The organism is Endozoicomonas sp. ALC020 (assembly GCF_049275935.1).
Lineage (GTDB): Bacteria > Pseudomonadota > Gammaproteobacteria > Pseudomonadales > Endozoicomonadaceae > Endozoicomonas_A.
In genome coordinates this window covers 1,415,001-1,471,044 of sequence record NZ_CP184830.1, presented here as the reverse complement: position 1 = coordinate 1,471,044, position 56,044 = coordinate 1,415,001, and the positions used below count along the sequence as shown (strand labels likewise).

Genomic DNA, 56,044 nt, shown 5'->3' with positions numbered 1-56,044 from the left:
GCCTTGGCTGCTTCAAGGGCTGCTTCCTTGGCTTCATGCAGTTCAGAAATATTATCTTTAAGTTCACGGTTGGCACTGTGTAACTCTCTGGTTCTTTCGGCAACAGAAGCTTCGAGATTTTCGCGATGTTGTTGCAGTCTCTTGTCCCGTTCTTTTATCTGCATCAGCATTTCGTTGAAGCAGTCGTACAGCTGACCAATCTCATCGTTATCAAATTTTTGAACCTGATGATCATACTGCTCGTTTTTGGTCATCTGGGAGATGGTGTTGGCTAGCTCAGTAATGGGTTTAGCCAGTAATCTCTGCAGTTTTGAGGCAAGCATCGAGGTCAGAATGATAGAGATCAGGGCGGCTAACAAGGCTAAAAAAAGATTTTCAGTCAGTTCTATATACAGAGGTGACAGATCACCCTGAATGTAGATAGCGCCAATCAATTGTTGATCGAGAACAATGGGGCGGTACAAGTGCAGACGGGTACTGGTGAAAAGAGTAACCGGACGTTCAGGCTCTTTTATTGAGAAGGCCCAGGGACTTTGATTGGAACGATGATAGGCAGCAATCTCTTCACCGTCAGCACTTAAAAGAAAAGCAGATTGAACATGGGGAGCGCTGCCAAAACCGGTTAACAGTTTTTTGGCAGAGTTTTCATCCCCAAAAAGCAGAGCGGCATGAGCATTGGAACCTACAACTTCTGCCAGGGTTTCCATATGTTCAACCAGAGAGGCCCGAGACTTCATAAGATCGCTGATACTTTGAATGGACAAAGTTACCAGAAGTACCGCATACGCCGTGATGAGCATGGCATAACGCAATTTTCGCTTGATAGGCAGATTTCTGAACGTCACCATGATTGATTGCTTGACTGAAAAAGGTTTTCATCCCGAATGGGATGAAAACGAGTGACTAATGTTTTTCGTGTGGCTTTTTTACTCAATGACTTTGGCCAGACTTTTTAGTTGAGAGCTGATCTTCAGACCTGACTTATCCACAGAGGATTTGTTGATGGTGAAGTTGATCTTCTTCCCCTTCCGAGCCAAACCAATTAATCCACCCTGCTCGGCAAATGAACGACCGTCACTGATGGTTAGAATAGGCTTGCCATTAAGACTACGGGTCATTTTTGAAGAGGAAGCCTGGTCAATGCTGTGGATATACAGAATATCGCACAGCTTATCCACAGGCGCATTCAAATCTTTTCGGGTGACAGAAAGGCGTCTGCCCATACTGTTTTTACGGTTAATTTTTACCAACTCACTATTAATCGAACCTTCTCCAATAATACAGAGAGTGAGGCTTTGTTTTTTCTTTGGCCAGCTTACGAATTTGGTGATTTTATAAACAATGGCTGTTTTGACCTTGTCTTCCGGTGTGCCAGCTTTTACTGCACTGGTAAAGAACATCCCCGACAAACTGGCCGTTATCAGCAGTAGTCTTATGTTTGATTTGATCATGTTGATTGGCATCGGCATGAAGTAATCCTCCTTCATCCGATTAAAATTGCCAGCGAATCTGGGCGTACCATGATTCCTGGGTTTCTGTTGGTGCCATACCACTTAGTGGTTCGTAGAACTCCCGGTGGTGATTCCTGAAGAGATTCTGTCCCACAATTGAGAACTCAAGACCATCCCCAAACTTTTTCGCGACTCGCATATCCAGCGATGTGTTGGCGCCGATATTGGCATTCTTCAAGTTGTCCATGTAGCGGACCCAGAAATCAAAATACCACTGATTAGGCAGGTTCATCGTGGATCGAATGTTTGCTGTGTGGGAGGCGCTCAGATCTTCGACAATTACTTCATTGACTCTCAGGATGCTGGTTCTTTCCTTATTTGGCCATGCATCGACCTGGAGCCAGCTGTAATTAAACTGAAGTTTCCACCAGTCTTTTGCCTGCCAGTCCGCTACAACTTCCATTCCGTAGGTTCTTACATCAAGTCCATTGATGAGAGTGGCCGGGATTTCGAAGAAGCCGAGGGAAGGATCAGTGTTGGAGCACAGGTTTTGCAGTGAAAGGAGTGGAAAGGTAGAGCTACCGTTGGGGCACTGATTAATATCAACATAGGCAATGATATCTTCGTACTGATTGTAAAACGCAGTAATATCGAGACGAAAGCTATTACTAAATTGTTCACGGTAACCTACTTCCAGAGCGGTCAGTTTTTCTGACTTCAGGTCTGGATTACCTTTGATCGGAATCACGTATTTAACAGGACTGGTATCATCAATCGTAATACCGTCAGTCTGTAATGCGGTCTCACTGATGGAGGGGGTTTTTACCGCCTGAGACAGAGCCGTCCAGAAAGTCCTGTTTTCAGTGGGCTTCCAGGTTAACCGAGCGTTAGGCTGAACCTCATAGCCTGTGAAACTGTTGTGCTCGAAACGTGAGCTGAGGGTGAAGGTCCACTGGTCATTGAGCGTGATGTCATCCTGGATAAAGGCACTGAATAACTCTGTTTTTTTCGAGTCTTTGCCTTCAAGCAGAAACATATAGGGGGTGTTTTCTACCTCGTACCAGGTGGTTCTGTAGCCGAGTCCCCAGACCAGATCGTGCTTACCCCAGAACTGATAGTAGTGCTGAAACTCAAAATCAACCGTGTCACGTTTTTCAGCAATCCGGTAATCAAAGTTCTGGTAGTTATCGTAGATCGCTCTGAAGGAGAAATCATGAGTTTCACTCAGAGTTCTTTTCCAATAAGCGCCCAGATTTCCACCACGTTGATCCCGACTGAGCCCCTCAACAATAAATCCGTTAGTCAGTTGAGGGAAGAGTGCCTGAGATTGGTCTAACAGGCGCAAGGGAGGTCGGGTGGTTCCCTCGTAAAGGTCTCCCTGAACTGTCATCTCTGAGTCAGAGGTTGTTTTCCACTCTGATTTGAAACCGGCTCTGCGCATATTCCAGTCATCAGAGGTATCTTTACCTTCAGCATCAACCTGACCATCTCGTTCGAAGGCTTTCGCATAAACACGGTAGAAACCGGTTTCCCCAAACTCGCCACCATGACGATAGGCTCCGAAGGTCTTTTCCTGAGTGCCTGCGCCGGCTGAAATCAGGTTCCCCTGGGTGTCTGCTGCTTTCTTGGTAATGACGTTAATGACACCGTTGACGGCATTGGCTCCCCAGAGAGCTGCACCGGGTCCCCGGATAACCTCGATCCGGTCGATGTCTTCCATCATAGTGTCCTGAACATCCCAGTTCACTCCAGAAAACAGCGGCGAGTAAACGGTTCTGCCATCAATCAGAACCAGCAGTTTGTTGGCGAAGATGTAGTTAAATCCGCGGGTACTGATTGACCAGGTATTGGCGTTCAGTTTTGCCACCTGCATGCCCGGCACCATTCTCAGGGCTTCTGGAATGGAAGTGACGCCGCTGCGACGAAGGTCTTCATTGGTGATGACATAGATAGCGGCAGCGGAATCCATCAGACGCTGCTTTTTTCGGGATACCGACGTGACATCTGGAATCTCCATGGAAATCAGCTCTTCAAGGCTGAGTTCAAAAAGATCCTCGTCTTCCTGTGATTCGGCGATAGCCTGACTGCCTGCGAAAATACATGAGGCCAGCAGTGTGGGTAGAAATTTAGTGTTCAAGGTTCCGCTCCGTGGATTTAAATCCCAACACTGCTGAAGTTGAAGATTCAAAAAAAAGGTCTTCTTTAAACCCTAGCTGACCTGTAGAAATTTGAATTGGAAAAGCCGGATTCTACACATTGGGCAGACAAAGGTGCTTTCTAAGGGATAAAGGGTACAGGCCCGACAGGGCCTGCAATTGGCCATTTATTCGTCTCTGGCATCCAGTACAGCAGCACCGGCATTCAGGATACCTGCGCCACAACGACGGGTATTACAGGTGCCACCAGAAAAAGGACGAGCATTGAGTTTAATGATTTCTTCCACTCTGGCCGGTGTGATACTGGGGTTGACTGAGTAGATGAGCGCTGCGACTCCGGCAACATGGGGGGTGGCCATGCTGGTACCCTGATAATACTCGTAATTATCCCGGGTAGCCGATGTGGCACCCGCATTGGCTGTAGAAAGGATACCGTTTCCGTAATAGCGAGTCTCTCCACCAGGTGCTGAAATATCCACATGACTGCCAAAGTTTGAATACCAGCTGCGGTTGCCGCTGCGATTAATAGCACCCACTGTAATCACATTTTGACAGTTGGCTGGCGTGACATAAGCGGCGTTGGTGTTTTCATTACCCGCTGCGACAACGACGGTCACCCCGGCATTGACCACTTCATTGATGGCATTTTGATAACTGCGGGGGCAGCCGTAGGAATAACCACCCAGACTCATATTAAGGACTTTTACCGGGTTGTTATTACGAGTCATGCCGTAAACATCCAGTCCGGCTGCCCAGCGCATGGCATCAATAATATCTGAGGTGTAACCGCCGCATCGGCCCAGGGCGCGCAGAGGCATGATTTTGGCATTCCAGGCAACACCCGCCACGCCAGTGCTGTTGTTTGATTCTGCCGCAATGGTGCCGGAGACGTGGGTTCCATGCCAGCTGCTCTCGGTGGGAGACGATGGCACCGGTTCTCCATTGGCATAGCCACAGGCTCCGGCTGAAGTGACAGCATCGCCTGAATCAGTGGCATTAGTGTCACGGCCGCCACCGTCATTGGCCATCCACGCCTGTGATATGAAATCATGGCCTGACACTACATTGCCATCCAGGTCCTTGTGATAGACGATGCCAGTATCTATAACGCCCACAACAACATTCGCACCTGTTGTCGTATTCCAGGCGGCGGGCAGATTAATGCCTGCTGTGGATTCAAAATAATGCCATTGCTCGTTGTAGCGTGAATCATTGGGCACGCGCATGATTTGCATAATGTAGTCTGGTTCAGCGAAGGCAATCTGAGGATCGTCTTCCAGACCCTCTGCCAGTGCCTGGACCTCATTAATGTTCAGGCTGCTGCCAATCTCAAGAATGTCTTTCTGCTTACCCGCAGCAACACCAAAGGAGCCATAACTGACTCCCTGCTTGATGAATGCCATGGCATTGCCTTCGGTGGGTTTGGGGTGATATTTAACAATGATTCGGTCGGTAACCTGACGGGGAGCTGTCGCGTTTTCTATTTCCTGGCTCGAGGCCATCAGGGGAGTGAATCCGAGAAAAGTCAGTATTAAAGCAATCCTTGCTTTCATGGCGAGATATCCTTACCTCTGGTTATTATTGGCGTGGTTCAAATCAGTATGGTTGAAGATAAACAGCACGACACAGTATCTTCAAAAGAAGTGTCAGCCGCTCTGTAGTTATCTTCATTAATTTCTACTGAGCTTGGAGAGGCCGTTGATAAAGTGGCTGAAGGTTCGCCGACTATTTTTGTAGCTCCATAGATATTCGATTTAGAGATATAAATTCTCCAATAAATGGCAAAAATTACTATATAATTTAACTGAACGGTGCCAGCAGAAAAGCAGCCTTTATCTGGGATTGCAGAAGTTCTCTCAGAGAAGTCTATCGAGTTCTTTTTATCAGTATCTACTCTTTCGACTGGGATGGCTGAATCGGTGCCAGCGATTTCGCTCAACTTTCTTCCTGGTGTTGTATCAACAATGGAAGCATGAGCGGAAGCTTTTCAGGCAATATCCGGATACGGAGTCATTGTCCGCAGGGAGGCGAGGATGATCCGCACTGCTTATTATGAAAATGCCACTGTTTCTAATCCTGAAGCTATTTTTATAGCCTGGTGTGAACGGCATTTTTTGCTCATGGCTGTATTAGCCCTGATGTTACTGTTCAGTTGCAATGCCATTGCTGACAAGAACATTTATACCGGCTGGTTCAGTAATAAAGCCGTCAGTGGTTACGATACGGTAGCTTACTTTACGGAAGCAAAAGCCGTTAAGGGCAACGCCCGGTTCAAATACAAGTACATGGGGGTAGAGTGGTACTTTTCCTCAGAAAAACACCTGAAGATTTTCAAGAAATCGCCCGATAAATATCGGCCTCAATACGGCGGTTACTGTGCCTGGGCTGTCGCTGAGAAAAAGCAAAGAGCACCGGGTGATCCGAATTATTGGAAAATTGTGGATAATAAGTTGTATTTGAATTATGACGCAGACATTCAGGGAAAGTGGCTGAAGGATATACCGGGCTTTATCAAGCTGGGTGATACGAACTGGCCAACAATGATGGCTCATTAATCCAGGCAGCGCATGATTCAACAGCGAGGTCCTGGTATCTCGCTCATTTCTCAAATGTATATCGTCACAGTGTCTTCACATTCTGTTCACTGAATTGTCATCTGCCCTACGGGTGTTGTGAATCAGTCATTGCTTTGGTGGATTCTTCAGTGCGGGCTCGATGCTGTCTGGTGGAGGTAGCTACACCAAAATTGACGGGCAGGCTGACCCCCTCCTGCGTCAGTATCAGGGCGATCAAGGCGAGATGATGGGTGGTATGATTCTGCAGAAAGAGCAGCTCTCTTATAATGCTGCTGCTGGTTTCAATGGGACTTCCCGAGTTCGTGACAGCCACTACTGACACGGTTTCGGGATAATGTGACATATCCTGGCTACCGAGCAGGATGTGGAGATTTTTCAGGTAGTCCATGGCCTGTTCTATTGACTCTTCCAGCAATTGATTCCGGGGACGATTGTCATAATCAATAGCACCGTAATCGAGCCCTTTGAAAAAGCAATGATAGAACTCAATAATGTGCCTGACATGGGTACCTACTGAACTCGACGATAGAGATGTGCTCTTTTTATATTGCTCTACGGAGAGATGGAGGAGCACTGACTCCAGCTCAGAGAGCGTGTTGATATTAAACTGGCGGGCATCGGTCAGTGTCATGATGATTCCAGATTATTTTTATCGCAGATTTGGTTAGTCTGTCATAGTGTCAGGTTCTTTGTATAGGTTCTAAACATGAGTCATGTCAACACAATGTGTTCGTCTTGAATGAAACATTGGCGAAGCCATAGTTTCTGGTTAGAATGCCTACCTTGATAAAAACTACAGCCTTTTCGACTACCTTCCAGATAATTGTGCGTTGCCGTCAGTCAGTGGCCGGCCTTGCGACTGGTAGCCGCTGAAAAGAATCAAATTGTTAAGTGACCAGAGGAGTTTTCGATGAGCAGCATTCCATCCGAACTGCGTTATGTACGTTCCCACGAGTGGATCCGAATCGAAGAAGACGGTACTGCCACTGTCGGTATTACCGATCACGCCCAGGAAGCTCTGGGTGATGTTGTGTTCGTTGAGCTGCCAGAAGTGGGGTCTATTCTGGCTGCTGAAGATGAAGCGGGTGTGGTTGAGTCCGTAAAAGCCGCTTCTGACCTCTATGCACCCATCTCTGGTGAAGTTATTGCCATTAACGAAGCGCTGGAAGAGGCACCTGAAACAGTGAACGGCGCACCCTACGATGAAGGTTGGTTCTTCAAGGTCAAGATCACCGACGAAGGTCAGCTGAGCGAACTTTTGGACGCTGAAGCCTACTCAGAATTCGTAGAGTCCGAAGCCTGATACAGGGCCGGGTTTGACGTTTCAAAATGAATGATGATCAGCTGCTGCGCTACAGCCGACAAATACTTTTGCCTCAGATCGATATTGAGGGGCAGGAGCGCCTGCTCAACGCCCATATAGTGATTGTTGGTATTGGCGGGTTGGGCTGTCCGGCAGCCATGTATCTTGCAGCAGCCGGAATCGGAAGACTGACTCTTATTGACCCGGATGTGGTGGATGCCACCAACCTGCAAAGACAAATTGCCTTCTCTACCGATGATATCGGACAATTTAAAGTGCATGCAGCGGCGGCAAGAATCAGCGCCATGAACCCGGGTGTTGAACTAGACCTCATTCCCAAAAAGCTTACAGAGCAGGAATTACTGAGTCTGCTGGAGAACAGCGATCTGATTCTTGATGCTACTGATAACTTTGACAGCCGATTCATGGTGAATCGTTGCAGCGTTCGTTTGGGAGTGCCACTGGTCACGGGTGCAGCTATTCGCCTTAATGGCCAGTTAACGGTATTTGATCGCTGGCAGGAAAATGCACCTTGTTATCGTTGCCTTTACCCAGAAAAAGTAGCTGAAGAACTCAGCTGTTCGGAATCAGGCATTCTGGGACCTGTAGTGGGAACGATCGGTACCATGCAGGCACTGGAGGCGGTCAAGCTTCTAACAGGAGCGGGTAAGACATTGAATGGCAGACTGTTGATGTTTGATGCTGCCAGTATGGAATGGCAAAGCCTTCAGCTGATTGCTGATCCGGATTGTCCGGTGTGTGGTCAGGGAGAGAAGAAGGGCTGAGAGTTTCAGCCCTGATAGTTTTTCACTTCACTGAGCAGACGTTTTTTGTGCTCATTGTCCAGTTCATTCCAGTGGGCCCCGATTAAAGCACCTTCCATTGCATAAAGCAGTACTTTTGATACTTTAAAGCCTCTGTCTCTGACTTTGCAGTAGGCTGCCACGGCGCCTACTTCATGAAGCTGTTCAAGAGTTCGAATACCCACAGCGTTAAGCCACTGCACTGAAGTTTTACCAAGATTTTTTAATTCGATCAGGTCAGTTGCCATACCGGTTTTCCAAATCGTCCCAAGCGTCCATGGAGGGTGTGCTTGATATTTTTCTGAAAGTCAGAGGGAAATTTCTTTTAATGAGTTTAATGATAGACGAGTCTTTGAGGCTGCTCAGAAAACGGCAGCCGAAGAGGGAAAAATAGATCAATTCAATTGAATCGACAGGTCAGTGAGCAGTTCTTCACGCCAATGCTTACAGGTTGTATTGAGTACTATAGTGTGCTCTTTTTCCTGATCCGAGAGCGGTTCCTCCCACTGACGCTGCTGTTTGATCAGACCCAAGGTCGCCTCGGAAGCGTCGGTGTTGTTGAATTGACGTTTAATAATTCGGCGTTTAAGAACATCGTCGGGTGCCATACATTTGACAATAAAATAAGGGTATTGAAGTTCGATGGCAGGCTGGCAACATAACGCCCTTTCCTGAAATTTGAGAGAAGCGCCATCAATAACAACAGAAATACCCTGATTCAACAGAGAGCGAGCGGCTTCCTGAATGGTCAAATAAGTTTTTTGGGTGGCGTCCTGTGTATAAATACTCAGCCCGGCTTCATGGCTCGATGCTTCAGGCTTGAGACCAAATAATCTTTTCCGCTCGATATCTGTTCTCAGCATGATGCAGTTGGCGTGTTTCACCAGTTCCCGACCTGCTGATGTTTTTCCGGAACCCGATAGTCCCTGCATAATGGCAAGAAATGGTTTTTTAGTCTGGCAATAGCTTTCAGCCAAATTGGCATACAGGCGATATTCAGCAAGCGCTTGTGATGTCAGTTGATCGTTAAGATCATCATACGATCGGAGCAAGACGATCCTGGCTTGAACCAGCGCTTGGTAGACCCTGTAAAAACTTAATAAACCCAGGCCCCGAAAGTCCCCGCTGATATCCATATATTTATTAACGACAAAAAAAGTTAACTCAGAGAGCCCTCTGGCATCCATATTCACACAGAGGAAGCCAAGATCAGCCATGGAGTCGGTGCCGCCCTCCCGTTCTCGAATCAGGGGCCGCAATGCTTGATAGCGGTCCGAGGACCACTTTTCCACTCTGGCAAGCTGCGCAATATCTTCTTCCTGATCCAGCAAAGGTCTTATCTGATCGAAGTTTTGAGCTACCGGAAACCAGACGTGCTCTTCAGAGCCAGGGTGCTGATGGGTAGTAATGACTTCAATTTCCTGATGAAAATAAGCCAGTTGCACGGCCATATCCAGCAAAGGTTCGAGAGTTAATTGTCCCGATAAGCTGAGGGCGTCCAGCCAGTTCTCCTTTAGAAATGGGGGCATCGCTATAACATTCGATAGATTGGGAATGGTCACTGAGTATAGACAGAGGGCTTGACTAAAGCCTCAATAAAGGAAAATTAAACGCAGGGGTTGTGGTAAACATCATAACTGGAAGCAATACTTTTTTCTGATTGCGCCGTGGGAAAGTAATCCGAGATAAAAACACGGCAAACCATAGAGCTATTGCGGAAAGCTATGGCGTATAATCTCGCACCATGGTCACAAAGAAAAAAACACCGTCCCGAGGCAAGCAGTCGTCAGGACGAAAGAAGAAAGCCCAGAATGCAGGGGGGCTCAGGCGCTGGTTTCCGGTTCTGGTAAAGCTGGGAGTAGTCGGCCTGATTTTGCTTGCTGCCTATTCGGTTTATCTGGACGCTGTTGTTACTCAAAAGTTTGAAGGCAAGAAATGGGCGATTCCTGCCCAGGTGTATTCTCGCCCTCTGGAGCTTTATGAGGGACAGCTCCTCAACCCGAATGAGCTGCAGGCTCAACTTCGCCGCCAGGGTTATCAGGCCGTCAGAGATGTCAGGCGACCCGGTACCTTTGCCCGCTCCGGGAATCGTTTCACTATTTACAGCAGGGGTTTTCATTTCCCGGATGGTGCTGAACCTTCCCGTTATGCCAGTGTCGTATTTTCTGGTAATGAAGTCGTCAGTCTTAGAGGAAAAGCCGCCGAAAATATTCCATTGCTAAGATTGGACCCTCAACTGATAGGAGGCATTTATCCCTCAACCTTTGAGGATCGCATTCTTATCCGAGAATCCCAGGCACCAAAGCATCTGACCAAAGCCTTGTTAGCGATAGAAGACAAGAATTTTTATGACCACTGGGGGATTTCACCGAGCTCGATAGCCAGAGCATTTCTGGTCAATCTGAGAGCAGGAGGGGTCATACAGGGTGGGAGCACACTGACTCAGCAGCTGGTCAAAAACTTTTATTTGAGCAATGAACGAACCCTGACCCGAAAAATCAACGAAGCGATCATGTCGGTGCTACTGGACTTTCATTATTCTAAAGATGACATTCTGGAAACCTATTTGAATGAAGTATACCTGGGGCAGCACGGTCGGCGGGCTATTCACGGCTTTGGTCTGGCCAGTCATTTCTACTTTGCTCAGCCCATTCAGGAGCTAAGTACTGCCCGTGTTGCTCTGCTGGTGGGGCTGGTTAAAGGTCCCTCCTATTACGATCCAAGACGTTTTCCCGGAAGAGCAAAGAAGCGCAGAAATCTGGTACTCGATGTGATGGCAGATGAAGGCGTTGTGTCTCGCTCTGAAGCTGAACGATCCAAAAAACTGCCTTTGGGCGTTGTGACCCGTGAACAGCTTAATACCAGTGCTTATCCCGCGTACATTGATATGGTGAAAAAACAGCTCAGGGAAGATTACGACGAACGTGATCTTACTTCGGAAGGCCTCAGAATTTTTACCAATATGGACCCCATTATCCAGCGTTTTGCCCAGGCAAGTATGACTGATACTGTGGATCAACTTGAAAAAGATAATCCTGATCTGCAGGGAGCCATGGTGGTGACCTCCGCCCAGACCGGCGATCTTCTGGCGGTAGTAGGCGACAAAAATCCGGGTTATGTCGGTTTTAACCGGGCTCTGGATGCACGGCGCCCTGTAGGCTCATTGCTTAAGCCAGCAATCTATCTGACGGGGCTGGAGCAGCCTTCGCGCTATACGTTAACGACACCTGTCAATGATTCTCCTATCCAGGTAGATGACGGACAGGGCGGACTCTGGAAGCCTGCCAATTACGATAGCAAGTCCAGAGGCATAGTGCCTTTGCAAGAGGCACTGAGCAGGTCTTACAATCAGGCGGCAATCCAGACCGGTATGGCTCTGGGTCTGAATAATGTTCTGAACACTATTGAGCGTTTGGGGATTGAGAAAAACCTGCCACCCTATCCCTCCGTCATGTTGGGAGCCGCATCCCTTTCCCTTATGGATGTTGCCTCCATGTACCAGACCATCGCCAGTGGCGGCTTCAGGATGCCATTGCGGGCCATTGATGCGGTAGTGGATGCCCGTGGTCAACCCCTGAGGCGCTACAGTCTCTCGGTTGAGAGAGCTTTCGACTCTGCTCCTATGGAGCTTTTGCGACATGCCATGGGTCAGGTCATGAGAGAAGGTACCGGGCGTCGTGCATACTGGAGTATCAGTCAGGATATTCAGTTAGCAGGAAAGAGTGGCACCACCAATGACCTGAGAGACAGCTGGTTTGCGGGTTTTACCGGAAATCTGATGGCAGTGGCCTGGTTAGGGAATGACGACAACAGTCCGACCAACCTGACTGGCAGTAGTGGTGCTCTCAGAGTTTGGACACGTCTTATGCAACAGGTGCCAATCAAGTCGGTGCAACCTTTGAACAGTGAACAGATTGAGTACGTCTGGACAAAACCGGCAGAAAATGTAAGAACAGGGAAGAGCTGTGAGGGAGCGGTAAAAGTCCCTTATATAAAGGGTTCAGAGCCCGAGGATTATCAGGGCTGTGGTCGAACTGTGATTGAGCCCGCCAAAACTCTGTTTGATTCTATAAAATCATGGTTTGAGTGAATGCCTGTAGCGAGACAAAAGTGAAACGATTAATACCTCTGCTCTTTGCAGTCCTCTTAACAGGGTGTTCTGGTATGGGTCATGTGACGTATATGCCACCCTCAGATGTAGAAACTACTTCTCCTCATGGGAGTCGAACGGATGCTGTTGGTATTCTGCTGGATCAGGCATCGAGTGCCATGGCGGAAAATGATCTGAACACTGCTGAAAGTTCCCTGTCCAGAGCCATGAGAATCAGTCCAACCGATCCATCGGTGTATTTCCTGTTGGCGCAACTCAGGAAAAAACAGGGACATTATGGTCAGGCCCGAGAGCTGGCAGACAGAGCTCTGAGTCTGGGGCCGGAATCAGGTCTTAGACGACAGATTAGTAGCTTTCTGACTTCACTCGATTAAAGCGAACGTATTCAGGGAAGTCGCGTGCACTTATCGTTTGAATCCACCGTTGCATAACCCTCTTTGGAGCGGAGAGGATGTCAATCAATTTTCATAGTAAAATACGGTTTGGGTTTTCATGGTAAAAGACAGTTGATGAGTACAGAAGTAAGAGAACTATTGATAGCTCTTGAAGCAGAGTTAAAAAGACTGGACTGCTGGCAGGCTTCGCCACCTTCAGCTCAGGCGCTGGCCAGTACAACGCCTTTTTGTATGGATACCATGGGATTTACTCAGTGGCTGCAATGGCTGTTTATTCCCCGGGTCCATGCCATTCTTGATCAGGGGGCTGACTTGCCGAAAGGCTCGAACATCAAGCCTTATGCAGAAGAAGCTCTGATGGTGGAGAAAATAGAAGCCACTCATTTACTGGTGCTGGTGGAGCGGTTTGACTGTTTGATGAATTGATTTGGATCGCAGGTCAGATGAATACAGACAAAGCGGCAGACAGTATTCATCTGAAGGACTTTACACCGTCATCAGTCGTCTGACTTCCTTTTCATTCATCTCACTGCCTGCTCCTGACAGTACCAGTTCACCACGATCCAGTACGGCATATTGATCTGCCAGATCCCGGGCAAATTCAAAGTATTGTTCTACCAGCAGTATGGCCATTTCTCCCCTGTCCCTGAGCATTCCTATGACGGATTGAATATCTTTGATGATGGAAGGCTGAATACCTTCGGTTGGTTCATCAAGAATTAATAACTCCGGTTGGGTGACCAGTGCCCGGGCAATAGCCAGTTGCTGTTGTTGGCCACCCGAGAGGTCGCCTCCACGACGATGTCTCATCTCCAGCAAGACAGGAAAAAGGTCGTATATTTCCCGATCAACTCTACGCTGAGGACGCGGCAGACAGGCAAATCCTGTTTCCAGATTTTCCTGAACCGTGAGCAGAGGGAAAATCTGTCGACCCTGGGGTACGTAAGCAATTCCCTGACGGGCCCGCTGGTGTGAAGTCAGATTATTGATGGACTGACCCTTCCAGAGTATCTGCCCGGACGAGGCTGAAACTCGCCCGGCAACAGTATTCATTAATGTGGTTTTACCCACACCGTTGCGACCCATAATACTGGTGACCTGACCTTTATCCGCTGTCAGGGAGACAGACTTCAGTGCCTGACTGGCACCGTAAAAAACATCTATGTTCTGAACTTCAAGCATATTATTCTCCAGCACAGCGCTGCTTTTTGGCCTCAGGCTATCTCCCCAGATAGACGTCGATGACTTTTTGATCTTGCTGAACATGATCCAGCGACCCTTCTGCCAGGACACTGCCTTCGTGAAGTACCAGAACCTTACAGTCAAGCGCTTTGATAAAGGCCATGTCATGCTCGACGACCACGACGCTTCGCTCTTCAGACAATTCTCGAAGCAGGTCAGCGGTTCTGAAGGTTTCTTCATCTGTCATACCGGCTGCAGGCTCATCAATCAGAAGAAGCTCGGGGTCCTGAAGCAATAACATACCGATTTCAAGCCACTGCTTCTGACCGTGAGACAGGGATGCTCCAATAAAGTCACGGCGATCCTGAAGGCGGATTCTGCCGAGTGTTTTGTCAATCTTTCTATGACCCTCTGCAGAAAGAGCTTTGAACATAGACTCAAAAGGTGAACGACGACCTTTAAGAGCCAGCTCCAGATTTTCCCAGACCGTCAGGCTCTCGATGACAGAAGGTTTCTGAAACTTTCGGCCAATTCCCAGATTGGCCACTTCTGCTTCATCGTGTTGGGTGAGATCGATAGAACCTCTTGATAGCCTTGAGCGGCTCTTGTTAAGCAGCCTTGAGCGGCTCTTGTTAAGCAGCCTTGAGCGGCTCTTATTAAGCAGCCTTGAGCGGTTTTTATTAAACAGCACCTCTCCGCTATCAGGTCGGGTTTTACCAGTGATGACGTCCATCATGGTGCTTTTACCGGCACCATTAGGGCCAATGATGGCCCTGAGTTCACACTGGTTGATTAAAAAAGACAGGCTGTTCAGGGCTTTGAAGCCATCAAAGCTGACTGTCACATTGTCAAGATAGAGAAGAGTGTTATCCGATATATGTTTATCAACCACGATCGGCTACCTCCTGTTCCCGAGTCCGGGCTGATGGTTTCAAAAACTTTTCACGAACTTGACTGAATAAACCAACAACGCCCTTGGGTAACCAGAGTGTTGTGACGACAAACAGTGCACCCAGTGCAAACAGCCAGGCATCGGGCATCGCTCCGGTAAACCAGGTTTTGGCATAATTAACGAGCAGTGCGCCTATGATTGCACCATAGAGTGTTCCTCTGCCACCAACGGCCACCCAGATCACCAGTTCAATAGAGTTGACGGGGGAGAACTCACCCGGATTAATAATGCCTACCTGTGGCACATAAAGTGCGCCTGCAATGCCGGCCAACACAGCAGAAACCACAAAAGCAACCAGCTTGTAATGTTCAACCCGATAACCCATAAAGCGGGTTCTGCTTTCGGCATCTCTGACAGCCATCAGAACTCTTCCGTAACGGGAATTCACCAGCCATCGACAAATCAGGTAGCCCAGTCCCAGGGCCAGCGCTGAAAACATCAACAGAGCGACACGGGTTGTATCACTTTGCAGGCTGAAGCCCAGAATATCTTTAAAGTCGGTCAGGCCATTGTTGCCACCAAAACCGAAATCATTCTGGAAGAACATCAGCATCAGGGCATAAGTCAGTGCCTGAGTAATGATGGACAGATAGACGCCGGTGACCCTGGAACGGAATGCCAGCCAGCCAAACAGGAAAGCGAGAATGCCGGGAACCACAGCCACCATCACAATAGTAAACAAGAAAGAATCAAAACCCTGCCAGTACCAGGGCAGTTCCTGCCAGCTTAAAAACACCATGAAGTCCGGCAGCTCAGGATTGCCATAGACACCACGGTCACCAATCTGACGCATCAGGTACATCCCCATGGCATAGCCACCGAGGGCAAAAAAGGCACCATGGCCGAGACTGAGGATGCCGCAATAACCCCAGACCAGATCGAGAGCCAGGGCCAGAAGGCCGAGACAGAGATATTTTCCAAGCAGCGTGACGGTATAACTGCTGACATGCAGGGCAGAGCCTTCAGGTGCCAGAAGGTTGAGTCCACAGACCATGATGCTAATGACAAAAACCGCGATCAAAAGCCATTTGCCTGCTGGATCGTCGAGAAGAAAACGACTAAGAGGACCTTTTCCATGCATCTTTTGCCTATGGCTGTTTTTTGGCTCATGGCTCTTTGACGACAATGTTACAGAACTCACGGATCAATCCTCCACCGCACGACCCTTGAGGGCGAACAGGCCTTTGGGTCTTTTCTGAATAAACAGAATAATGAAAATCAGTACCAGGATTTTGGCAACGACTGCACCTGCCCAGGGTTCCAGCAACTTATTGACGACACCCAGGCTCATGGCTGCCACCAGTGTGCCCCAGAGATTTCCAACACCACCAAAGACCACCACCATGAAAGAGTCGATGATGTAGTTCTGGCCGAGATTTGGACCCACATTGGTTAACTGGGACAGGGCAACACCAGCAACGCCGGCAATACCGGAACCAAGGCCAAAGGTCAGTGCGTCAATACGGTGGGTGGGAATACCCATAGAGTTGGCCATGGCGCGATTCTGGGTAACTGCCCGCACATTCAAACCAAATCGGGTGTAGCGCAGGATAAACAACAGAGTCAGAAAGACGGCCAGACTGAAGCCAATGATGTAGACCCGGTTCCAGGTCAGAGATAAAGCTTCATTGATCACCCAGGAGCCGCTTAACCATTCCGGTGTTGAGACTGCCTGGTTCAGGGGAGAGAAGACGGTTCTTACGGCCTGTTGCAGTATCAGACTGATACCAAAAGTGGCTAGAAGCGTTTCCAGTGGGCGACCATAAAGGTGACGTATGACCAGTCGCTCAATCAAAATACCGACGGTACCAGCAACAACAAAGGCGGCAGGAATGGCAATAAACAGAGATTGTTCCAAGAATGATGGAAAAGCTGATTGAATGACAAAAGTCGTATAAGCGCCAAGCATCATCATTTCGCCATGGGCCATGTTGATAACCCCCATAACACCAAAAGTGATCGCCAGACCAATGGCAGCCAGAAGTAATACCGAACCCAGACTCAAGCCAAAGAAAACACTTTCTATTGCGGAGTAGTACTCCTGTCTTCGATCCATGTCGGCCAGTGCGGTGTCTATGCCCAGAAGAATTTCTTTGTTCTTAGTCTCTGTTTTCGCTGATTCCAATACTGAACGAACGAAAGGGTCATCAGACTCAGACAGAATTTCAAGGCTTTGGAGCTTGAGTTCATCACTACCCTGTTGGATCTGATATAAGGCAACCGCTGTTGTCAGAGCTGAATGAACATCCTCATCGGACTCCTTCTCCAGCATGGTTTTGAGAATGGCCAATGTGTCAGCCTGAAGGTTTCTGGATGTTTCCTTAACTGCCTGAAGGCGCTTTTCCGGGTCTTCAGACTTGAGGTCCCAGAGAGCCAGAGCGGTTCTGATGGAGTTTCGCAGCCGGTTATTGATTCTGATTTTTTTCAAGCTGCGCTTTTTGACTTCACCCAGGGCTTCATCGGTAATCGGGTCAGCAATGAGATACAGTCGACCTGACTTATTGCCCGTGACCAGACGACCCGTGCTCTTTTCAATAAACAGTTGGCCAGATAACCAGAGGGTTAACAGTTTCTGGCTTTTATCATCACCTTTGGCAGAGAGATGGGTTACGGTGGTCTCCAGTTTGTCCCATGACTTCTCACTCAATTGTCTGGCCAGCTCTTCATTGCTTGTGGTGTTGCTATTGGCCAGAGCCTGTGAGGATGAGACAAAGACAAAAAGAAGACAGAGGCATACTAAAGGCAATACTTGCCAGAGTCTCCAGGTCATAAAATTTCCAGTGAATAACTATGTGTTGGCCTGTCTTGTATTGGACAGGCGTTTGGTGATGGCATGAAAAAACTAACTTCTCATGCCATGTGATACCAATCGAACTTTCTAACTCCCTATTGCGCTGAAGATTTGGGCTTTAATCCTGCGTTGGCGATCGTCGCCTTGTCTTAAGGCTCAAATCTCCATGCTCATTACGGGAGTTAGAGAGCACGATTGCTATGACTTCAACAAAAGACGACTAATCAGTAGTTCTGACCAGAGCAGACACCTGATTCCAGGTTGTAGTTGCCGCACTTGATCGGGGCTGACCAGTCAGCAACAATTTTCGAGCTTTCGGGCAGATATTGAGTCCAGGCATCACCAATGACGCCCCCTTTGGTTTCCCAGACAATTTCAAACTGGCCATCGTCCTGAATTTCGCCAATCAATACCGGTTTGGTCAGGTGATGGTTGGTGTTCATCACAGCAATACCACCCGTCAGGTTGGGAACAGTGATGCCATACATGGCCGAACGGACGGCATCAACGCTGGTGGTTCCTGCTTTTTCAACGGCTTTTGTCCACATGTTGAAGCCAATATAAGTGGCTTCCATTGGATCATTGGCAACACGCTCTTCATTCTTGGTAAAGGTCTGCCAGGTTTCGATGAACTCATCGTTGATATCACTCTCGGCGCTCATAAAGTAGTTCCAGGCTGCCAGGTGGCCTACCAGAGGTGCAGTATCTATACCTGACAGCTCTTCTTCACCAACAGAGAAGGCAATCACCGGAATCTGTTCAGCCGCAATGCCCTGATTAGCCAGTTCTTTATAGAAAGGTACGTTGGCGTCGCCATTAATGGTGGAAATAACCGCCGTTTTTTGACCAGCTTTACCAAACTTCTTGATATCAGAAACAATGGTCTGCCAGTCAGAGTGACCAAAAGGCGTGTAATTGATCATGATGTCCGACTCTTTGATACCCTTGCTCTTCAGGTAGGATTCCAGAATCTTGTTGGTGGTTCTCGGGTAGACGTAATCAGTACCGGCCAGAACAAAACGTTTGACGCTGCCGCCCTCTGAACTCATTAGATAATCAACCGCAGGAATAGCCTGCTGGTTAGGCGCTGCGCCGGTGTAGAAAACGTTTTTGGATGACTCTTGTCCCTCATACTGAACCGGATAGAACATCAGGCCGTTTAACTCTTCAACCACTGGCAGAACTGATTTTCTGGATACGGAAGTCCAGCCGCCAAAAATGACATCGACTTTTTCTTTTGCCAGCAGCTCACGCGCTTTTTCTGCAAACAGAGGCCAGTCAGAGGCAGGATCAACAACAACCGCTTCGAGTTTCTTACCCAGTAGTCCACCTTTCTTATTCTGCTCGTCCACCATCATTAAAACAGTGTCTTTTAATGTGGTTTCACTGATCGCCATGGTGCCTGACAGAGAATGTAAAACACCTACCTTGATGGTCTCTGCAGCCTGGGATATGACCGAAAAAGAGAGGGCGGCGGTTGCTGCAGAAGCTACAACCAGGCCCTTCGAGAGTTTTTTGAGGGAGCTCTTCATAGTTTTTATTAATCCTGTTTTTTATCCTTATGTGCGACAGTGTGACAGCAATGTGCATGCCAATATATTAGGTAACTGTCGTTCATTAGGAAAAGCTCTCACTTCTAACAGTTGAGTTAGAGTTAATTTCTTAATATCGTCTTGACAGTAGATGCCTTATTTCAGAACATCCTCGATCACCAATATGGTGCCTATGTATTTTTTTGGTGCTATTTAAGCTGACTTTATGGTCAAGAATGTCAGCAGTCGTATAAAAATAAAATGGAACATCTTTTGCAGGCCAGAGATGACCTTTAACAGTAAGGGCAGAAGTATGGGGCTGGCATTCAATCGACACTCTATCCCGCGATCCAACCCGGATACTGATTCCAATCAGGGTGACGTTGCGTCCGGAGACAGCGGCTGGCGTGCCGGAATTGCTGTGGAGCTGAAATACATGGACGGCCATACCCGCATGGGCCGCACGCGCCATTATGGTCCCCTGCGGATTCAACGTCCGTTCTGGCCAGAAGGTAAAGACCTGGCGCATCTCTATATTCTTCACCCGCCAGGAGGGTTGGTGGCCGGTGATGAGCTGATTCAGAGTTTTGAAGCCCACTCTGGTGCATCCGGACTGGTGACTACTCCTGCTGCAGGGAAAGTCTACTTTAATGGTAATGGCCGTCTTCAGAAACAGCTGACGTCCATGGTCGTTCAAGACAATGCCTGTCTTGAATGGTTGCCTCAGGAAACTATTATTTTCAATGGTGCAGAAGCGGAACTGAATACATCCATTGAGTTGGACGGCAATGGCTGCTACGCAGGCTGGGATATCGTTTGTCTTGGTCGTAAAGCCAGTGGCGAAGCCTTTGAGCAGGGCAGGGTGATCCAGAATCTTCACCTCACTCGTAACGATCAGCCACTTTATCGAGAAAGGCTGGAGCTGGCAGCGGGCTCACCTCTTGCTCAGTCCGTTCTTGGTCTTAATGGCCAGCATGTATTCGGTACACTGCTCATGACCTTTGAACAAGACCCCGGTTGTGATCATCTGCATGAAAGGCTGGAAGCCTGCGGAGGCTCTAAATGTACAGCCATTACCTGGCGAAACGGGGTTTTTATTGCTCGCTATCTGGGCAGCTCACCTGAACAGGCCAGAACACTGTTTACCTGGCTTTGGAATGAGCTCCGTGGCCAATTGAATGGCCGGAAAGGTTGTAAGCCCAGAATCTGGAATACCTGATTGTTGATGCCTATAACCTACCAATAGCGCATTAAAAGACCACAAGGATAAATTGGAGGGCTCTCATGGAGCTGACCCCCAGAGAAAAAGACAAATTGCTGTTATACACAGCGGCACTGGTTGCTGAACGTCGCCTTGGCAGGGGAGTAAAGCTGAATTACCCGGAGTCCATTGCGCTGATTTCGATGCACATAATGGAGGGCGCCAGAGACGGCAAGACAGTTGCTCAGCTGATGAATGAAGGGCGTGAAATCCTGACTCGTGACCATGTCATGGAAGGCATTCCCGAGATGATTCATGAAGTTCAGGTAGAAGCCACCTTTCCGGACGGCACCAAACTGGTGACGGTTCACAATCCCATTGCGTAGAGCAGGAGGTTTTATGATTCCAGGAGAGGTCATTGCCTGCGAAGAGGCAATCGACATTAATAAAGGGCGTGAGACCTGCGTTGTCTCCGTGGCCAATACTGGCGACAGGCCAGTACAGGTTGGTTCTCATTATCATTTCTATGAAGTGAACCCGGCACTGGCTTTTGATCGGGAATCCACTCTCGGTTTCCGGTTGAATATCCCGGCAGGAACTGCTGTCCGTTTTGAGCCTGGTCAGGATCGACAGGTTGAATTGGTGCGTTTTGCCGGAGAAGGCAAAATCTATGGTTTCCGTGGTGATGTCATGGGTGAGCTTGAGCAGGGAGATAAATAATGGCCAGAATGGAACGTCAAACCTATGTGGACATGTTTGGTCCGACTGTAGGCGACAAAGTACGTCTTGGTGACACGGATCTGTTCATCAGTCCGGAGAAAGACTTTACTGTTTATGGCGACGAAGTGAAGTTTGGAGGCGGCAAGGTTATTCGTGACGGTATGGGCCAGAGTCAGAGAACAGGGGCTGATGTGGTGGATACGGTCATTACCAATGCTCTGATTCTGGATCACTGGGGCATCGTAAAAGCGGATATTGGCATTAAAAACGGCCGGATAGAAAAGATAGGCAAGGCCGGCAACCCCGACGTGCAGGCCGGAGTCGACATCATTATTGGTCCCGGCACCGAAGTGATTGCTGGCGAAGGTCAGGTTGTCACTGCGGGGGGGATTGATGCCCATATCCACTTCATCTGCCCCCAACAGATAGAAGAAGCCCTGGCTTCCGGGGTCACCACCATGCTCGGTGGCGGCACCGGACCTGCTACAGGGAGCAATGCGACAACCTGTACACCCGGTGAGTGGCATATGAGTTCCATGCTGCAGGCTGTGGACAGTTTACCTATGAATATCGGTTTTCTTGGCAAAGGCAACGCCAGCATACCCGCAGCACTGGAAGAGCAGGTTCTGGCGGGAGCCATGGGGCTCAAGCTTCATGAAGACTGGGGGACCACTCCAGCCTCTATTGACTGTTGCCTTGGAGTGGCAGAGAAATACGACATTCAGGTAGCTATTCACACCGACACCCTAAATGAATCCGGCTTTGTTGAAGATACTATTGCCGCATTCAAGGGCAGAGTTATCCACACCTATCATACCGAGGGTGCCGGAGGCGGACATGCTCCCGATATTATCAAGGCCTGTGGTGAAGACTTTGTGCTTCCGTCGTCTACCAACCCGACACGTCCATACACCATCAACACGGTTGATGAGCATCTGGATATGCTGATGGTTTGTCACCATCTCGATCCGAACATTCCTGAAGATGTGGCTTTTGCCGACTCCCGCATTCGTCGAGAAACCATTGCAGCAGAAGATATTCTACATGACCTGGGCGCTTTCTCGATGATTGCTTCGGACTCCCAGGCCATGGGGCGGGTCGGTGAAGTGGTTTGTCGTACCTGGCAGACGGCTCATAAAATGAAAGTTCAACGGGGATTATTGCCTGAAGACTCATCGGCGGGTGTGGATAACTTCAGGGCACGCCGTTATGTGGCGAAATACACCATGAATCCGGCAATAACCCATGGTATTTCTCATGAAGTGGGCTCTGTCGAGCCGGGTAAGCTGGCTGACCTGGTGCTTTGGAAACCGGCATTCTTTGGCACTAAACCTTCTCTGGTATTAAAGGGTGGAGCGATTGCCATGGCACCTATGGGTGATCCCAATGCGTCTATCCCGACACCACAACCGGTTCATTACCGACCCATGTTTGGGGCTCTGGGTAAAACCGTTTCTGCTACCTCTCTTTCGTTTGTTTCGCAGGCCGCTTTTGAAAACGACATTGGCCGTAAACTAGGATTGAATAAAGTCGTTTCTGCGGTAAAAAATACCCGAACGATTCGCAAGAAAGATATGTTGCTGAACACCTGGCAGCCCCATATGGAAGTGAATCCAGAGACCTATGAAGTGCGTGCCGATGGCGAGCTGCTGGTCTGTGAACCGGCCAAAGTCGTACCTCTGGCACAGCGCTACTTTCTTTTTTAATCATTTTTTACAATAAATAGCCCAAAGCCAATCAAGCAAAGGAAAATAAGAAATGCTGAAGTTAACCAGGCGCCTGCAGGAAACTGATGTTCAGCACAATGATGAGCTATTGCTGCCATTTGATGAGCGCAAGAGAGGTCGTTTAAAAGCGACCACCCAGGGAGGAAGAGCAGCGGGAATATTCATCGAGCGCGGCGATGTTTTAAGAGACGGCACCCTGCTTCAGGCAGACAGCGGTGAAGTCGTATTGATTCGAGCCAGCGATGAAGAGGTCACAACCGCCAGTTGTGAGAATGCCCTGACGTTTGCCAAAGCCTGCTATCACCTTGGCAATCGCCATGTTCCGTTACAGATAGGTAATAACTGGCTTCGATTCCAGAAAGATCACGTTCTGGATGAAATGGTGATGTTACTGGGGCTGACGGTAGATCACACGGAAGCTCCTTTTGAGCCCGAAAGCGGTGCTTACGCCAGGGGGCATAGTCATCACCATCATCATCACTCTGGTGAGCACAGCCATGAGCCGGTAGAAAACCATGAATACTGAGGCATTACTTGGCCTTTTGCATTTATCCAGTCCAGCCCTGCCTGTTGGGGCTTTTGCTTACTCTCAGGGTCTGGAAACCGCTATTGATCGGCAATGGTGTTTTGATCGTGAGTCCACCTGCCATTGGGTCTCTCAGTTGCTCGGGCAGGGAATGGGTCGTCTTGATGTTCCGGTATTCTTTCGACTTTACGACGCTTTCCGGTCTGACGACAGGCCATCAGTTGAGCACTGGAACCGTCAATTGCTCGCCTTTCGAGAAACTCGAGAGCTTTATGATGAAGACTGTCAGGTGGGCAGGGCATTCAAAACCTGGCTGAAGTCTTTATTCCCAGAAGAATCCAGAGCGGACTGGCTGGAGATACCCTCCCAGGCAGCTATGTTTGCTTTATCGAGTTTATGTCACGGTATGGAGAAAGACATTGCCGCTATCGGGCTGCTTTGGTCATGGTGCGAAAATCAGGTGACAGCAGCAACCAAGGCGGTGCCTCTCGGACAGACCGATGCCCAGAAAATTTTGCACCATCTGGCCAGTGAAATTGGCCCTGTGATCGAGAGCGCCAAGACGATTCATGATCACGAATTGGGGAATAACCTGGTGCATTTCGCCATGGCCAGCAGCTGGCATGAGCACCAGTATTCAAGATTGTTCAGATCCTAGGAAGAAGAAATATGACTAGCAAGCAGACTCAAACCCTCCGCGTTGGTGTCGGTGGTCCTGTGGGGTCCGGTAAAACAGCACTGCTTACCAAACTCTGTGCATCCATGCGCCAGCATTATAATCTGGCAGTGGTGACTAATGATATTTATACGAAAGAAGACGCGCAGTTTCTGATTCGTCATGAGGCGTTGGAAGAAGATCGCATCATTGGCGTTGAAACCGGTGGATGCCCTCATACGGCTATTCGTGAAGATGCATCCATGAATCTGGCAGCAGTGGATGAGCTTTGTCAGAGACATCCGGGACTGGAAATGGTTTTGGTGGAGTCTGGTGGCGATAACCTCAGTGCAACCTTCAGCCCTGAACTGTCCGACCTGACCATCTACGTCATTGATGTTTCCGCAGGAGACAAGATTCCTCGTAAGGGAGGGCCGGGTATTACCCGTTCTGATCTGTTGATCATCAATAAAACCGATCTTGCACCTATCGTTGGAGCCTCTCTGGAAGTCATGGACAGGGATGCAAAAAAGATGCGCGGAGATCGTCCTTTCCTGTTCACCAACCTGAAAGCGGAGCAGGGTGTCCGTGAAGTGATCGACTTTATCGTTGACAAAGGCATGTTGGAAGCGAAAATGCCTGAAAAACAGGATCACGAACCCACTGCCGTGAGCGTATAATGTCGCATATTCACCGTTTGCGGTAATAAAAATAGACAGGAGTAGTACGATATGAAAAAACTGAGAGCTGTTTCTATAGCCACTGCCGCCGTGTTGGTCTCTTCTCAGGCGTTTGCTCATCCGGGAGACCATTCAGAGGGAAGTGTTTTCTCATTGCTGATGCACTTTCTAACTGAGCCCGATCATATGGTCTTTATCGGCGTCACCGGTGCCCTGGCGTGTTTTTCCTACCGTATCTATAAAAAGATTACAGCTAAAAAACGTCAGAGTTAATCAACGAAGCCGGGCAGTTAAGCCTGCCCGGTGGTTATTGTGGCCCTGCTCAGAAACAGAACTGTTTCATTTGCTGATGAATTCTCTCCTTCTCCCTTTCCCGGTCTTCGTCATTCAGTATTTCAAAACTGCCATCGGCTTTGTCCAGACGTACCTGATCATCACTGTCGAGTGTCTCGAGGTTGGCTGAAAGAGTCTTACAGAAAGCCATAACTTCGGGGTTTTGACTGGTTTGAGAAGGATTCTCTGGGGTGGACTCAGATTCATCGGAAGGGGGAGGGTCTTCAGGCTCTTCTTTATGCTCGTTCACCGTTGAAATGATCTCTGTATCAACATTAACCAGTGGCGGCCTGGAGGAGTAGTGAGCTGTGCCCTTTTCATCAATCCACTTGTAAATTTTTTCTGCCTGAACGGGAAGGCTGAGGCAAGCCGTCAGAAGCAGTAAAACCAGGGCTTGTATTGCTTTCATGCTGATTATCCTTAAGTGTTTGATTTATTATTGGAAACATCACCGAGCCCGGCTTTTAGCCTGATGATAGTGAGCTAAAGCTGTTTTTCTGGCTCATGATTGTTTGCAGTCATTACTCTAAATGTAAGCAATTTCTGGCAGAATATTGAAAAAGCTTTAACTTGTTGATTTATTTGAATTGTTTTTATTAAGTAAAACTGTATTTCTATAAATACCCCCTCTGATATACCCTCAAAATAGCTCCAAGCCTTTAGAGGCTGTCGCAAAGCTCTGGTTCTCACGCTCCAGAGCGTGTCGCAAAACTCCAACAGCCCGTTTCCATGCTCTGAGGTCGTCATTCCCGCGAAGGCGGGAATCCAGGGCCAACTGTGGATCTCTGCCTTCTCGGGGATCAAGGCCAGGGGGGCACCGGGCAGTGGGGTTCTGGTGGTGAGTCAGTGTGGATTCCCGCCTTCGCGGGAATGACGAGAATGAAGCCGGGAATGACGAGAATGAAGCCGGGAATGACGAGAATGAAGCCGGGAATGACGGGAGTCAACTTGTTCCCTCGCTGGAGAGAGTTTTTCGACACCCTCAGAGCATGGGAACGAGTTGTATCTTTGGACTTGAGGTCAAAAGAAGTCGTGAGTTCAAAAAAGTTATAAATCTCTGTGGCCATAAAAAGCTCCTCTGGTAGTAGGAGCTTCTTTGCTGGGGCTTTTCTTGATCTGTCAGTAATATTCCGAGGAATATTCCTGTTTGAGACGGTAAAGCTTTCGGATCGGTTGATCTACCCTTGAACTTTTGGCAGTCAAACTTGTTAAAATTAACCTAATAGGTTATTTTTAGGCTATGGAAAAGAGAACGCCTCACTGTAAGCTCCCTGTCGTTAAATCGTTAATTGAGCCGACTAAAGTACGTTTTACCGGGAGCGCTCTCTCTGGAGCCGCAGGTCTGGGGCTTGATTCCAGTGGTATCATTGATGTGGTGTTAACCCTGAACCCTCGGGATTTCTATAAAAGCATGACAACTTATGGGGATCATCGGGTCTGGCAAGATGTTTACAAACCCATCATACCAGCCGATGAGGTTTATCTGAAACTGACGGTTACTGATGATGTACTCGTCGTGTCCTTTAAGGAGCTATAGACGATGAAATGTCCAATATGTTCTGGGGCCGATCTGGTGCATGACACTCGTGATTTGCCGCACACTTACAAAGGTGAAAGTACCTCTATCCCGGAGGTTACCGGAGGTTATTGTCCGGCTTGTGGAGAGGTCGTTCTTGACGCCAGAGAATCAGAGCGGGTTAGTGCGGCGATGGTTGCTTTTAATAAACAGGTAAACGCTTCCATAGTCGACCCGGGCTTTATTGCGAATGTCCGTAAAAAGCTGACTCTTGACCAGAAAGAGGCCGGAGAGATTTTTGGTGGAGGGGTTAACGCATTTTCCCGATACGAAAATGGCAAAACCAAACCACCACTTTCACTGGTAAAACTGTTCAGACTGCTGAACAATCATCCAGAGCTTTTGTCTGAAATTCGTAGCTGAAATACTTACTAGTTACTGTGAGACAGCCAAACGTCTTTGCTGGAAACAGGATTTTACCTGGCCGTCACGCAGGATCTCTTCATAGAGCTTTAGGTCACGGCCTCGCTGCTGTATGACACTGTCAGGGTGGGCTAGCAATGTCGTATAAGCTTTGGCCATGCGTATGCTATGGTCGGCCTTTGTGATTTCTCCGAGAGTTGCTTCCCTGCCATGATAGTATGCTTCGTGGTACGGTTGTCAATGATATTATACCGAGTGTGCAGTATATCCCTCAGCTTCGGACACCGACCGAAGGGCGGTCGGGTGGCGAAGCCACGAATTGGAAGCGTTTGGTATGTTGCGTTTGCACTGTACCCCAAATGATCCACAATGACACTGTGCATAACAATATGACGCATGGGGTACTTAAAAATGAGCAAAAGCGCAATGATCCGAGCCAGAATAGAGCCTGATGTGAAGGAACATGCAGAAGCGATATTCAGGAAACTGGGGCTGAACGCAACAGATGCAATCACCTTGTTTTATAAGCAAGTAGGTTTGTGCAATGGATTACCTTTTGATGTTCGTATACCTAATGAAGAAACCCTTAAAGCCTTTGACGACACAGAGAAAGGAGTAGGTTTAACGCACTACGAAAACGCTCAGGAAATGTACGATGACTTGGATATTTAATGATGCTAAAGCCAGTCAGTACGAATCAATTCAAAAGGGACGTTAAAAAAGCAAAGAAGCAGGGTAAAGATTGCTCAAAATTAAAGAAAGTCACAGATCGGCTCATAGAAGATAGACCACTTGCAGCGAGATACAAAGACCATTCCCTGACTGTTAACTATCGCGGCTATCGAGAATGTCACATAGAGCCAGACTGGTTATCAATCTATGCAGTGGTAGAAGATAAAATATTCTTTGAGCGTCTGGGGTCACATTCTGAATTGTTTAGGTAGCAACATAACCCTATGTTAGGTGTCTTTGTGCCAGTCTCTGCTACGCTGGTTACTCCATTCACAACGAGAGTAGTCCCGATGTCGTTAGAAGTTAGGATAGAGCAACTTGAGTCACATTTTGACTCACTGGATAGTGCAGTTCGAAGTCTCATTGAGATCACTGGTGATACACACCAAGAGATACTGGCAACAAGACGGGAGATGCGAGAGTACCAGCAGGAAAATCGGTTGTGCTTTGCACAGCATGACCGTGAACTCTCAGAAATTAAAACTGCCATTGGTGCTCTTACTGAAGCCACCTATGCAGGCTTTAAACGTAGCGACGAAAAAATAGAACGAATAAGGATAGATTGCGCGCAGCCGCAATCTTATCCGGTTGTTGAACAAGCCCGGATTTGACAGCCACTCGGAATGGTTTATGGGAAATAGCTTTTTCTCTGGCAGCCTTTATAGCTGATGCAGGTTGGTTTTGGCTTTTGTTAAGCTGAGCGCGTCCCTGCCCAAGCTATTAATTGAGCATTGTCGTAAAAATATGTATTCAGATTGTGCTGGCTCTCCCCTGTTGAGTGAATTTAAGCCCTTTTTTATCGGTCAGGTGAAACCTGTGAACCGGAATGTTATGACTTTCATATCGCAGCCACAGGTTCTGCAGGCGTGTTTTGGTCGGATGATAGGTTCCAGAGGTTTCAGCATGACTTGCAAGATCAGCTGAATCAGGTTAAGTCTGCGTTTAGCCCGACAGTGCAGGAATCCGTAGTCACGGACTCGTCTCAATCCTTTGGGCAGAACATGCTGTAAAACCAGCCAGAGAAAGTCTTCTCCTTTTATGGTTCGCTGCTCTTTTGCACCGGTTTTACTGTTCCGATAGATGAAAGTCACTTGTCCGTCATCATGACCTGTAATCTGCCGGTCAGCAATAACGCCCCGGTAGAGATATCTGGACAAGTATTTCAAAGCAGGTTCGCCTTTTCCGACGTGCTGACAATTCACCACCCAGAGTTCGGGCAGCGATTTTTTAAGCGTTGGTGTCAGTAAAGCCGCTTCATTCAGAGCTTTCAACAATCGTCCCCGGAAGACTCTGGCCAGGTTGTTACTGTTGAACAGCTAGTTACCCTTGAGCTTTCGCCATTTACGACGGCGGGTATTAATACCACCACCTGGAACTACAAAGTGCACATGAGGGTGGTAATCAAGTCGACGACTGTGGGTATGTAATACGCCGGTCATTCCGAGCTGCCCGTCCAGACTTTTGTGGTTGCAGCCAAAGCTTTTCAGGGTTTCAGCTGCTTCCCTGAACAACAGGTCATAGACTTGACGCTGGTGTTGCCATGCGATTTGCCGCAATTGTGCAGGCAGAGTAAAAGTCACCATGAAATACTCAACAGGGAGCAGTTTTTGCCGCTGCCTTGCCAGCCACTCAGTGGTATCGGTATTCTGGCAGCGATTGCAGCTACGGTGACCGCAGGACATCGGACGTTGATCACGGCGCTGGCAGGCAGTGCATTCCAGCAGTGTCATTCCGGCAGCAGGTGTCCGGCAACTTCGGATGGATTTAAGGGCTTTCTGGTGGCCAGGCAGTAGTTTATGCCGGTACTTTTCCAAAAAGGTCTGGCCGTAGTGATCGGCAATAACAGCGAGGGTCATGATTATTTTCCCCCAGCCCAAGGTCGTCCATCAGGTGGTTGATCATCCGGTGGCTGTTGATTTCCACGGTTTCTGTCAGGCGGGTATAAAACGCCGCCTTGCCTTCTGGTGGCGCCACCCCTTTGTTCATCGCAGTCGAGATGGGCGATGCCAACTGCGCGCAACTCCTGATCAACGCCGGGGCGAATGTCACTGCCGTTTTGTCAAATGGCGACACCCTGATGCCCATCGCAACCAGGCTGGGCTATATTGACTGCATGAACCTGCTGATCAATGCCGGGGCACTGTGGGGAGTAGAGGCGGTGGATGACCAGAATGCAGGGATAGAATGATTAAACACTCACTCTATGCAGCACCACTGTTGCTAATGGTATTGTCCGTCGTCTGTCAGGCTCAAGCGCTGACAAAACGTTTTGTTATCGAGCTTGAACAGAAAACAGGTTCTCCAAACCAGAACTTTTCTGTAACACCTGACCTTCATACATTGTCGTGTATCTTCTCAGACATTGCCCACACAAAAGGCTATGCAGGATCAGATTTATCGTCTGATGAGAAACAAGGCAGACTAAGCGGCTACGAGCTAAAAACAAAGGTCATTGAATCAATTCCGTGGCCATGGCTTTACGCCAATTATCTGCTGGTGAGTTACGAACTGATCCTGACCACCAGAAATACCCCACTGAGCTCCACCTCGCATTCATGGCTACCTGTAGAAATGGTTGTCGCTTTCGGTTCGCTTTTAAAAAGTTATTTGGATATGTACTCGCCGTCGTATAATACGATGAAACTAAAAGGGCTGCGTCAGGATCACCCGTTGGCAGCCATCATTACGGTGCCCGGCTCTGGCAATAACCAGCAACAACACCCGCCATCAGAGTCTTCTGGGCAGCAGGCTCAGGAAGCCACCGCCGATCCTACAGGCTCTTTCAGCAACTTCCTTTATTCTGATTCTGACTCTGCCGATGGTAGCGGAGGCTCAGAGCAGCATCAGCATACTTTAGGTTTAGATTGTTTTGTCTCTCCCTGTCATGGCGTCTGTCAATTCCGACCATCATCCGATAGCAGTGAGTCTGCTGAATGGCCGATGAATTCCGCAGCAAATTCGACAGGCCACACAGCAGCAACGCTCGGACAAAGCTCATGCCCACATTTGGACAATGGACACTGCCCGGAGTGCGCAGGCCATGTGAATAACACAGATGTACTACTCATGGATGGCATTCCCCGCCCCGCCGTCTCCGTGGACACTGACGTACCGCCGGAGTCCGATCCCTGTCCTATTTGTATGATTCACTTCCATTACCGTGATGTAGCGCTTGTGGTCGTCAAAAGCCAATGTTGTGGCAAGCGCTTCGATCTGGACTGTATTACGAGGTGTTTTGTTCAACGCCCCATCGGCTCTCGCCGGTGTGCAATGTGCCGGCAAAATCCGATGCCTATGGTGAATGAGAACACCGGTGAATCTCACCCGGATAAATTTTTTCCCGATCCGGCGTTTTATCGTGGCTGTTTTGAGGGGGATTTGGATCAGGTGGAGAAGTCACTGGCAGAAGGAGTCAATGTCAATGCCGTTATGAATAATGGTCGTACTGCCTTGATGTTGGCATCCATCCGGGGGCACAGGGACGTCGTCGAATGCCTGATCAACGCCGGTGCGGATCTCAATGAGCGGACCATGAATGGCGCCACCCTGCTGATCATCGCTGCCAAGAGGGGCCATGCCGACATCGTGAAACTCCTGATCGAAGCCAAAGCGGATTTCAACGCCCGAAATAAAGATGGCACCTCCCCGCTGTACATCGCTGCCCAGGAAAATAACACTGACTGCGTAAAAATCCTGATCGAAGCCCGGGCGGATCTCAACGCCCGGCCTGACAATGGCGCCACCCCGATGACCATCGCTGCCCAGTATGGCCATGGCGACATCGTGAAACTCCTGATTGAGGCCGGGGCTGATCTCAACGCCCGGAATAAGAATGGTTCCACCCCGCTGATCAATGCTGCCGGGAAGGGCTATACCGACATCGTGAAACTCCTGATCGAGGCCGGGGCTGATCTCAACGCCCGGAATAAGAATGGCACCACCGCACTGATCATTGCTGCCCAGAATGGCCATACCGACATCGTGAAACTCCTGATCGAGGCCAAAGTGGATCTCAACGCCCGGGCTAAGAATGGCGGCACCGCACTGTTCATCGCTGTCCAACAAAATAACACCGACTGTGTGAAAGTCCTGATTAACGCCGGGGCGGATCTCGACGCTGCCATGACGAATGGCACCACCCCGCTGATCATTGCTTCAGCCAAAGGCAATACCGACTGTGTGAAAGTCCTGATTAACGCCGGGGCGGATCTCGACGCTGCCATGACGAATGGCACCACCCCGCTGATCATTGCTTCAGCCAAAGGCAATACCGACTGTGTGAAAATCCTGATCGAAGCTGGAGCGGATCTCAACGCCCAGACTAACAATGGCACCACCCCGCTGTTCAAGGCTGCCCAGAATGGCCATGCCGACATCGTGAAACTCCTGATCGAAGCCAAAGCGGATTTCAACGCCCGAAATAAAGATGGCACCTCCGCGCTGTACATCGCTGCCCAGGAAAATAACACTGACTGTGTAAAAATCCTGATCGAAGCCCGGGCGGATCTCAACGCCTGGCCTGACAATGGCGCCACTCCGCTGTCCATCGCTGCCCAGTATGGCCATACCGACATCGTTAAACTCCTGATCGAGGCCGGGGCTGATCTCAACGCCCGGAATAAGAATGGTTCCACCCCGCTGATCATTGCTGCCTGGAAGGGCCATACCGACATCGTGAAACTCCTGACCGAGGCCGGGGCAAGGTAGGTAACAGAGGCAAGACAGGGAACAAAAGAAAGGCGTTATCTTATTCACAGCAGACTTTATAGTCATAGAGAAAGTGAAGTTGGATCACTTTCACCTCAGCACCACAGTTTATGCGGCAGGGCTGAATGTTTCTCCGGGGCAGTTGAGAGAACGGTTAACTGCATAACTTGCGTTATTTCCTTGATCTATCCTTCCTCTCTCTATGCCAAAATGCAGGGATAGAATGATTAAACACTCACTCTATGCAGCACCACTGTTGTTAATGGTATTGTCCGTCGTCTGTCAGGCTCAAGCGCTGACAAAACGTTTTGTTGTCGAGCTTGAACAGAAAACAGTGTCTCCAAACCAGAGCGTTTTTATAACCCCTGACCAGTACACACTGTCGGGCACCTTGCCGGACATTGCCCACACAAAAGGCTATACAGAATCAGATTTAACGCCCGATGAGAAACAAGGTAGATTAATCGCTTGCGAGCTAAAAACAACCATCATTGAATCAATTTCCTGGCCATGGCTTTACGCCAAATATCTGCTGATGAGTTACGAACTGATCCTGGCCACCAAAAATACCTCACAGTGCGGTGGTTTCCGGGTGCATATGGCCGAGGATGTCCTGAATAACCCTAAGACTGAGACCTTTCTCAAGAAGGTGGGTGGCAAAGCTGTGTCTCAGAGAATGTATGCTGACTTCCTTGTTAATCCGGCATTCTTTGACTAGCTTTCTCATGGCTCTTTGGGGTAACGAGCGATTCATCGGCTTTTGTGCTAAGTGTTTTTCTGCTTTATCCCGGCCTTGCGGAAATACCCAACATGGATTTCGGTGGGTTTTCCAATGGGTTCTAAGGGCCACGAGTGCTTGGGTTGGCAGTGGGACGTAACGATCTTTGCCGCCTTTGCACTGTCTTAAATGAACGCTCATTCTGTCTGAGTCAATATCATTGACAGTAAGGTTCAATGCCTCTCCTAACCTGAGTCCCATACTGTAAGTAACGAGAATAAAGGTGTGAATATGGGATTCCCGGCAGCTGTTGAGTAGCCGGGCGATCTTTGCTGAGGTCAGGATATCCGGCAGTCGCCTGACCGAAGGGGGCTTGACGATATCAATGAATTTCCACGGCTTGTTGAGCACATGTTTATAGAAGAACTGGATGCCGTTGCGATCTGTTTTTACCGTACTCCATGAGTGGCTTTCGATCAGATCCGCAAAGTAGGTTTTAAGGTCATCCGTGTTGAGCGTATCAGGGCAGCAGTTAAAATAGCTGGCAAGACGTCTTAACGGGCGGCTGTAGAGATCAATGGTGGACTTGCTTTTGCCTTGTAGCTTGAGTGTGGTCAGGTGTTTTTGGTAAAGCTCTTCGAACTGTTTTTTTCGGTTGAATTCATGTTTAGTATTCCTGTTATTAAGACACATCAGAATTGATGTGTTATCAGGAATTATTAGACAATATTGAGAGTTTTTTTTGCCGCGTAGCGGCTTGGTTCAACAATAAAATCCAGTGGATTGCCCATCGGCAACCACTGATTTAAAGGCTATGCCGCTGAATCGAGTCTTGTCAGTCTTCCATGTAACTGAGCAAGTTTATTGAACTTCTGTCCCCAATACGATTTGGCACTCTGACTGAGTGACAGCCAGACGTCTTTGCTGGAAGCAGGACTTGACGTGATCGTCATGCAGGATCTCTTCATAGAGCTTTAGGTCACGGCCTCGTTGTTGTAAGACAGTGTCAGGGTTTGACAGTGACAATAACAGTGGCAGTGACGTATGAGCCTTGGCCATATGGATGCCATGGTAGGCCTTTGCGATTTCCCCGAGACTAGCTTTTCCTGTCATGATAGTATCCTGCTTGGTACGTTTGTTAATGATATTGTACCGCGTGTGCTGTATATCCCCATGTTAGGCGCTTCGCCAGCAATAAAATCGGAGTACAAATGGAAGTACAAATCTGGTTATTTTTTACACTTGCAGTGATCGTATTAACAGCTTCTCCAGGACCAAGTGTACTACTGTGCATGACCAAATCTGTTACGGCAGGTTTTAAATCAGCGATTTATACGGCTTTGGGTAGTCTAACGGCCATTATTGGAATAATGACTTTGTCTTTTACCGGTCTTGGAGTAGTAATTTCCTCGTCTGAGATGATATTCAATTTGATTAAATGGCTTGGCTCCGCATATTTGATATATCTGGGTTATAAGGCTTTTACATCTAAAGTGGATAGCTATGAAACAAATAACAACCTTGAAAACTCAGAAGCACAATCAAAATTATCTCTCTACGGTAGTGGCTTCATAGTCGGTGCAAGCAACCCTAAAGCTATAGTACTTTTCACCGCACTTTTTCCACAATTCATTTCAACAAGTGATTCGCTATTGACTCAGTATGCTATTTTTTGCATCACATTTTCCGTATTAGAATTTGGCTGGTTGCTTTTCTATGCTTACTTGGGGACAAAATCATCACGCTGGCTTCTTCAAAAAGGACGCGCCCAGTTTTTCAATAAAATTACAGGCGGTGCTTTTGTAAGTGCGGGCTTCCTGTTGTCAACCAGCAAAGTATGAGGTGCCTAAATAGACATTATGTTTTCAGCCGATAAGGATGTCCCTGAGTAGGCAATAAACTCTGCGGCTGCCACATCTTCAGGACTTTCACTCGCAGGCTCTGCATCCCACTCTGATTGTGAGAAAGCCAAGCGTCTTTGCTGGAAACAGGACTTTACCTGGTCATCACGCAGGATCTCTTCGTAAAGCTTCAGGTCACGGCCTCGTTGTTGTAAGACCCTGTCTGGGTTTGACAGTAACAGTGACGTATAAGTCTTGGCCATGCGGATGCCACGGTCGGTCTTTGCGATTTCTCCGAGACTAGCTTACCCTGCCATGATAGTATCCTTCTTGGTACTGTTTTTAATGATATTTTACTGCGTGTGCTGTATATCCCCATGTTATGTTACTCAGAGTAAAAACAAAGAGAAAAAAGAATGAAAAAAATCAGTATTTTCTTTATTACAATTTTAACTTTTTCAATGCCAGCACTGGCCAAAAAGCCTGAAGCCAGTTTATACAAGTGTCAGTCTTGGAAGGATGATATTAAACACTATACAGACTTAAGAAGGCGAGGTGGTAGAGCAAAAATCATGGAAGATTGGAAAAGAGCTAGAACAAAATTAGAAAACAAATTCAGAGCATATGAATGTGATGGTTGGGGTAAGAAACTGAAATAGAAATAAATGAAAAAAATCAACCAAAGCAAACTTTCGGCGTGCGGTACATGCAGGCGTTATGTTCCTCCGAGGTAAAAATGGAATTTACAGAATTATCAAAACTTTTATTTGGATTAGTTACAGCTATTGGAACAGTCGCAGTCACACTCTTTAACCTCGGACAAACAAGAAAAGTTCGTGCTGAATTATTAGAAAAACTTGATGATGCTGTTCATAAAGAACAGAAGCATTCCGCGACAGAACTTTTTCGACTACTTCATGGACTGAGAATGAGCCATTCCGATATTGTAGAGTTATTAAAGCATGATGAATGCTCAAAGATTATTTACGCACTTAAGAAAACACCAGGTATTGTAACGTATAAGTCTGGTGAGTTCAGTTACACAAAAATAGGAAGAAACAAAGTCTTTCGATTCCTTGATCATTGGTCAGGTGTTATTGGTTTATACTTTTTCGGTTTTCTAACCTTATTTTTCTTGGCAATGTTTGCTTTTGGAAAAGGTGGCATAGCCATAGCAGGTGCAATTTTTATGGTTTTCTTTGCATTCCTGTTTGGCTTGCAGTTACGCCAAAGAAACTATGATTTTATGGTCAAAAACCTAATAGAATCGGAACATACCAAGTAAATTCAGATGACGCCTACGGCGCACCTGATTTGGGCGTCACACGCTTTGTGAAAAAATCATCATGAGTAGTTTATGAGTGCAAAAGCAAATTATATATTGTTTATATCTTTATTTTGGGGTGCAAGCTCATTCATGATTGTTTACTATATTGTGGACAAAATTCTCATTAGTGGCCCCATTAATCTAAATGAATTTGATTCGATTTTTATTCTTGCCCCTGTATGTACGTTTTTATCATCTTGTTTGATTTGCAATAAGTTGATTTCAATTGATGCAAATAAAGTGGTTTTACGTAGTTGTATATCTGGAGCGGTTGTAGGCTTGTTAAGTCATATACCAACATGGTTTGCATTTGCTATTTATAACGTTTTTCTAGGTGATACATTCAAAATTCAGGAGTTTTGGCTTTCATCTATTGGGAGTATGATTTTAATAGGGGTGATCACAGTTCCATATGGAATGATTTCAGGAATATTAGTTGCGTCAGCGTACATAGGTATTAAGTATCCAGATCATGATGAATGAAATTCATAATAAAATAGAAGAATTAATAAATGAAAACTTTATAGGCGCTTTTAAATAATACTTGTAGCAATAAATAGTACGCGTTTAACAAATACTCCCGGTTCATTCTCTTCGCTCACCCGACGCCGCCTTTGGCGGCTCAGCTTAACAGGAGGGACCTGACTTACGAATTCTGGCGATATACTTCGGGTCGTTCTGCTGACGATCACTATAAAAATGGGCATGGCTAGGTTCTCAGACCAAAAGATAAGACAACGTTAAAGTTGAACGTTCGCAGTCGTTCGAGTTTGGATGTTGAGCTAAAGCCAGAGGGTGAGTGACAGGGTGGTGATTATCCTGACTACTTATCTTTACCACTAAAATGTAAGCAATTTCCGTAATTCTGCTCTGTCGGGCTATTGACTCTGCTTCATTGAAGGTAAAGAATGTGTCCTCCTGGGACTACCTGATCAGGTGAACTCAGGGGTTTATGCGACAATCCGGGGGACTTATCCATTCCCTGATCAGAGCATTCCTTGGAATGCTGGCAGATGAGCCTTGCCGGGCGTCATCTGTCAGATTCCTGACCCTACCCATACAGGAATGTTGAGGCCTTGAATACAGTGTGTACTGCTTTGTACGCTGTCAAAAAAGAGAGGCCGGAGTCCCTAACCGCTCAGGCAGCATGGGCTGTATATGAGCATTAGCTCAGCGGCGTCAAGCCGATTCATTTCTAATAATTAGTACTGCCGAGGGTAAGCAAACGTGGAGCTTTTATCCGGCGCGGACATGGTAGTCCGTTCATTGGCTGATGAAGGGGTAGAGTACATCTACGGGTATCCTGGTGGAGCCCTGTTGCACGTCTATGACGCGATTTTCAGACAAAAAGCAGTCACCCATATTCTGGTGCGCCACGAACAGGCGGCTACCCATATGGCTGACGGCTATGCGCGGGCTACAGGTAAGCCCGGAGTAGCACTGGTGACATCCGGGCCGGGGGCTACCAATACGATTACCGGTATTGCCACAGCCTACATGGACTCTATTCCCATGGTGGTGATTTCAGGTCAGGTGCCATCCACCTTTATCGGGACTGACATGTTTCAGGAAGTGGATATGGTGGGTATTTCCAGACCTATCGTTAAACACAGCTTCCTGGTGAAGAAAGCTGAAGATATTCCGGAGGTTATCCGCAAGGCGTTTCATCTCGCCCAGACCGGACGACCCGGTCCTGTGGTGGTTGATATTCCCAAGGACATCACCGACCTGACTAAAAAATACGAATACAAGTATCCGGAAAAGGTCAAAATCCGTTCTTACAACCCGCCCGCCAAGGGTCATAACGGGCAGATCCGCAAAGCGGTTGAACTGCTTATGAAGGCTCGCAGGCCGGTTATTTATGCCGGTGGTGGAGTGGTTCTGGGTCAGGCTTCAGAGTTGCTGACAGAATTGGTCAAAAAGCTGGACGTACCGGTAACCAATACTTTGAATGGTCTGGGAAGTTTTCCGGGGTCTGATCGTCAGTTTGTCGGGATGCTGGGAATGCATGGCAGCTATTGTGCCAACAAAGCCATGCATGAGTCCGACCTGATTCTGGCGGTGGGTGCCCGTTTTGATGACCGGGTGACCAATAACACTGAAAAGTTCTGTCCGAATGCCAAGATCATCCATATTGATATTGATCCGGCCAGTATTTCCAAAAACGTTGTGGCTGACATCCCCATCGTGGGTCCGGTCGATGCTGTTCTGGAAAACATGCTTGCCCAGATAGACGAATATCAGGGCTCTCAGGACAGTGTTGCTCTTGCCGAATGGTGGGCAAGCGTTGATTCCTGGAGAGAAAAAGGTCTGTTCACTTATGAAAAAAGTGACGGCATTCTCAAGCCCCAGCAGGTCATTGAGTCCCTTTATCAAGTCACCAAAGGTGATGCCTTTGTGACCACCGACGTAGGTCAGCATCAGATGTTTGCTGCCCAGCATTATCGGTTTAACAAGCCAAATCGCTGGATCAGCTCCGGTGGTCTTGGCACCATGGGCTACGGCCTGCCAGCGGCCATGGGTATCAAACTGTCCTTCCCTGAAGAACAGGTTGCCTGTGTGACCGGTGAAGGCAGTATCCAGATGAATATTCAGGAACTGTCAACCTGCCTGCAATACGATTTACACCTGAAGGTGATCAATATCAATAATCAGGCACTGGGTATGGTACGACAGTGGCAGGATATGCAGTATGACAGCCGTTACTCTCACTCCTACATGGAGTCTCTGCCTGACTTCGTTAAACTGGCGGAGTCATACGGCCATGTGGGTATAAGAGTCACCCGCCCGGAGGAGCTGCTGCCTGCGATGGAAAAAGCCTTCTCTCTGAAAGATCGTCTGGTATTCATGGATATTCAGGTAGATCCCGATGAGCATGTCTATCCGATGCAAATCAAGGAGGGTGGCATGTGTGACCTCTGGCTCAGCAAGACGGAGAGAACCTGATGAGACGGATTATCTCTGTACTGGTAGAAAACGAACCGGGTGCTCTGTCACGCATTGTCGGGTTGTTTTCCCAGCGTAACTACAACATTGAAACCCTGACCGTTGCACCTACGGAAGATGCGACACTGTCTCGTCTGACAGTGACCACTTCCGGTAATCCACAGGTGATTGAACAGATTACCAAGCAGCTGAACAAGCTCATTGATGTGGTCAAGCTGGTGGATTTGACCGAAGGTCACCATGTTGAACGTGAGCTGATGCTGATCAAGGTTCGTGCAAGCGGTCCGCTGAGAGCTGAAGTGAAACGCACAGCGGATATCTTCAGAGGTCAGATAGTCGATGTCACCAGCTCGGTTTATACCATTCAGCTGGCCGGTACCCAAGAGAAACTGGATGGCTTCATTGCCGCCATCGGCCAGGCTCAGGTGCTGGAAGTGGTTCGTAGTGGTACTACGGGCATTGCCCGTGGCGAGAAAGTTTTGAGTTTGTAACCTTTCTTTTAACTCCTCTCATATTGATAGCTCTCCGGCTCTGACCGGAGAGACTTTCTCTTCTAACCTGTCTTCTTTTTAAAAGCAGCGGTTCTAAAGTTATCTATACTGTCTAGCGTTATAAATCACGAATTGGACCTATTGATGGTCAGAGACCGAATTGGACGGCTGAATATTTTAAAGGTACTTATCGAATGAGCGTAAAACCCCGTACTTTGAGGACGGGGATGAAAGCTCGGCTTGCAGAGCAAACCCCTTGTGCTATTTTGCTATCCGTCAGGTGTTTTTAGCGATTACGCTACCTGACAGGAGAAGTAAAATACCTTCCGCTTTCTGCCCGTGTTTCTTAACAATCCGAAAGGTAGAGCAGATTGTCGAATAAGGTGTATGCCGATATTGGGTAAGGTGTACACTGCGGTCGGGCATGACCGTCTAGCTGTAGGAATCCCCGTCGTTCAGAGGCTGTCGCAAAACTCTAAGGACTCGTTCCCATGCTCTGAGTTCGTCATTCCCGCGAAGGCGGGAATCCAGCGCCAAGTGTGGATCTCTGCCTTCTCGGGGATGACAAGGCCAGGAGGACACCGGGCAGTATGGTTCTGGTGGAGAGTCAGTGTGGATTCCCGCCTTCGCGGGAATGACGAGAATGAAATCGGGGAATGACGGGGGTGAAGGCGGGAACCAGAGTTTTGCGACAGCCTCTTCACGGCGGGGAGGATGTCAAATTTCATCATAGTGAGACCCTTGTCGCCTGGCATCTGGGTACACCCTGGTCATCCAAAAATAAGGTGGTTTCCAGGCGAGTAAAAAACAATCGATTTGAGCTGAACCTGACCGAAGCGTTTGACCTCGACACGACGAACTCAGCCGTTTATAACATCCCCCAGTCGGGATGGTCTGCTCAATTTCAGAGACTCTTTTTCGAGTAGCATTCCTGAACCGTATTCTTTAAACAGAAGTTGTTCTGTAATTATCTATACTGGATGGCATTCTAAATCATGCACTGGAAATATCGATGGCTGGATATCTGGTTGGACGGAAGAATATTTTAAAGGCATTCGTCGTGTTTTTTGCGCTTTCCGGGCACTCTCATCTTCAGGCCGGGATGAGGTTATACAAAGACACTATCGTGGGGCTGGCGATTCTGGCAGGAGTGACAATAGGAATATCGTATTATGTGTTCAGGGAAGATGAATTCATTTTTTATGTCAGTAAAAAACAGGCAGCTACGGGCCACCCTGCCCACCCTTTATTTATAGGCGTGGTAAATTATCAAACTAACCGTTGGATTGTTACCAGTAAGCTGATCGGTAATACAGAAGAACCAGAGTTCGTTAAGCTGTCTGATGTAGAGTACTGGGGGAATGGCCCTAAGGCAGTGATTGAGCAGAGACTGAATAGCCTGTTCAGTCATCTTGAAAAGGATTTTCAGAGATGGAAGAATCTCACTCAGGCCAAACCGGCAGATGTGCCTTCTGGTTTTCTGCACTACTCATCCCTGATCGCCAGCAACTGTGAAGCCATAAATACTGGTAGCAGAACCTTCAAGGCATTCCATAAATCTGCAGACGATTATCTTGATAGCCGCGCGGTCTGTCAGAACTGGCTGGACCGCTTTATTGACTGGCATTCCTATTTTGCCGCTTACTACAATAGCTCAATCCCGGTGGTTCTGGTGCCCGACTGGCGAGAAGCAAAAGGAATTACCTCCGACGAATCGACACCAAGTACAGTCATTGGTGGTCATTTACAAAGCAGTGTCGCTTATCTATTTAATGCCAATTATGACTTTCGCATGTTGAGTTCTCTTTATGGCGACTCTGATCAGGAATTAATAGTGGTAACGGATCAACCCGGTTATAAACTGAAGAGGATTAGTTGGTGGCAGCCGCGGCAATACGACATCTTCCTGCCAGAACATCAGAAGCTTGTCTGGACTGAGCATGTACCTTGTGACTCAGTGACCGGGGGCTGTCGTTTCAAAAATTTTTCCTGGAGTGCAGGACAAGTGACTCCCTACCTTCTGAGTAACCATAATACAGGAAGCAAGATTCTTATATTTCATCACGGAGAGACCCTTGTAGCCTGGTGTCTGGGCAAGCCCTGGATTGCCGAAAATAAAGTGGTCATGAAGAAAGCAAAAAACAATCGATTTGAACTGGACCTGATGGAGGCTTTTGATCTGGACTCAGGCGGGACATCGAACTGATAGGGCTGTTCTCAGAAAATCGACTAAAGCAGCTCCCAGAAGGCCCGAATCAATGGACTTTTGAGTTTCTTGTCCAGCACACAGAGTCCCACATCATAAGCAGCCAGCCAGGGGGTGATATTCAGAATCTTAACCTTGTCAGACAGTGGGCTATTATCCAATACAATCTGCGGTACTACGCCGACTCCAAATCCCAGGCTGACCATGCTGACAATGGCTTCATTACCAGCGACCTGGGCATATATTTTTGGCTTGATGCCTTTGGCTGAAAACCAGTAATCAACCCGCTGTCGCCCAATACCTTTTTCTGACAGGATCATGGGCGTTCTGCTCCACTCTTCAACCGTCCCTGGGGTAGAAATTTCTCCCGAAGCAGGGCCTATGAAGACCAGCGGGGAAAGTCCGATGCTGTGAAACTGAATCTCCGAGGATAAATTATCCGGGCGGGCAGAAATGGCTATATCTTCTTTTCCAGAGGTGATCAGGTCAATGGCTGAGTCAGGGTCGCCGGTATGAAGCTTTATTTCAATGCTCGGATAGCGTTGTCGAAAGCGCTTGAGAATGTCATATAGAAAGCTGTAGCTGGCGGTTACGGAGCAATATACACTGATCTCACCCTTCAACTCTTTCGATTCGGCTATCAATTCGTTGCGAATCGCTGACCACTGAATCAGGGTTTCCCGTGCATATCTCTCGAACTTAATGCCTTCTGCGGTAAGGCTGACACTGCGATTGTCCCGTTCAAACAGGTATACCCCCAAATTATTTTCCAGATGCTGAATGCTTCGGCTCAGGGTAGATGGGCTGACATGGCAGGCTGCGCTGGCACGGCCGAAATGGAGCGTTTCAGCGAGACTCAGGAAATGCCTCAGTGGTTTCAGATCCATAATGATCGTTTTTCACCCTCACTTATGGCGGTTTTTCACCTTTGCTCAAGGCTGTTTCGTAATATGAAACGTTATATTGCAAATATATCATTTTACGAAATGATCTGTCTGCTTTAATCTCCAAATCAACGTTTTCAGCCCGGACAAGAAAAGATAATCCAGGGCGTTTTATTCAGGAGTCCATCATGAAAGTTTATTACGATAAAGACTGTGATCTTTCCCTCATCCGTGGTCAGAAAGTATCCATTATTGGCTATGGCTCTCAGGGTCATGCCCATGCCAATAACCTCAAGGACTCCGGGGTAGATGTCACCATTGGTCTGCGTAAGAGCTCCGCTTCTGTTGCCAAAGCCGAATCTGCAGGCCTAAAGGTAATGGACGTGGCTGCTGCAGTCGCCCAGGCTGACCTGGTCATGATCCTGACTCCGGATGAATTCCAGTCTCAGCTGTATAAGAGCGAAATTGAGCCTAACCTGAAGCAGGGTGCAACCTTGGCATTTGCTCACGGTTTCGCTATTCACTACAACCAGGTTGTTCCTCGCGCCGATCTGGACGTTGTCATGATTGCCCCTAAAGCACCGGGTCACACTGTGCGTTCCGAGTTTGTTAAAGGCGGCGGTATCCCTGATCTGGTTGCTATCTATCAGGATGCTTCCGGAAAGGCTAAAGATCTGGCCCTGTCGTACGCCTGTGGCGTAGGTGGTGGTCGTACCGGTATCATCGAAACTACTTTCAAAGATGAAACCGAAACCGATCTGTTTGGTGAGCAGGCTGTGTTGTGTGGTGGTGCGGTAGAGCTGGTTAAGGCCGGTTTCGAAACACTGACCGAAGCAGGTTATGCTCCTGAAATGGCTTACTTTGAATGTCTGCATGAGCTGAAGCTGATTGTCGACCTGATGTACGAAGGCGGGATCGCCAACATGAACTACTCCATCTCCAACAATGCCGAGTATGGTGAGTATGTAACCGGCCCAAGAGTCATCAACGATGAATCTCGTAAGGCTATGCGTGAAGCCCTGAAAGACATCCAGAACGGTGAGTACGCCAAGAAATTCATCACTGAAGGTGCAATGAACTATCCGTCCATGACTGCTTATCGTCGTAACAATGCTGCTCACCCAATCGAAAAGACCGGTGCCAAGCTGCGTGAAATGATGCCCTGGATCACCGAGAATCAGCTGGTTGATAAAGATAAGAACTGATTGTTAAAATCAACTTTTCAAAAAAGGCGCCTTGTGCGCCTTTTTTAGTTTAAAAAGCACAAGTTTTTCTGATTGATGACGCTGTTCGTAAACTAGTCTACTTCGCGACTATGGAAGCTCCCGGGAAACGAACAATGTCTGCCAGGCATAGGAAGCCAGCCATAAATCGATTCATGATCGAATTTTGAATAATGGCTAACGGATGATGATTATTTTGGGCAGAGATACAGTTAAAGCTCTAGTCTCTTTATTTCCGGAGCGCATTTTACAATAGTTGCGATGGTTGTGAATTAAGAGACAGTCGGCAAATTTTCTGGAGCGGTACCTTGAGAAAAAAAATTGCCCATTTGAAGACCCAACCTAACATTGTGGCAATACTGGGGTTGGTCTTAGCGACACTCTGTTGGGGGGGTAACCTGGTTGCGGGCCGGATTAGTGTGGGAGATATCCCTCCCGTCGCGCTGTCATTCTGGCGGTGGGTTCTGACTCTTCTGATCCTGTTTTCGTTTACCGGAAAGAAACTGATTCAGCAGAGAAAGCTGATTTTTCAGAGTCGTTATCAATTACTGATCCTGGGATTCTTCAGCATTACCTGCTTTAACACATTGCTTTATATCGCAGCTCAATCCACACAGGCGGTAAACCTGGGCCTGATACAAATAGCACTGCCCGTGATTACTATGATTCTCGCTATTCCTCTGTTGAAGACTTTTCCTAAAAAAAGGCAGTTGTTTGGTATGGGAATGGCTATTCCGGGACTGTTGACGATTTTCAGTAAGGGAGAATGGTCATCGATGGCCAGCCTGGACTTTGGCAGGGGAGATTTAATCATGCTTTTCGCTACCTGTTGCTGGGGCTCTTATACGGTTTTGCTCAAGCGTTTTGAATTGCCTTTGTCCGGGGCTCATCTGTTGACCATAATGGTCGGGATTGGGGTGGTGATCCTCTTGCCTTTTTACCTTTGGGAGCTATCGATGAGAGGTGGCTTTACCGTGAGTCCGAAAGCACTTTTTCTGATCAGTTACTCAGTTCTTTTTGCTTCATTGGTCGCCTATATGTCATGGAATTTCGGCGTGTCTTTACTCGGGGCAAATAATGCGGCTATGTTCAACTTCCTGATCCCTGTGTTTTCAGCCATGTTCGCTATTCCCATCCTTGGAGAGACGCTTTACCAGTACCACCTGATAGGGGCAGGGTTGATCTTTACAGGATTGTGGATAACCAACAGGAAATATTCTTCAACAGACAGTCCGGGTTAGACTCCCTATGTGAATAGATAAGGGCTTAAGCCAGTGCCAATGATTCAAGAGGTTTAAAAGATCACAGACATATTTTTTTGGAGCAGTAACTTGAGAGAAAAAATCGTCCATTTGATTGCTCATTCTAACATTCTGGCAATACTGGCGGTGGTGTTAGCGACTCTCTGTTGGGCGGGAGAGAATCTTGTTGCAAACCAGATGAGTGTAGAAGGCATTCCTCCCATCGCATTGTCATTCTGGCGGTGGACTCTGGCTTTTCTGATCCTGTTTTCGTTTACCGGCAAGAAACTGATTCAACAGAGAAAGGTAATCTTTCAAGGTCGCTATCAACTGCTGGTCCTGGGGTTCCTCGGCATTTTCTGCGCTAACACACTGCTTTACATCGCTGCTGAATCCACACAGGCAGTGACTTTGGCCTTGATTGAGATGATTCTGCCCGTCATTACAATGATCCTGGCGGTTCCTCTGCTGCATGTTTTTCCTAAAAAAAGGCAGCTTTTCGGTATGGGAATGGCAATTCCCGGACTACTCACGATTTTAAGTAAAGGAGAGTGGTCAATGCTGGTCAGTCTTGATTTTGGCAGAGGAGACATGATCATGTTTCTTGCTATGTGCTGCTGGGGTCTTTATACCGTTTTGCTCAAGCGTTTTGAACTGCCTTTATCCGAGGCTCAGCTGCTAACCACACTAATCGGAATTGGGGCGATGTTCCTTTTGCCCTTCTATCTCTGGGAGCCTGCATCTGAGCGCAGCTTCTCCATTAGCCAGGATGCACTTTATGTAATCATTTACGAGGTTTTGTTTGCTACTCTGGTCGCCTTTCTTTTCTGGAACTTCGGCGTGTCTGTGCTGGGACCAAGCACTGCAGCCATGTTTCACTTTTTGATACCCGTGTTTTCAGCTATGCTCGCTATTCCCATTCTTGGGCAGACGCTTTATCAGTTCCACCTGATAGGGGCAGGATTGATCTTTATGGGGTTGTGGATAAGCAGTAGGTAATATTCTTCAACAGACAGTCCGGGTTAGACTCCCGAGCAATCTTTCCCCACTCAAAGTGAAGCAAGATTGCTTCGATCACTCATGACTGTTGCAAGGTGGCAACGAACTTGCGTGACTCATCAATGGAGCGCTGCATATCTCTTAGCAGGCGATCAATGTCCAGCTTAATGGCACCAAATTCACCCTTGAGTGCCGCAATAGCCCGTGCATTGAGGTTGTGTTTCAGATACAAAACCTGATCCCGGAAGGCATTCAGAACCGGTTGCATGCGCTTTTCTGATTGTTCCATGCTGGCCAGCATTTTTTTGTACTGATGACGGGTTTCATTCAGCTGCAGTTGACTGGCACGACGAAGACTGCCGCTGGAATAGAGTTCCAGCTCTGCTTCCCACTCTTCAAAGAGTGCTTCCGAGACATCTTTAACGTCCCGGATGCGCTTACGAACCTTATCTGCAGAAGCTTCGCTGTCCTCGAACTCAGCATTAAGCTGATCATAAAGCGCCTCCAGATCACCACCATTAAAATTGACGACGCTGCGAAACTGTTCCAACGCTGAGCTGAATTGCTCTTGAGCTTCTTCCTGAGCGGCCTGAGAGCTCTTGATGCGGTCCACCAAAATCTCGCGCTTGTAAACGCCTACCTTTTCCATGGCGCTGTAATAAGTACTCTGGCAGCCTGTCAGAAAGACCGACAAAATAAGCAGCAGGACGGGTATTCCTGCCCGGAATGCTGAGAACATAGCGCTAATCTTCCTGATTTTTAATGGCGTCAATGACTTTCTGGTTGCGCTTGTCTGCCAGGTGACTGTTAACAACAAACAGGGCATGAATGATTCCGGGAATCCAACCCAGCAGGGTCAGAATAATATTAAGGATCATCTGACCCGGCTTGCCACATAAAAGAACGGCTATCGGTGGCAAAAGTATTGCCAGAAAATAACGCATAACGTCTCCCTGAGTGTGTTTTGGTTGCAGCCAGAATATGCGAAACCAACTGGCCAGGTACTTAGTAGTTTATTGCTGAGCAAGAAGATCAAGCAGTCTCAGCACTTCTTCCTGAAGATTTCTGGAGGCCAGGGCCAGGTTGGAAGCGAATTCTTCTGCTGTGCCATGCTTACTGTCCATCAGGTCTGTCACCGATTTTACCGCAACCACTGGCGTCTGGTAATGGGAAGCTACCCAGGCAATGGCTGCGGCTTCCATCTCTTTGTTGACCATAGGTTCCTGACGCAGAATGGCTTCATCGGTCGGACTCATATCGAGAGAGTTGCCGGTGCAGACAACAGAGGTGGGCAAATCCAGTTTTCGGGCCAGATCCACTGCCACTTGGCACTGAAAATTACCGTCGCCGTAGGCTTCGTAATGTTCGCCCATGGGGATACGACGGTCAAAGAAACGAATACGCTCGCCAATATAAACGTCACCAACTTTACAGCCCTTGTCGGAAAAACCTCCACAGGTTCCGGCATTGATGACCAGGTCCGGTGACAAGAGGCGAAGTGCTTCGTATGCCGCCAGGGTTGCTGGCTGGGTACCGACATTTTCTACACCGTGAACTGAGTCGGAACCGTTGGTAATCAGATTGATGTTCAGATTCTTGTACTCACCCGCAAAGGTTTTGCAGGGTAGCAGGGGATTTGTGTCGTCTGTTTCGGCCAGGCCCAGTTTCTCAATGAGTGGCGCTGCTTCCTGTTTCATGGCCACAACCATTGTAATTCTTTTCATAGCTATCAATTTGGTTGGTAATGGAATTCTATAGTTTCCTGTTATAAGAAGTTAATTCCAATAAGTAAAACCTTATATTTTTATCTGCCTTCCTCCCCATGCCATTTCGGCATTAATCCTTCGCTTTAGGCATTTCACAAGCTCCCTGGGAGTCGTAATTATATGACCATAGTTTCTAGTGATATTGCTAATCTTGCAGTCACCAATTAAACGGAGTATGTCGTGTTAGGAGTACTGGGCGGAATGGGGCCTCTGGCTACCGTAGACTTTATGCAGAAAATCATTGCTTTGACACAAGCCAGTAAGGATCAGGAGCACCTGCCCATGCTGGTGCATAATGTCCCTCAGATTCCAGATCGCAGTGCCTGCATTCTTGAAGGTTGCGAGGACCCTTTTCCGGCCTTGCTGAGAGGTTTGAGAAGTCTTGAGCGAGGCGGTGCCCAGTGTGCAGTGATTCCCTGTAATACTGCACATTTCTGGTTTGATAAGCTGCAAAAACAGGCTCGGATTCCAATGATCAGTATCCTGAGTTGTGTTGAACAACATATCCGACGAAATAATCTGCGCAAAATAGGTGTTATGGCGACCAGCGCTACGGTTTCAGCCATAATGTACCAACGGCAGATAGAGAACGATGGTCGTGAATGTCTGATACCTGAGCAGGGTATGCAAACGCTGATGATGGATGCCATCTACGATATTAAGGCAGGGCGTCTGGAGCAGGGCAGTCAGTGTATGAAAATGGTTTTTGATGATCTGGTTAGTCAGGGCGCTGAAGCGGTTATTCTGGGCTGCACAGAAATTCCTGTAGGTCTTGCCGACGTTGTGAAAACAAATCCCGGACAGTACATTGATGCAACAGCGCTGTTAGCCGGAGCCTGTGTTGACTGGTACAGTCAGCAGGAAGAGAAAGAAGCTGCTTGAGGAGCGGGGGTAAGTTGAACTGAAGTCTGGGAGTCGTGCCTGAATGAATCTGGAAACCAAGTGGCTGGAAGATTTTCTGGCATTGGCCGAGCTGAGAAATTTTTCCCGTGCTGCTGATTTTCGAAACATCACACAACCTGCTTTTGGTCGAAGAGTTCGTTCTCTGGAACAGACGGTCGGTTTTGAGCTGGTAGACAGGGGAACGGTTCCCATCAAACTGACTCCGGAAGGGCGTTTGTTCAGAACAACGGCCAGGAACCTGCTTCGTCAAATGGAAGAGGGTCTGGGTCAGTTACAGGGTGTCGTCTCCGGGCAGGCCATTGACTTTGCTGCAGCTCATTCCCTGTCGGTGACTTTGTTACCGGAATTGATTCAGCAGGTGAGTGAAGATGAGCAATTACTGCAAACCAGAGTAGAAAGCATTGATGTTGATCTCGCGGTAGAGGCGCTGCAGGAAGGTAATTGTGATTTTCTCCTGGCGTTCAATGTTGACGCTTTAATGCAGCCGCCCTTTGTATATCTGAAACTGGGGATGACGCGTCTTTTGCCCGTTTGTCTGCCTGATGCTCAGGGAAAACCAATGTTTTCTGATAGTGATCCTTGCACTGTACCCTTACTCCGATATAGCCCCAATGCTTTTATGGGGCGCAAGGTCAATAGTCTGTTGAGTGCATCGGACGTTCCCGTACTCTTTCAGACGGTAATGGAGTCTTCCCTGACCAACCTGCTCAAGGAAATGGCTCTTAAAGGCAAAGGGGTTGCCTGGTTACCGGATTATTCCGTACAGGATGAGCTGAAGTCTGGTCAGCTGGTTCCCTATTCTGAAAGAGCTGACTGGACGGGCTCTATAGAAATTCTGCTTTACCGAAACACAGTTCGGCTGCATGCCAGAGCTGAAAGGTTATGGACTGAGTTGAGCCAGCGTTGTGAGTCAGGATGGCAACTGATGGAAGTCTATTCCCTGTCAGGCTCCTAGCGGTTATGCAGTATCCATACCTTTCATGATAGAGTGTGTTTTTTCACCTTTATGTCGATGAGCAGATGCTGAAATGAGCGATAAACCGAAACGACCCGAAAATGAACAAGATGCTGTGGACGGTCTGTTTCCCGTCGATGAGCACTTTGAAGAGGTGGTCGAAGGTGGGGAGACAGTTCGCCACAGAGGCATTTATATACTGCCTAACCTGTTTACAACAGGTAATCTGTTCTGTGGCTTTTACGCCATTATCAGTGCCCAGGCGGGTTTTTTTACCCAGGCTTGTATTTCAGTCTTTGTTGCTATGATTCTGGATGGCCTCGATGGTCGTGTTGCCCGGATGACCAACACCCAGAGCAAGTTCGGTGCGGAGTACGACAGTCTGGCAGATATGGTGACCTTTGGTGTAACGCCTGCCATGGTCGCCTACAGTTGGGCCCTGAATGATCTGGGTAAAGTGGGCTGGATGGTTGCCTTCATTTATGCAGCCTGTGCTGCTTTGCGTCTGGCCCGTTTCAATACTCAGCTGGAAGTAACAGATAGCCGCTATTTCACCGGTCTGGCCAGCCCCGCTGCAGCAGCACTGGTCATTGGTATGGTATGGGCGCTGAGTGATTTTGGTATCGACGGCAACATGATGGGTATTGCATTGCTGGGCGCTCTGATTACAGGTCTGGCTGGTGTGCTGATGGTCAGTAATTTTCAGTACAACAGTTTCAAGAAACTGGACCTGAAAGGACGGGTGCCTTTCATTTTTATGATTGTCATGGTTTTGGCTTTTGCCGTCGTCTTTACCGATCCACCCAGAGTGCTGATGCTGATTTTTCTGAGTTATGCCTGCTCCGGACCCATTATGTTCCTGGTAGGAAAAACCAGAAAACAAACGGCTCCTGAATGACTCAAGAGCCACGCGGTTTTACTCTGGTTCCCATCCTGCAGAGTGTGGCTACAAGTTGATCAGCGCACAGTGGTTCCTTTTCTCTGTCTCTCCTGCCATTGAGTATCCAAATCGACTCGGGCAGAAGACGGAGGCAAGATATCTGCCTCCCGGATGAGGTCTGCCGCCCTCTCCGCCACCATGATCGTAGGGGCATTCAGATTGCCATTGGGAATGGTTGGGAAGATGGAGGAGTCCACTACTCTCAGTCCTTCCAGTCCTTTAACTCTTGTCTTTGGATCGACCACAGACATGTTATCCGTTCCCATCTTGCAGGAGCAGGATGGATGATAGGCACTTTCAACGGATTCCCGAACAAAGGCATCAATCTGTTCATCGGTTTGAATGCTTTCTCCCGGCTGTATTTCTGAGTCTCGGTATTCATCGAACGCCGGTTGGTTGATGATTTCCCGGGTCAGACGAACGCATTGTCTGAAGCCTTCCCGGTCTTCTTCGTGGGACAGATAGTTGAACCGAATACCAGGGTGAACATCTGGATTGGCTGACACCGCTCTCACCCAGCCACGGCTTTTGGGTTTGTTGTGGCCGATATGAACCTGGAAACCATGCCCGTCAAAAGCACTCCTGCCATCATAGCGCATTGCCGCTGGCAGGAAGTGGTATTGCATATCAGGCCATTCAACGCCTGCTTTTGAACGGATAAAACCACAAGATTCAAAATGATTGGTCGCACCCAGCCCGTCTCTCATGAACAACCAGCGAGCACCAATGAATAATTTACTGAGCGGGTCGAGTTTGCCGTTGAGAGTAATGGGCTTTTTGCAGCGAAACTGAAAGTAGAATTCCAGATGATCCTGCAAATTTTCACCTACACCAGGCAATTCGTGTTGAACTGCTATATCTGCGTCTTCTAATACCTTGCGAGGGCCTATTCCTGATAATTGAAGAATATGAGGTGAGCCAATAGAGCCTGCCGAAAGAATGATTTCTTTAGTGACCAGCACTTTTTTGATGAGACCTTTATGTTTATATTCGACGCCTGTAGCCTTTTTGCCTTCCAGCAGGACACGCTGAACCTGGGCATGGGTAACCACCGTTAAATGACTTCGTTTCATTGCCGGGCGAAGATAGGCGTTGGCAGTGGACCAGCGTATACCGTTCTTAACAGTCATGTGCATGGCTCCAAAACCTTCCTGTCGAGCACCGTTGCAGTCAGTGGTTTCCAGGTAGCCTGCTTCTACCCCGGCCTTTATAAAGGTGGAGTAGAGAGGGTTTTTCATTTCATTACCATTATTGACCGCTAATGGACCACTGCCTCCCCGATAGTCATCGGCACCGAAAGCCCAGGTTTCTGCTTTACGAAAATAGGGCAGGCAGTGGCGGTAATCCCAGTTGGTAGCTCCGTGCTGATGCCATTCATCAAAGTCTTTAGCGTGGCCCCGAACATAGACCATGCCATTGATGGAAGAAGAACCACCCAGCACCTTACCCCGGGGGCAGTGCATACGACGGTTGTCGAGAAAGGGTTCAGGCCGGGTTATAAACTGCCAGGCATACTTTTCGGTATTCATGGGAATGGACAGAGCCGCAGGCATTCGAATAACGATGCTCTTGTCACTGCCACCGGTTTCAATTAGCAGAACACGACTTTTGCCGTCTTCTGTCAGGCGATTGGCCAGAACGCATCCGGCAGAACCGGCTCCGACTATGACATAGTCATATTTTGTCATGCTCGTGCACCTTGAATGCGAAGTTAAAAAGGACTCTCCAGAGGTGTCATACCGACATACACTGCTTTGACCTGGGTGTAATGCCTCATTGTTTCAACACCATTTTCACGACCTATACCGGACTGCTTATAACCACCTACTGGCATTTCAGCCGGTGAGGTACCGTAATGGTTGATCCAGCAGATACCTGCCTGAAGCTGCCGAATAACCCGGTGGGCACGGGTGATATCCTGAGTAAAGACTCCGGCTGCAAGGCCCAGTTCGGTGTCGTTAGCGCGGGCAATGACCTCTGCTTCATCTTCGAAGGTGAATACCGTCATTACGGGCCCGAAAATCTCCTCGCGGGCAATGGTCATATCATCGTGGCAATCGGTAAAAATGGTGGGTTCAACAAAAAGGCCATCGGCTGCTGTCGAAGGACTGGCTGCTTTGCCTCCGGTCAACAAAGTGGCGCCTTCCATAATGCCCTGGTGGATGTAGTTAAGAACCCGTTGATGGTGTTTTTCTGATATTAGCGCACCCATGTTGGTGCACGGGTCCATAGGGTCGCCCAGCACAATATTGCCTTCAGTACGCTGCCGTAGTTTTTCTATAAATTCGGGATAGATACTCTTGTGAACATAAACCCGTGTAGCGTTTGTACAGACTTCGCCCTGGGTATAGAAGTTACCGAGCATGGCTCCGGAGGTGGCATTCTCAAGATCAGCATCCTCAAAGATAATCAGAGGGGACTTTCCGCCCAGCTCCATGGTGACCTCTTTCAATGAAGAGGCCGCACCGGTCATGACTTTTTTACCGGTGCTGACCTCTCCTGTGAAAGAGACCTTGGCAATCTCCGGATGATGAGCCAGCCAGGCACCGACTTCCCCGTCGCCCTGAATGACATTGAAGACGCCAGCAGGCATGCCTGCCTCGACAAATATCTCAGCCAGTTTCAAGGCACCCAGAGGCGTCTCTTCAGAGGGTTTGAAAATCATACTGTTGCCGCAGGCCAATGCGGGTGCAGCTTTCCAGCAGGCAATTTGCAGAGGGTAGTTCCAGGCACCTATTCCGGCACAGATGCCCAGTGCTTCGCGGCGAGTGTAATAAAAGTCATCACCCAGGCACTGCTGATTGCCTTCAAGGGAAGGGGCCAATCCAGCAAAAAACTCAATGGAGTCTGCGCCTGTAACCACATCAACTACGCTGGCTTCTTGCCAGGGTTTACCGGTATCGAAAACTTCAATTCGAGCCAGTTCATCGTTGCGCTCACGCAAAAGACTGACAGCACGTTTCAGGATTCGACTGCGCTCCATACCCGTCATTTCTGACCAGATTTCAAAGCCTTTTTGAGCACTGACAACCGCAGCCTGGCGAATGCTGTTATCGGCTTTCTCCACGGTATAAATGGTTTGACGAGTTGCGGGATTGATCACCGGAAACGTTTCTCCGGTCTCATTGGCCAGGTATTGGCCATCAACAAAATTCTGATAGCAGGGTGATAACACAGCTAACTCCCTTGTTTATGCAGAGGTGCAAAGTTAAGGACTCTGTAATTCTCAGGGAACGACAGTAGGAACACCGATTTAATTTTATGTGAAAATGACAAAAAAGCTGCTAAGTGATCAAGTGGCTATGGGAATGGAATATTTGCAGCTGATATGACGTCTATATTTTCATTTTCGAAATGTGAATCTGCGCCATTGAAACCAACGTAAATGGTAAAAAAGAGAATTTCCCGGGAGAGTATCGATGCTGATCAAGACCAGAAAGTCAGGAGACATTCGCAGCAGCGAAATAACTTCAGAAAGTGTTTACAGGGAGCGTCGCCGTTTTTTGAAAATGGGTGGGCAGTTTGCCTTTGCCGGTATGGGGCTGGCTCTGACTGGCTGCACTGATGCTGCAGATCCCCGGTCAGCCAGGAAACCAGCGTTTGCAAACCATGATAAGGTTCCACAGCTCTCTGCCCCGGATTGGCTGCAAAAGAAAGTAGCCAGCTATCAATCCAGTCGTTTTACCACCGATGAAGCTTTAACCCCTTATGCCAGCGTGACTGGCTACAACAACTTTTACGAGTTTGGCTATTCAAAAGACGACCCTGCCAAACACGCTAAAAATATGAAAACTGATCCCTGGTCGTTAGTGGTTGACGGAGAGGTTGAGAAACCCGGGAAATACACGCTGGAAGATATGCTCAGACCCCATGATGTTGAAGAGAGAATCTACCGTCTTCGTTGTGTAGAAGCCTGGTCTATGGTCATTCCCTGGATCGGCGTGTCACTGGCCGACATGCTGAAGCGTTTTCAACCTACTTCCAGGGCAAAGTATGTTCAGTTCGAAACACTCTATGATCCTGAACAGATGCCGGGTCAACGCTCTCGTTTCAGTTCCATCGAATACCCCTATGTCGAAGGGCTGAGAATGGATGAAGCTATGAATCCACTGTCTTTTATGGCGATTGGTGTTTATGGCAAGACTCTGCCACCGCAAAATGGAGCCCCTCTAAGACTGGTTGTCCCCTGGAAGTATGGCTTCAAGAGCATCAAGTCCATTGTCAAAATCCGTTTTACTGAAACCATGCCACAAACCACCTGGGTTAAATCAGGCCCCAGCGAGTATGGCTTTTATGCCAATGTCAATCCCGAAGTCGATCATCCGCGCTGGAGCCAGAAACAAGAGCGCAGATTACCTAACTCCATCTGGGAGCCAAACCAGATTAAAACTCAAAAGTTCAACGGTTATGGCGAAGAAGTGGCCCATCTCTACAAGGGAATGGATCTCAGGAAGTTCTATTAAAGGTGGCGTTATGGACTGGGTTGCAAAGTTAAAGTGGTTTGTTTTTCCACTCTGTCTGGCGCCATTGGTCTGGCTGATCAATGCTGTTATCACTCATCAACTGGGACCCGACCCGGCAAATACGCTGACCCGAGATTTGGGGGAGTGGGCTTTAATCTTCCTTTGCATCAGTCTGGCGGTGACTCCGGCAAGAAAAATCACAGGTGTTAACAAGCTGATCCGGTTTCGAAGAATGTTCGGGCTCTTCTCGCTCTTTTATGCCGTGTTGCATGTGGTGGCTTATGTTGCATTCATGCTGGGCTGGCAGTGGCAAACACTGTTGGAAGATCTATATCAGCGTCCCTATATAATAGTGGGTGCTTTTGCGATTCTGATTCTCTCGGTACTGGGTGTCACATCCACCAGGGCCATGATGCGCCGGTTAGGGAAAAACTGGGTGAAGCTGCATAAGCTGGTCTATCTGGCTGCAGGTTTGGCGGTTCTGCATTTTGTCTGGCTTTCAAAAAGTGACTATACCGAAGCGGTAATATTTGGTTCTGTAATGGCAGGCCTGATGCTGTTTAGATTGCCCGCCAGGGGCCACCGCTAGTAGCAGGTTTTATACCTTTTATCAATGAAGAAATTTCGCACAGGTCCTTTCGCTATATTGAGAGTTACGGTTACAAAGGA

General features: G+C 48.2%; 62 protein-coding genes and 2 pseudogenes (1 of these 64 running past the window's edge). 37 read left to right on the top strand and 27 right to left on the bottom strand.

The window, feature by feature from the left end; translation table 11 throughout:
- From ACOJUO_RS04660 to ACOJUO_RS04640, 5 genes are all read right to left on the bottom strand, one after another.
- On the bottom strand, positions 1-848 hold the start of the coding sequence (locus ACOJUO_RS04660; RefSeq protein ID WP_422139078.1) for an ATP-binding protein. The gene continues 1,603 nt to the left of window position 1, outside the view; 848 of the gene's 2,451 nt are visible here — the first part of the coding sequence; it begins with the start codon at positions 846-848; its stop codon lies beyond the left edge, outside the window.
- 78 nt (positions 849-926) lie between these two features.
- Positions 927-1,469 (bottom strand): YfiR family protein, encoded by a 543-nt coding sequence (locus ACOJUO_RS04655; protein ID WP_422139077.1) that lies wholly within the window; start codon positions 1,467-1,469, stop codon positions 927-929.
- A 22-nt stretch (positions 1,470-1,491) separates the two neighbouring features.
- Positions 1,492-3,588 carry a TonB-dependent receptor plug domain-containing protein gene (locus ACOJUO_RS04650; protein ID WP_422139076.1) on the bottom strand — a complete coding sequence of 699 codons (2,097 nt, stop codon included), beginning with the start codon at positions 3,586-3,588 and terminating at the stop codon, positions 1,492-1,494.
- A 186-nt stretch (positions 3,589-3,774) separates the two neighbouring features.
- Entirely contained in the window at positions 3,775-5,160 is a 1,386-nt protein-coding gene (locus ACOJUO_RS04645; RefSeq protein WP_422135569.1) for a S8 family peptidase, read from the bottom strand.
- A gap of 38 nt (positions 5,161-5,198) precedes the next feature.
- Positions 5,199-5,546: a hypothetical protein gene (locus ACOJUO_RS04640; protein ID WP_422135568.1), complete on the bottom strand. Its 348-nt coding sequence runs from the start codon at positions 5,544-5,546 to the stop codon at positions 5,199-5,201.
- Positions 5,547-5,640: 94 nt separating this feature from the next.
- On the opposite strand from ACOJUO_RS04640, the gene ACOJUO_RS04635 reads away from it, so the two are divergent.
- Entirely contained in the window at positions 5,641-6,162 is a 522-nt protein-coding gene (locus ACOJUO_RS04635; RefSeq protein WP_422139075.1) for a YHS domain-containing (seleno)protein, read from the top strand.
- Positions 6,163-6,268: 106 nt separating this feature from the next.
- Here ACOJUO_RS04635 and ACOJUO_RS04630 read toward each other — a convergent pair whose 3' ends face one another.
- On the bottom strand, positions 6,269-6,814 hold the full coding sequence (locus ACOJUO_RS04630) for a DinB family protein (protein WP_422135566.1): 546 nt from the start codon (positions 6,812-6,814) through the stop codon (positions 6,269-6,271).
- Between the two features lie 279 nt (positions 6,815-7,093).
- Here ACOJUO_RS04630 and gcvH point away from each other — a divergent pair, with 279 nt between their 5' ends.
- Positions 7,094-7,486 carry a glycine cleavage system protein GcvH gene (gcvH, locus tag ACOJUO_RS04625; protein WP_422135565.1) on the top strand — a complete coding sequence of 131 codons (393 nt, stop codon included), beginning with the start codon at positions 7,094-7,096 and terminating at the stop codon, positions 7,484-7,486.
- A 26-nt stretch (positions 7,487-7,512) separates the two neighbouring features.
- A complete protein-coding gene (locus ACOJUO_RS04620; protein WP_422139074.1) occupies positions 7,513-8,271 on the top strand; it encodes a HesA/MoeB/ThiF family protein in 759 nt (252 codons plus the stop codon).
- Positions 8,272-8,276: 5 nt separating this feature from the next.
- On the opposite strand, the gene ACOJUO_RS04615 is transcribed toward ACOJUO_RS04620, so the two are convergent.
- Positions 8,277-8,537: a TfoX/Sxy family protein gene (locus tag ACOJUO_RS04615; RefSeq protein WP_422135563.1), complete on the bottom strand. Its 261-nt coding sequence runs from the start codon at positions 8,535-8,537 to the stop codon at positions 8,277-8,279.
- Positions 8,538-8,684: 147 nt separating this feature from the next.
- Entirely contained in the window at positions 8,685-9,818 is a 1,134-nt protein-coding gene (locus ACOJUO_RS04610; protein WP_422139073.1) for an AAA family ATPase, read from the bottom strand.
- A 215-nt stretch (positions 9,819-10,033) separates the two neighbouring features.
- Between ACOJUO_RS04610 and mrcB the strand changes: the two genes are divergently transcribed.
- From mrcB to ACOJUO_RS04595, 3 genes are all read left to right on the top strand, one after another.
- Positions 10,034-12,379 carry a penicillin-binding protein 1B gene (gene mrcB / locus ACOJUO_RS04605; protein ID WP_422139072.1) on the top strand — a complete coding sequence of 782 codons (2,346 nt, stop codon included), beginning with the start codon at positions 10,034-10,036 and terminating at the stop codon, positions 12,377-12,379.
- 92 nt (positions 12,380-12,471) lie between these two features.
- Complete coding sequence (locus ACOJUO_RS04600; RefSeq protein WP_422135560.1) at positions 12,472-12,774, top strand: tetratricopeptide repeat protein; 303 nt, start codon at positions 12,472-12,474, stop codon at positions 12,772-12,774.
- Between the two features lie 135 nt (positions 12,775-12,909).
- Positions 12,910-13,221: a YqcC family protein gene (locus tag ACOJUO_RS04595; RefSeq protein WP_422135559.1), complete on the top strand. Its 312-nt coding sequence runs from the start codon at positions 12,910-12,912 to the stop codon at positions 13,219-13,221.
- Between the two features lie 60 nt (positions 13,222-13,281).
- On the opposite strand, the gene urtE is transcribed toward ACOJUO_RS04595, so the two are convergent.
- From urtE to urtA, 5 genes are all read right to left on the bottom strand, one after another.
- Complete coding sequence (gene urtE / locus ACOJUO_RS04590) at positions 13,282-13,977, bottom strand: urea ABC transporter ATP-binding subunit UrtE (RefSeq protein WP_422135558.1); 696 nt, start codon at positions 13,975-13,977, stop codon at positions 13,282-13,284.
- A 37-nt stretch (positions 13,978-14,014) separates the two neighbouring features.
- Positions 14,015-14,869: an ABC transporter ATP-binding protein gene (locus tag ACOJUO_RS04585; protein ID WP_422139071.1), complete on the bottom strand. Its 855-nt coding sequence runs from the start codon at positions 14,867-14,869 to the stop codon at positions 14,015-14,017.
- Complete coding sequence (urtC, locus tag ACOJUO_RS04580) at positions 14,862-16,010, bottom strand: urea ABC transporter permease subunit UrtC (protein ID WP_422137041.1); 1,149 nt, start codon at positions 16,008-16,010, stop codon at positions 14,862-14,864. Before urtC ends, ACOJUO_RS04585 begins: the two co-directional genes overlap by 8 nt.
- A 63-nt stretch (positions 16,011-16,073) precedes the next feature.
- On the bottom strand, positions 16,074-17,699 hold the full coding sequence (gene urtB / locus ACOJUO_RS04575) for an urea ABC transporter permease subunit UrtB (protein ID WP_422139070.1): 1,626 nt from the start codon (positions 17,697-17,699) through the stop codon (positions 16,074-16,076).
- 245 nt (positions 17,700-17,944) lie between these two features.
- Complete coding sequence (gene urtA, locus ACOJUO_RS04570) at positions 17,945-19,252, bottom strand: urea ABC transporter substrate-binding protein (protein WP_422139069.1); 1,308 nt, start codon at positions 19,250-19,252, stop codon at positions 17,945-17,947.
- Positions 19,253-19,538: 286 nt separating this feature from the next.
- Here urtA and ACOJUO_RS04565 point away from each other — a divergent pair, with 286 nt between their 5' ends.
- From ACOJUO_RS04565 to ACOJUO_RS04530, 8 genes are all read left to right on the top strand, one after another.
- Positions 19,539-20,471 carry an urease accessory protein UreD gene (locus ACOJUO_RS04565; RefSeq protein WP_422139068.1) on the top strand — a complete coding sequence of 311 codons (933 nt, stop codon included), beginning with the start codon at positions 19,539-19,541 and terminating at the stop codon, positions 20,469-20,471.
- Between the two features lie 65 nt (positions 20,472-20,536).
- Positions 20,537-20,839, top strand: coding sequence for an urease subunit gamma (locus ACOJUO_RS04560; protein WP_422135553.1), 303 nt, complete (start codon positions 20,537-20,539; stop codon positions 20,837-20,839).
- Between the two features lie 13 nt (positions 20,840-20,852).
- The gene (locus tag ACOJUO_RS04555; protein ID WP_422135552.1) at positions 20,853-21,173 is read left to right on the top strand and encodes an urease subunit beta; all 321 of its coding nucleotides are present in this window, start codon (positions 20,853-20,855) and stop codon (positions 21,171-21,173) included.
- Positions 21,173-22,879 (top strand): urease subunit alpha, encoded by a 1,707-nt coding sequence (gene ureC / locus ACOJUO_RS04550; protein WP_422139067.1) that lies wholly within the window; start codon positions 21,173-21,175, stop codon positions 22,877-22,879. The genes ACOJUO_RS04555 and ureC overlap by 1 nt, the downstream gene beginning before the upstream one ends.
- A gap of 52 nt (positions 22,880-22,931) precedes the next feature.
- On the top strand, positions 22,932-23,426 hold the full coding sequence (gene ureE, locus ACOJUO_RS04545) for an urease accessory protein UreE (RefSeq protein WP_422135550.1): 495 nt from the start codon (positions 22,932-22,934) through the stop codon (positions 23,424-23,426).
- Positions 23,416-24,084, top strand: a complete 669-nt coding sequence (locus ACOJUO_RS04540; protein WP_422135549.1) for an urease accessory protein UreF — start codon at positions 23,416-23,418, stop codon at positions 24,082-24,084. The genes ureE and ACOJUO_RS04540 overlap by 11 nt, the downstream gene beginning before the upstream one ends.
- An 11-nt stretch (positions 24,085-24,095) precedes the next feature.
- Positions 24,096-24,761 carry an urease accessory protein UreG gene (gene ureG, locus ACOJUO_RS04535; protein WP_422135548.1) on the top strand — a complete coding sequence of 222 codons (666 nt, stop codon included), beginning with the start codon at positions 24,096-24,098 and terminating at the stop codon, positions 24,759-24,761.
- Positions 24,762-24,812: 51 nt separating this feature from the next.
- On the top strand, positions 24,813-25,034 hold the full coding sequence (locus ACOJUO_RS04530; protein ID WP_422135547.1) for a HupE/UreJ family protein: 222 nt from the start codon (positions 24,813-24,815) through the stop codon (positions 25,032-25,034).
- A 49-nt stretch (positions 25,035-25,083) separates the two neighbouring features.
- On the opposite strand, the gene ACOJUO_RS04525 is transcribed toward ACOJUO_RS04530, so the two are convergent.
- From ACOJUO_RS04525 to ACOJUO_RS04515, 3 genes are all read right to left on the bottom strand, one after another.
- Entirely contained in the window at positions 25,084-25,503 is a 420-nt protein-coding gene (locus tag ACOJUO_RS04525) for a DUF4124 domain-containing protein (protein WP_422139066.1), read from the bottom strand.
- A 231-nt stretch (positions 25,504-25,734) separates the two neighbouring features.
- Positions 25,735-25,869: a hypothetical protein gene (locus tag ACOJUO_RS04520; RefSeq protein ID WP_422135545.1), complete on the bottom strand. Its 135-nt coding sequence runs from the start codon at positions 25,867-25,869 to the stop codon at positions 25,735-25,737.
- 25 nt (positions 25,870-25,894) lie between these two features.
- Positions 25,895-26,161 (bottom strand): hypothetical protein, encoded by a 267-nt coding sequence (locus ACOJUO_RS04515; protein WP_422139065.1) that lies wholly within the window; start codon positions 26,159-26,161, stop codon positions 25,895-25,897.
- A gap of 173 nt (positions 26,162-26,334) precedes the next feature.
- Between ACOJUO_RS04515 and ACOJUO_RS04510 the strand changes: the two genes are divergently transcribed.
- From ACOJUO_RS04510 to ACOJUO_RS04490, 5 genes are all read left to right on the top strand, one after another.
- Positions 26,335-26,631 carry a type II toxin-antitoxin system MqsR family toxin gene (locus ACOJUO_RS04510; protein WP_422135543.1) on the top strand — a complete coding sequence of 99 codons (297 nt, stop codon included), beginning with the start codon at positions 26,335-26,337 and terminating at the stop codon, positions 26,629-26,631.
- A gap of 3 nt (positions 26,632-26,634) precedes the next feature.
- Entirely contained in the window at positions 26,635-27,033 is a 399-nt protein-coding gene (locus ACOJUO_RS04505) for a type II toxin-antitoxin system MqsA family antitoxin (protein ID WP_422139064.1), read from the top strand.
- Between the two features lie 411 nt (positions 27,034-27,444).
- Complete coding sequence (locus tag ACOJUO_RS04500) at positions 27,445-27,705, top strand: type II toxin-antitoxin system RelB/DinJ family antitoxin (protein ID WP_422135541.1); 261 nt, start codon at positions 27,445-27,447, stop codon at positions 27,703-27,705.
- On the top strand, positions 27,705-27,977 hold the full coding sequence (locus ACOJUO_RS04495) for a type II toxin-antitoxin system YafQ family toxin (protein WP_422139063.1): 273 nt from the start codon (positions 27,705-27,707) through the stop codon (positions 27,975-27,977). The genes ACOJUO_RS04500 and ACOJUO_RS04495 overlap by 1 nt, the downstream gene beginning before the upstream one ends.
- A gap of 78 nt (positions 27,978-28,055) precedes the next feature.
- A complete protein-coding gene (locus ACOJUO_RS04490) occupies positions 28,056-28,376 on the top strand; it encodes a hypothetical protein (protein WP_422139062.1) in 321 nt (106 codons plus the stop codon).
- 192 nt (positions 28,377-28,568) lie between these two features.
- Here the strand turns inward: ACOJUO_RS04490 and ACOJUO_RS04485 are convergent.
- Positions 28,569-29,621 (bottom strand): annotated as a pseudogene (locus ACOJUO_RS04485) (IS91 family transposase).
- 122 nt (positions 29,622-29,743) lie between these two features.
- Here ACOJUO_RS04485 and ACOJUO_RS04480 point away from each other — a divergent pair.
- Together ACOJUO_RS04480 and ACOJUO_RS04475 are read left to right on the top strand one after the other, a co-directional pair.
- Positions 29,744-29,953: an ankyrin repeat domain-containing protein gene (locus tag ACOJUO_RS04480; RefSeq protein ID WP_422139061.1), complete on the top strand. Its 210-nt coding sequence runs from the start codon at positions 29,744-29,746 to the stop codon at positions 29,951-29,953.
- Positions 29,950-32,472, top strand: coding sequence for an ankyrin repeat domain-containing protein (locus tag ACOJUO_RS04475; RefSeq protein WP_422139060.1), 2,523 nt, complete (start codon positions 29,950-29,952; stop codon positions 32,470-32,472). The genes ACOJUO_RS04480 and ACOJUO_RS04475 overlap by 4 nt, the downstream gene beginning before the upstream one ends.
- Before the next feature lie 571 nt (positions 32,473-33,043).
- Here the strand turns inward: ACOJUO_RS04475 and ACOJUO_RS04470 are convergent.
- A complete protein-coding gene (locus ACOJUO_RS04470) occupies positions 33,044-33,883 on the bottom strand; it encodes a site-specific integrase (RefSeq protein ID WP_422139059.1) in 840 nt (279 codons plus the stop codon).
- A gap of 168 nt (positions 33,884-34,051) precedes the next feature.
- Complete coding sequence (locus ACOJUO_RS04465) at positions 34,052-34,303, bottom strand: phage portal protein family protein (protein WP_422139058.1); 252 nt, start codon at positions 34,301-34,303, stop codon at positions 34,052-34,054.
- A 98-nt stretch (positions 34,304-34,401) separates the two neighbouring features.
- Here ACOJUO_RS04465 and ACOJUO_RS04460 point away from each other — a divergent pair, with 98 nt between their 5' ends.
- Complete coding sequence (locus ACOJUO_RS04460) at positions 34,402-35,031, top strand: LysE family translocator (RefSeq protein ID WP_422139057.1); 630 nt, start codon at positions 34,402-34,404, stop codon at positions 35,029-35,031.
- A 5-nt stretch (positions 35,032-35,036) separates the two neighbouring features.
- Here ACOJUO_RS04460 and ACOJUO_RS04455 read toward each other — a convergent pair whose 3' ends face one another.
- Positions 35,037-35,294, bottom strand: coding sequence for a phage portal protein family protein (locus tag ACOJUO_RS04455; RefSeq protein WP_422139056.1), 258 nt, complete (start codon positions 35,292-35,294; stop codon positions 35,037-35,039).
- A gap of 153 nt (positions 35,295-35,447) precedes the next feature.
- Here ACOJUO_RS04455 and ACOJUO_RS04450 point away from each other — a divergent pair, with 153 nt between their 5' ends.
- The 5 genes from ACOJUO_RS04450 (at position 35,448) to ilvN (ending at position 39,795) form a co-directional block, all read left to right on the top strand.
- Positions 35,448-35,690, top strand: coding sequence for a hypothetical protein (locus tag ACOJUO_RS04450; RefSeq protein ID WP_422139055.1), 243 nt, complete (start codon positions 35,448-35,450; stop codon positions 35,688-35,690).
- Positions 35,691-35,767: 77 nt separating this feature from the next.
- Positions 35,768-36,316: a hypothetical protein gene (locus ACOJUO_RS04445; RefSeq protein ID WP_422139054.1), complete on the top strand. Its 549-nt coding sequence runs from the start codon at positions 35,768-35,770 to the stop codon at positions 36,314-36,316.
- Positions 36,317-36,388: 72 nt separating this feature from the next.
- Positions 36,389-36,841, top strand: coding sequence for a hypothetical protein (locus ACOJUO_RS04440; protein WP_422139053.1), 453 nt, complete (start codon positions 36,389-36,391; stop codon positions 36,839-36,841).
- 744 nt (positions 36,842-37,585) lie between these two features.
- Positions 37,586-39,304, top strand: a complete 1,719-nt coding sequence (locus ACOJUO_RS04435; protein ID WP_422139052.1) for an acetolactate synthase 3 large subunit — start codon at positions 37,586-37,588, stop codon at positions 39,302-39,304.
- Positions 39,304-39,795: an acetolactate synthase small subunit gene (gene ilvN, locus ACOJUO_RS04430; RefSeq protein ID WP_422135537.1), complete on the top strand. Its 492-nt coding sequence runs from the start codon at positions 39,304-39,306 to the stop codon at positions 39,793-39,795. The genes ACOJUO_RS04435 and ilvN overlap by 1 nt, the downstream gene beginning before the upstream one ends.
- 432 nt (positions 39,796-40,227) lie before the next feature.
- Here ilvN and ACOJUO_RS04425 read toward each other — a convergent pair whose 3' ends face one another.
- On the bottom strand, positions 40,228-40,377 hold the full coding sequence (locus ACOJUO_RS04425; RefSeq protein ID WP_422139051.1) for a hypothetical protein: 150 nt from the start codon (positions 40,375-40,377) through the stop codon (positions 40,228-40,230).
- 74 nt (positions 40,378-40,451) lie between these two features.
- Here ACOJUO_RS04425 and ACOJUO_RS04420 point away from each other — a divergent pair, with 74 nt between their 5' ends.
- The gene (locus ACOJUO_RS04420; protein WP_422139050.1) at positions 40,452-40,721 is read left to right on the top strand and encodes a hypothetical protein; all 270 of its coding nucleotides are present in this window, start codon (positions 40,452-40,454) and stop codon (positions 40,719-40,721) included.
- An 86-nt stretch (positions 40,722-40,807) separates the two neighbouring features.
- Positions 40,808-42,001 carry a hypothetical protein gene (locus tag ACOJUO_RS04415; RefSeq protein ID WP_422135535.1) on the top strand — a complete coding sequence of 398 codons (1,194 nt, stop codon included), beginning with the start codon at positions 40,808-40,810 and terminating at the stop codon, positions 41,999-42,001.
- A gap of 23 nt (positions 42,002-42,024) precedes the next feature.
- Here ACOJUO_RS04415 and ilvY read toward each other — a convergent pair whose 3' ends face one another.
- Positions 42,025-42,888: an HTH-type transcriptional activator IlvY gene (gene ilvY / locus ACOJUO_RS04410; protein ID WP_422135534.1), complete on the bottom strand. Its 864-nt coding sequence runs from the start codon at positions 42,886-42,888 to the stop codon at positions 42,025-42,027.
- Positions 42,889-43,073: 185 nt separating this feature from the next.
- Between ilvY and ilvC the strand changes: the two genes are divergently transcribed.
- From ilvC to ACOJUO_RS04395, 3 genes are all read left to right on the top strand, one after another.
- Positions 43,074-44,090, top strand: a complete 1,017-nt coding sequence (ilvC, locus tag ACOJUO_RS04405) for a ketol-acid reductoisomerase (RefSeq protein WP_422135533.1) — start codon at positions 43,074-43,076, stop codon at positions 44,088-44,090.
- A 326-nt stretch (positions 44,091-44,416) separates the two neighbouring features.
- Entirely contained in the window at positions 44,417-45,349 is a 933-nt protein-coding gene (locus ACOJUO_RS04400; protein ID WP_422135532.1) for a DMT family transporter, read from the top strand.
- 90 nt (positions 45,350-45,439) lie between these two features.
- A complete protein-coding gene (locus tag ACOJUO_RS04395; protein ID WP_422135531.1) occupies positions 45,440-46,348 on the top strand; it encodes a DMT family transporter in 909 nt (302 codons plus the stop codon).
- 79 nt (positions 46,349-46,427) lie between these two features.
- Here the strand turns inward: ACOJUO_RS04395 and ACOJUO_RS04390 are convergent, their stop codons facing one another.
- The 3 genes and pseudogenes from ACOJUO_RS04390 to ACOJUO_RS04380 form a co-directional block, all read right to left on the bottom strand.
- The gene (locus ACOJUO_RS04390; protein WP_422135530.1) at positions 46,428-47,087 is read right to left on the bottom strand and encodes a DUF2959 domain-containing protein; all 660 of its coding nucleotides are present in this window, start codon (positions 47,085-47,087) and stop codon (positions 46,428-46,430) included.
- A gap of 70 nt (positions 47,088-47,157) precedes the next feature.
- Positions 47,158-47,292, bottom strand: a pseudogene (locus ACOJUO_RS04385) (YqaE/Pmp3 family membrane protein); the annotation flags it as partial.
- A gap of 69 nt (positions 47,293-47,361) precedes the next feature.
- Positions 47,362-48,072: a hypothetical protein gene (locus tag ACOJUO_RS04380; RefSeq protein ID WP_422135529.1), complete on the bottom strand. Its 711-nt coding sequence runs from the start codon at positions 48,070-48,072 to the stop codon at positions 47,362-47,364.
- Between the two features lie 222 nt (positions 48,073-48,294).
- Between ACOJUO_RS04380 and ACOJUO_RS04375 the strand changes: the two genes are divergently transcribed.
- From ACOJUO_RS04375 to pssA, 3 genes are all read left to right on the top strand, one after another.
- Positions 48,295-48,996, top strand: a complete 702-nt coding sequence (locus tag ACOJUO_RS04375) for an aspartate/glutamate racemase family protein (protein ID WP_422135528.1) — start codon at positions 48,295-48,297, stop codon at positions 48,994-48,996.
- 43 nt (positions 48,997-49,039) lie between these two features.
- Positions 49,040-49,972 (top strand): LysR substrate-binding domain-containing protein, encoded by a 933-nt coding sequence (locus ACOJUO_RS04370; RefSeq protein WP_422139049.1) that lies wholly within the window; start codon positions 49,040-49,042, stop codon positions 49,970-49,972.
- 73 nt (positions 49,973-50,045) lie between these two features.
- A complete protein-coding gene (gene pssA, locus ACOJUO_RS04365) occupies positions 50,046-50,870 on the top strand; it encodes a CDP-diacylglycerol--serine O-phosphatidyltransferase (RefSeq protein WP_422135526.1) in 825 nt (274 codons plus the stop codon).
- Positions 50,871-50,929: 59 nt separating this feature from the next.
- On the opposite strand, the gene betA is transcribed toward pssA, so the two are convergent.
- Positions 50,930-52,600, bottom strand: a complete 1,671-nt coding sequence (gene betA, locus ACOJUO_RS04360; protein WP_422135525.1) for a choline dehydrogenase — start codon at positions 52,598-52,600, stop codon at positions 50,930-50,932.
- Between the two features lie 23 nt (positions 52,601-52,623).
- Entirely contained in the window at positions 52,624-54,087 is a 1,464-nt protein-coding gene (gene betB / locus ACOJUO_RS04355) for a betaine-aldehyde dehydrogenase (RefSeq protein ID WP_422135524.1), read from the bottom strand.
- Positions 54,088-54,331: 244 nt separating this feature from the next.
- Between betB and msrP the strand changes: the two genes are divergently transcribed.
- Positions 54,332-55,375: a protein-methionine-sulfoxide reductase catalytic subunit MsrP gene (gene msrP / locus ACOJUO_RS04350; RefSeq protein WP_422139048.1), complete on the top strand. Its 1,044-nt coding sequence runs from the start codon at positions 54,332-54,334 to the stop codon at positions 55,373-55,375.
- 10 nt (positions 55,376-55,385) lie between these two features.
- Positions 55,386-55,964, top strand: coding sequence for a sulfite oxidase heme-binding subunit YedZ (locus ACOJUO_RS04345; RefSeq protein ID WP_422139047.1), 579 nt, complete (start codon positions 55,386-55,388; stop codon positions 55,962-55,964).
- Positions 55,965-56,044 lie beyond the last annotated feature (80 nt).

Coding starts and splice junctions, on each gene's coding strand:
- ACOJUO_RS04655 (WP_422139077.1), bottom strand. CDS start 1,469: ATGCCGATGCCAATCAACATGATCAAATCAAACATAAGACTACTGCTG.
- ACOJUO_RS04645 (WP_422135569.1), bottom strand. CDS start 5,160: ATGAAAGCAAGGATTGCTTTAATACTGACTTTTCTCGGATTCACTCCC.
- ACOJUO_RS04635 (WP_422139075.1), top strand. CDS start 5,641: ATGATCCGCACTGCTTATTATGAAAATGCCACTGTTTCTAATCCTGAA.
- ACOJUO_RS04630 (WP_422135566.1), bottom strand. CDS start 6,814: ATGACACTGACCGATGCCCGCCAGTTTAATATCAACACGCTCTCTGAG.
- gcvH (WP_422135565.1), top strand. CDS start 7,094: ATGAGCAGCATTCCATCCGAACTGCGTTATGTACGTTCCCACGAGTGG.
- ACOJUO_RS04620 (WP_422139074.1), top strand. CDS start 7,513: ATGAATGATGATCAGCTGCTGCGCTACAGCCGACAAATACTTTTGCCT.
- ACOJUO_RS04615 (WP_422135563.1), bottom strand. CDS start 8,537: ATGGCAACTGACCTGATCGAATTAAAAAATCTTGGTAAAACTTCAGTG.
- ACOJUO_RS04610 (WP_422139073.1), bottom strand. CDS start 9,818: ATGCCCCCATTTCTAAAGGAGAACTGGCTGGACGCCCTCAGCTTATCG.
- mrcB (WP_422139072.1), top strand. CDS start 10,034: ATGGTCACAAAGAAAAAAACACCGTCCCGAGGCAAGCAGTCGTCAGGA.
- ACOJUO_RS04600 (WP_422135560.1), top strand. CDS start 12,472: ATGCCACCCTCAGATGTAGAAACTACTTCTCCTCATGGGAGTCGAACG.
- ACOJUO_RS04595 (WP_422135559.1), top strand. CDS start 12,910: ATGAGTACAGAAGTAAGAGAACTATTGATAGCTCTTGAAGCAGAGTTA.
- urtE (WP_422135558.1), bottom strand. CDS start 13,977: ATGCTTGAAGTTCAGAACATAGATGTTTTTTACGGTGCCAGTCAGGCA.
- urtC (WP_422137041.1), bottom strand. CDS start 16,010: ATGCATGGAAAAGGTCCTCTTAGTCGTTTTCTTCTCGACGATCCAGCA.
- urtB (WP_422139070.1), bottom strand. CDS start 17,699: ATGACCTGGAGACTCTGGCAAGTATTGCCTTTAGTATGCCTCTGTCTT.
- urtA (WP_422139069.1), bottom strand. CDS start 19,252: ATGAAGAGCTCCCTCAAAAAACTCTCGAAGGGCCTGGTTGTAGCTTCT.
- ACOJUO_RS04565 (WP_422139068.1), top strand. CDS start 19,539: ATGACCTTTAACAGTAAGGGCAGAAGTATGGGGCTGGCATTCAATCGA.
- ACOJUO_RS04560 (WP_422135553.1), top strand. CDS start 20,537: ATGGAGCTGACCCCCAGAGAAAAAGACAAATTGCTGTTATACACAGCG.
- ACOJUO_RS04555 (WP_422135552.1), top strand. CDS start 20,853: ATGATTCCAGGAGAGGTCATTGCCTGCGAAGAGGCAATCGACATTAAT.
- ureC (WP_422139067.1), top strand. CDS start 21,173: ATGGCCAGAATGGAACGTCAAACCTATGTGGACATGTTTGGTCCGACT.
- ureE (WP_422135550.1), top strand. CDS start 22,932: ATGCTGAAGTTAACCAGGCGCCTGCAGGAAACTGATGTTCAGCACAAT.
- ACOJUO_RS04540 (WP_422135549.1), top strand. CDS start 23,416: ATGAATACTGAGGCATTACTTGGCCTTTTGCATTTATCCAGTCCAGCC.
- ureG (WP_422135548.1), top strand. CDS start 24,096: ATGACTAGCAAGCAGACTCAAACCCTCCGCGTTGGTGTCGGTGGTCCT.
- ACOJUO_RS04530 (WP_422135547.1), top strand. CDS start 24,813: ATGAAAAAACTGAGAGCTGTTTCTATAGCCACTGCCGCCGTGTTGGTC.
- ACOJUO_RS04525 (WP_422139066.1), bottom strand. CDS start 25,503: ATGAAAGCAATACAAGCCCTGGTTTTACTGCTTCTGACGGCTTGCCTC.
- ACOJUO_RS04515 (WP_422139065.1), bottom strand. CDS start 26,161: ATGGCCACAGAGATTTATAACTTTTTTGAACTCACGACTTCTTTTGAC.
- ACOJUO_RS04510 (WP_422135543.1), top strand. CDS start 26,335: ATGGAAAAGAGAACGCCTCACTGTAAGCTCCCTGTCGTTAAATCGTTA.
- ACOJUO_RS04505 (WP_422139064.1), top strand. CDS start 26,635: ATGAAATGTCCAATATGTTCTGGGGCCGATCTGGTGCATGACACTCGT.
- ACOJUO_RS04500 (WP_422135541.1), top strand. CDS start 27,445: ATGAGCAAAAGCGCAATGATCCGAGCCAGAATAGAGCCTGATGTGAAG.
- ACOJUO_RS04495 (WP_422139063.1), top strand. CDS start 27,705: ATGATGCTAAAGCCAGTCAGTACGAATCAATTCAAAAGGGACGTTAAA.
- ACOJUO_RS04490 (WP_422139062.1), top strand. CDS start 28,056: ATGTCGTTAGAAGTTAGGATAGAGCAACTTGAGTCACATTTTGACTCA.
- ACOJUO_RS04475 (WP_422139060.1), top strand. CDS start 29,950: ATGATTAAACACTCACTCTATGCAGCACCACTGTTGCTAATGGTATTG.
- ACOJUO_RS04470 (WP_422139059.1), bottom strand. CDS start 33,883: ATGTGTCTTAATAACAGGAATACTAAACATGAATTCAACCGAAAAAAA.
- ACOJUO_RS04465 (WP_422139058.1), bottom strand. CDS start 34,303: ATGACAGGAAAAGCTAGTCTCGGGGAAATCGCAAAGGCCTACCATGGC.
- ACOJUO_RS04460 (WP_422139057.1), top strand. CDS start 34,402: ATGGAAGTACAAATCTGGTTATTTTTTACACTTGCAGTGATCGTATTA.
- ACOJUO_RS04455 (WP_422139056.1), bottom strand. CDS start 35,294: ATGGCCAAGACTTATACGTCACTGTTACTGTCAAACCCAGACAGGGTC.
- ACOJUO_RS04450 (WP_422139055.1), top strand. CDS start 35,448: ATGAAAAAAATCAGTATTTTCTTTATTACAATTTTAACTTTTTCAATG.
- ACOJUO_RS04445 (WP_422139054.1), top strand. CDS start 35,768: ATGGAATTTACAGAATTATCAAAACTTTTATTTGGATTAGTTACAGCT.
- ACOJUO_RS04440 (WP_422139053.1), top strand. CDS start 36,389: ATGAGTGCAAAAGCAAATTATATATTGTTTATATCTTTATTTTGGGGT.
- ilvN (WP_422135537.1), top strand. CDS start 39,304: ATGAGACGGATTATCTCTGTACTGGTAGAAAACGAACCGGGTGCTCTG.
- ACOJUO_RS04420 (WP_422139050.1), top strand. CDS start 40,452: ATGACGGGGGTGAAGGCGGGAACCAGAGTTTTGCGACAGCCTCTTCAC.
- ACOJUO_RS04415 (WP_422135535.1), top strand. CDS start 40,808: ATGGCTGGATATCTGGTTGGACGGAAGAATATTTTAAAGGCATTCGTC.
- ilvY (WP_422135534.1), bottom strand. CDS start 42,888: ATGGATCTGAAACCACTGAGGCATTTCCTGAGTCTCGCTGAAACGCTC.
- ilvC (WP_422135533.1), top strand. CDS start 43,074: ATGAAAGTTTATTACGATAAAGACTGTGATCTTTCCCTCATCCGTGGT.
- ACOJUO_RS04390 (WP_422135530.1), bottom strand. CDS start 47,087: ATGTTCTCAGCATTCCGGGCAGGAATACCCGTCCTGCTGCTTATTTTG.
- ACOJUO_RS04380 (WP_422135529.1), bottom strand. CDS start 48,072: ATGAAAAGAATTACAATGGTTGTGGCCATGAAACAGGAAGCAGCGCCA.
- ACOJUO_RS04370 (WP_422139049.1), top strand. CDS start 49,040: ATGAATCTGGAAACCAAGTGGCTGGAAGATTTTCTGGCATTGGCCGAG.
- pssA (WP_422135526.1), top strand. CDS start 50,046: ATGAGCGATAAACCGAAACGACCCGAAAATGAACAAGATGCTGTGGAC.
- betA (WP_422135525.1), bottom strand. CDS start 52,600: ATGACAAAATATGACTATGTCATAGTCGGAGCCGGTTCTGCCGGATGC.
- msrP (WP_422139048.1), top strand. CDS start 54,332: ATGCTGATCAAGACCAGAAAGTCAGGAGACATTCGCAGCAGCGAAATA.
- ACOJUO_RS04345 (WP_422139047.1), top strand. CDS start 55,386: ATGGACTGGGTTGCAAAGTTAAAGTGGTTTGTTTTTCCACTCTGTCTG.